Here is a 45,109-nt window from a genome sequence, read left to right as displayed (position 1 = left end):
ATTTATCTATTTTTAAATTATCTTTTTCGTCCTGATATTGTTAAAAAATATGTTGATAAATTTGATTTTTTTCCTGCTGTTGAAATAGATATCATCTATGATGATAGATTTAATTATTTAACTAAACCAACTGTTGAACTTTTTAAAAATGTTAATTTTTTTAAGAATGTTATTTTTAAAGATACTCTTAACGAAGTTTTAATTACTCTTAAATCATAACATCCTTGTTGCGTATCATTTTAATTTTATAGACTTTTATGGATTGAAAAGTTGACATTATAAAATAATCGAGGTATGCGTGTTATGAAGATGTTATGCATAATAACAATCAAACTGTTCGTAGTAATCGTGAAGTAGTAGTTTTTTAAAAAAAAAGGGTGAGTGTATGAAAAGGTGCTTTTCTCGTTATCGATTAGCTCTTTTTGCGTTATTTTTAGTATCTTTCGGTATGAAGGCAGAACAGATATGGAAAGGAACTTCAGGCGGAAATGTCATTGATGAGGATTTAGTAATTAAGGGCGATGTCCTACTTCAATTAGGTGGAACAAAAATTGAAGCAGTCCATAAAAATATAACTATTACGTTAGAAGACAATGCAACAATTCAAGGCCACTGGGCTGGCGAATCACAATTGTATTTAGTAGCAGCAGCAGGTAAAACTATTCGATTTAAAATCAATCACAACCTTTCATTAATAGGATCATCTCAAATTACTGGTGATGATCTTCTAATTGTTCAAAGCGGTCCAGGAACTGTCGAAGTTGCTATTGCTGAAGGAAAAACATTTTCACTTACTTCGCAGAACTGTTCTGGTGGCGCATTGTACTATGTATTAATGTATGGCGGAGAAAATGCACCAAAAGATGAATATTGTTGCGACGAATATACCACACGAATATGTGGTGACGAATATGCTACATGTCATTTGGCATGTGATGAATATTGCGGAGATGAATATTCATGCTCAGGAAGTGGTCGAAATGAAACAAGTAAGTCGCGACCAACATTAAGTTTTGTTAATTTAGAAACTTCACATTCTTCTGGTCAGAATAGAAAAATTCTTATTGGCTCAAAATCAAGAATGAGCTTTTTATCTTCTCGTAAAATCAATGTAGCACAGGATTCTGGTTATATTACATTTGACCCAGTCATGAATAAGCTTGGACGAATGATTTTAGAAATAGAAGATGGAGGAGCTTTTGTAGCAGCAGGCCACTATACATGTCAACGCAATGGTTGTTATATAACTTTATCTGCCATTAATCTTGCAATTGCTGCAGGCTATCAGGCAATATGGCAAACTTCAAATAGTGTTGGTGCTGATGCTTCAGCAGGGTTACTCGTTTTAGATAGAAATGAAAAACTATCTGAATTACTTTTTGATCCATTTTTAAATCTTGGCGCTCGTGATGATACGACTGATTATCGAGGAGCTTTTTCTGGAAAACGTTACGGCGTGATTCTTGGTGCTAATGGCATATTAAATATAGGATCAGAATCATATGTTGATTTCGTGGGGCTTGCTCTTAATCAGTTGCCAACTAATGCAGTTGTACGTTGTGAAAAATCTAACCTAACCAAATTAATTAAAATGCGTAACCCATCCGCATTTATTATTGATGGTAATAATAATCCGAGTGCAACTGATGCTCAAATAACATTTGGTGCACATGCCGCTCTATTTTTACGATCCGGCATTGCATCTGATGGAGAAATTCGTGATGAGAATGATGTCGACCCATTTACAATAGATCCAGCAAATAAAACCAATGGTATTGGTAATATTGTATTTGATCTTGAAGGCGAATTAGATGTAAGAGGAACACGCGTAGATGATACTATTACAAGCAAAATTGAACTACTTTCTTTAGAAGTGATACCAACAGGTGGATCCCTTTTTGTAGGATCAGGAGAAACTAACTTTCCCTTACGTACATTTAACACTGAAGATGATCAATTATTAATGTACAATTGCGGTGCATTCTTGATCAATAACACCATGAATTTATACGATACAGCGTTAAGTCATACTGATGAATGTCACACAGTATGTTCCAATAATGATTTGAGATCAGAGCCAGCATATATTGGTGGTGAAACGTTTAAATTATTAGAATCTGACATACGTCCAAATATACGTTTTTTAAATTCTCAACTTGATGTAAACAGTGATATAGCATTAACAGGGTTTGATTTAGTTGTTCCAAATTTTGTTGATGAATTTGGTGTTTTACATGCTAATCTTTCTGAGTTTATTTTTTATAGTAATGGCGCCGCTGTTGATAATGGAACAGGTCGTCAGATGATTCTCGGTACACGTATTGGATCAACAGCAGCGGATGGATGTTCTCGTATTGATGGCGAAACATACTTAGATATTATGCAACAGGATGATGCGATTAGTTCTGATCTCGATCCACTCGATCCAAATGGTAATCAAACATTAAGTTTAACAACAGCATTTAACGATGCAACCGTTAATAATCTTATTGTTAATACAGCTAATGATTCAATTCATACTATTTTTTTAGGTGGTAACAGTAATATATCTATTGGTGTTAATGCTGATACAACTGGATTTAATATAGATACAAATCCATGGTTGCGTATCGCAGGAAATGTTTTTTCATTCGAAGCTCGAGGTGGCGCTGCCACAGTTACCAGAAGTAATATTACCGGAAGAAATGCTATATTTGTCGATCTCAATGGCAAAATTAGTATTGATCCTGGTTTCATTGCCAATATGGGTGTAATGGTAATAAAAAGTCACAATGGCATCGTAGATCTTCCTGCAGATCAAGTGTTCTTCAGTAATGGCGCCGGTATAGCAACATGGGATGTCAATTTACGTAATGCCTCAAGTCAAATTATTGTTGGTTCTGATCAGTCTCTATCAACCTATATATTCAATTGGATGTTAGCACAGAAAGATTTTCCAAACTACACACCATTTAACTGCTGTGTAGACTCTTGCTCTTGTCCAGCGGTAACGGAAGCGAATGTAACCTCATTACCAACGATTCAAGGGAATGTTGATAATTTTACTATTCAAGGAACACGTATTGGTGATCCAATACAATTTTTAATCGATGGTGGATCTGTTGGTCAATTAACATTCTTAAATAATAATTGTAGCGCAGAAGCTCCCGTAGCAACAATCGTATTAAGAAATAATGGTACTGTTGGTCTCGATAGTACAACAACATTAGGTGCAAATGGTGTCACTATTATTGCTGATGGATCAGGTCGAATTCTGGTTAATAATGACCTGATTATTAATAATGTTTGCGCATTTGTAAAAGGACCTAATTTCCCTTCGTGTGGTGTATTGGAACTTTATAGCCCAGTTCCACGTGAAATTCGTCTTAAATCAACTGGCACACTTAATTTAACGTCATTTAATGATGTTTCTCAGATTATTGCATTTCTTGGAGAGCTTAGTTTGGTTATTGAACCAGGAGCTACAATTGTTACTGGAGCAGGAACATTGCGATTTGCTGAAAATTCACAGCTTTTATTTGAAGCGGCAACAGATGCATTAGCTTTCTTTTCTGCTATTCCATTTGGCATGCAAGACTCTGCATTGCCAATAATAACTGTTAATGCAGCATTACCACATAATCCACTTTCATCATTGATTAGTTTTGGTGCTGGCCTTAATAACACCGATCAATTCCGTGTTAAAATTATTGGTAGCGGAACTATCGAAATTGTTGATAATGCACAAGGTTTAATACCATTCAACGCATTTGTTGGCATCGAAACAATCAATACAGCAGAATGTTCTATTCCAACAACTGATATTACGCTCAGCATCGCTGACAACGGAACCTTTGCAATTGGTCATTTGAATGTTAATGAAGGCGGCGTATTGCAAATTGGTAACGTTAATAATCTCGTAGGCCATATCGTTAACTTTACCTTAACACTTGATGGTGATGACGCTAACTTTACTATTGGCAGTCGAGGATTTCTCGGCCTTGGTGCTGGCATTGAACGTTTTGATGGATTTATACCACTCGTTACACGTGCTCGCACATGTCCTTCTAATTTCACACCGAATGAGAATATCGTTAATACATTAAGTAATGTCGGAATGGTAACATTCAAGTTACTAAATGGTCGCTTTGAACATGATCGCATATTTTCTGGTAATGAGGTTAATGCTTCATTATTAGCAATCGGTGATGTACCAGGATCATCTTATTTCCTTACTTTTGAACTTCCTGATGAAAACATTGATCCTACACTAGAGCGATCATCAAACTTTAATATTGCTGGCGGCGGTAATATTGTACTTATTGAACCAGGAGTTGGCGGTGTTCAACCTATTGTCTTAGATCAAGATGGTATGATTTCCTCTCGTTTAAGTGCAGGTGTAATGGCTTCAACATTATTAGAATCGGCTAATGAGACTATAGCTGGATTGTCTGGCGCAGAACTATTTGACTATTTTAAAACTCATGATGCAGTGTTAGAAGCTGACCGCGACAATGCTGTTGGTAGAGCAAATGCCGCAAGTCAAGGCGATAGTTTTAGACCAGAATTTGAAAATATACGTATCGACACTGTTGCTAATGGTATGATTATTCGTGGGCCAGCATTCGATATTATTGGTGCCGGTCAACAAGATTCTAAACGCAGGGCTGCAATGGATACTGCAGCAGTGTTTGTTAACATTGATCCTGAGTTGAATGAAATATTAACGGTTACAAATATAGAAGTATAATATATAAGGATGGGTACTTTGGTACCCATCCTTTATGATGAGCACACAATAAAAAAAGGTAGTTAGTATGGATGTAACAAACAAAAGGAAAGTAATGAAGAAAACCTTAAAGAGTATTGTGCTTTTAAGCGCATTATGTGGCGGTTCACTTCATGCAAGTTTTGAATTTAGATCACCATTGAGCGTACAAGATCGTGGTTATATGCATTGGCTTCTTGCTCCAGCTGATCAAGCATGGTGGTACGGTATAATGCCAAGCGCAAAAAAGAATACGGCTTGGAATATTCACATGTGGGGTGCAGCGTATACACGTACCGCAGATAGAGCATTTTTTGATGCATGCGATTCTGATAAAGTGACTCGTGACACAACAACGCTCTCACAATTATTTTTTGGTCAAACTGTTTTTGTTGGTGAAGATGTTTTTGCTGGTGGAACATTTGCCGGAGCGCCAACTACAACTCAGGCCTTAGTTAACAGCGTTAATCCATTTTTAGCATTTGCTCGTATTATGCCTGACTTCACGTATGAAGAACAAGGTGCAAATATGGGTATTGATTTTGCTCGTTATCTTGGTAGAAATGATCGGTTCCATATTGGTGGCAGAGCAAATATTCCATTCAAAATAATTGAAATTGAACAAGATAATAGTGTCGCATTTGAAGAAACCTTAGCAGATGTTGTTGCAACAAGAATAGTTAATTCTGATGAAGGTGCTCGTCCAGACCAAGTTGAATATGCATATAGATACGATTTTTTGAGTACATTAGTTTTTGATACAGTAACAATACCATCGGGTAATGCAGCAGTTGCTCCTGTCGTACGATACAATGCTGATGGAACTATTGCTATTACTGGTGTAACGGTTACTGGTACGACTGCAGCAGAAAGTGATAGTGTTCCCGCTGCATATGCAACAAAAAGACTTGATGGAACCGTTCCCGTTCCTCCGTTTAAGAAAGCACCAAGTCAAATAACTGGGCCTCTCGGTTCTGATGGTCAAGGCACTAATGATCAAACATATTTTTTCCAAACAGGTGTTGACTACGCAAATAATTTGAGAAATGATAGAGCTGCGCAAGCTACGCTATTTGTAGTTCCACGTGCTATAGAAGCTGGCTTGCCTAGCGCAGGTACTTTAACTCCCGAAGCTCAAGCTATACGAACAAATGTTACCAATATCATTGAACAAGATCTTCTTGTTTCACAAGTTGCATCTACATTCTTTTTAGATAATGGTATTAATTTAACAGCACATGAACGTATTGTTGGTATTGGTGATTTGGCAACAGAAATATATGGTGGTATTGGACATTATGATGACTGGTTTGTTGATGGTATTTTTGGTATTCAATTCCCAACAGGTAAACGCCAAAAACATGCAAATCAGATTTTCTATAAACCAACTGGTAACAATGGTCACGTTGAAATCAAACTTGAACTAGATGCAGGTTGGAAACCACGACCATGGTTTGCATTTGAAATTCGTCCAGCATTTGTTCATGCATGTAAACGTTCTGAAAAACGAGCAGCTCCATTTGTTGGTGCAACGGTTGTTAATATCGGGCCAGAAGTTGAACTTGATGTTTCTTGGAATTATTTTGTTCTTCGTACTGATTTTAGTTTCTTCCACCCACATAATCCTGATCTTGGATTTACACTTGGCTATGAATTATTTGTTAAAGGGCATGATAAGGTTTCATTGGAATGTCAAACAACAGCAACAGATTTATTAGGCCGTCCAAATCAACCGCTTGCTCCATGCAATTATGAAAGAAATACAAATTCACTTTCTAATAAATTACGTGGTCAAATATTCCATCGTTGGAATTATTTTGAAATCTTTGGCGGTGGAACACAAATGGTTTCTGGTAGAAATATCATGAAAGAAACTGAAGGCCACATTGGCTTAGCAATATATTTCTAAGAAAAAGTTATTTTTTTAAGAAAGGTAGTACACATGAATGTATCAATTAATCGATATAAAAAAGCAATTCTATTATCGACATTAATGATTGGAATGAGCGTTGGTTCAGCACTGCTTGCCAAATGTAAACCGTGTGCAGCAGCAGCAGCTATTAGACAATCAATTAGAGATGCCGCAGCAGCAGCATTAGCTGCAGGAAAACCTATTTCTCGTGAAGCAGAATTGGATACCTTTGATCCAGAAATTATGGCAGTTATTGAAGCATGTTGTTCTGATTGTGCAGAACGAGGTATTTATTGCGACGGTGAATACAGTGGACGGTGCAATAGTTGTCAAGCAGCGCTACTTAAAATATCAATTGCAGAAGTAGCTGCAGCATTAGCAGAAGCATCAGCAAGTGATGCTGCTATGGCTCTTGATATAATTTCTGTACCAACAACATCTCGCGCACCGCGTGAAGAATTAGTCGATCCATGTAATACATGCGCAACAGCTACTGACAACGTAGATACATGTAGTCTTAATGAAAAATTAAATACATTACTTTCCTGTTGTATTTGCACGAATAAAAATATTCATCATCAAGCTCGTGATGCAAAAAAATCTTATAAAAAACTACGCCATGAAATAAATGAAGTTGAAGAACTTGTCGAATCACAGATAGATCAATCTGCAGAATGCTGTTCAGTTATTGAAAGTTTGATTGGATCACAAATTGATCAGTCTGCAGAGTGTTGTTCAATTATAGAAACTCGTATTGGTGATCTTGATGGATCAGCAATTGATATTCCTTCATGTGATCAACGTTTTAGTATAGTTGATGTAATTGATAATACAAATGTTGATGTCGTCACCTGGCTAAAAAGTTTATATGTTTTACTGTATCAAGTGTATTTGTGCAGTTGTTTACCATGTGAAGCTTAAATTATAGTAATATTGCACTATAATGAATGAAAAAGAGAGGAGTTAAATCCTCTCTTTTTCATTCAAAAATAATTTTGAGATTAAACAAAATAATCAGGGAGTATTATTTGTAACCCAAGCATAGCTGTCCATGTTATTACTTCCGGTTGTAGTACAAGATCAACACCTTTTGCTAGCGTAGAATCCGTGTCAGTTGGCTTTAGGCATGCTTTAATTTTACGAATAGTGTAATTAACTCCCGCATGCACTGCTACGGTAGTTAAAATTTTATTTTTATTATTAAGCAATTTGGCTTGATTTTCGAATTTATCTTTATCTAAATATAAATCAAGCGCAAAGCCCGCAGTCTCTATTCCTGTTTTTAATATATCACTATCTTTAACTACTGTATTTGTAATAATTATACCCGCAATGGTTGCTTTATTATAAAAACACTCCATTGCAACTTTATTACTGAAAATAGATGTCAAAACACCTGTAGTTACTACCCTTTTGTTATTATCATATGTTTTATCCAAGCCATAATAGTCAACTGGTCGTCCTTCACCTGCAAAAACTACATTACTCGCACACATTATTATTGTAATTGCCAAAATTCGAGAAGCTGCAAAAAATGTATTCATTTAAAAATTCCTTAGGTAAAAATATAATATTATATAATAACGTTTTATGTATTTATAATCAAAACACTACTTTATGTTACAGCAAATAATTTGCTTAGATACTTAATAATTCCTTTAAAAATTTACTAATTGCAGGACAATTAAATAATGATATCAGTTCTTTAATTTTTGACTCATCTATTTTGTAACCATTTTTTTGCATTTTATAGATATAATATAGATTATAATAACAATTCAAACTTAGTAATTTTCTCATTAAATAATCTATCTGTTCTACTGTTATATCATCATACACTTGCCATAACCTAATATCCATTGGTGATTGAGAAAGAATGTACCTCATATCAGGAGTTACTGCTATTGCAGTAGCTCCTGGATGGTCAATTAAATGCATTAATGGCTTTTTAGTAGTAAGATCCCATATTATAAGATTTTTATCTATACCATTTGTAAGCGAAATAATAATGTCACCATATTCGCTACCCAAACAACCATTAATAGGTGTATCATTATGACCTTGTAAACATCCTATTTCTTTATATGTATCCATGCATATAATATTCAATTTTCCATCAGCTCTACCAACAACAATACGTCCAGATTTTTCGTTACAATGTAACCGAGAAATAACTGCTTCTGTATCATTAAGATGTATAGTTTTACTGAGCTCAAAATTTCCTGATTCAGTTATGTGCCATATAAATAATGTAGACCCAGAACATACCCATAAAGCTGTATCATTTTTGGTAAATAGCATACTCATTATGGGAAACTTATAATCAGCTTCTAAAGGTTGTATTATATTATTTTTAATGCCCCAAACAATCAATGCATTATTATTTTTATCAGCAAAAATGATATGCGAACCTTTATTGTTCATTATCACTTTACCAAATGTTCTTACATCTTTATCCAAAACAAGATTCTTATAATTATCATCATTAATATCCCAATAATACAGATTATTCTCTTGCCCATGCATTATAATTATCGTACATTCCTTGCTATAATCACTAACTACATATATCGGTTGTGTATAATTATCACCTAGTAGCATTGAATCAAATATATCTAATGTATTTTTACGTAATTTCCATAAAACAACTTCATCTCTATCAGATACCGTAATATACCACTGTCTAACAGAATTCCACGCTTTTATATATCCGTTTGAATGTTCATCGTCTGAATTAAAAAAATCAAGATATCTTTTAAACGGACTTATTCCATCAAAAATAATATTTTCTTTATATGAACTAATAGCAGAAGGAATATAAAAAAATTCATCATACTTGTCTGAGTGATGATGCATAAAGCTTAGTTGCTTACGCGGTATAGTTTCGAAATTTAAAACATCTTGTTTACGCAAAATCTGCTTTACTATGAATTCTTTTATAGGAAAACCAGTTACGTAAGAACCAATATGTTTGCCAATATCATCACAATATACATAGTTAATTATAGAAACCAGCTGTTTATAAGCCCCTAAAACATGTGTAGCATGTAACGTAGTAAATAGCTGTCGATTCTTGACTAGTTTTTGCATATAACTAGCGAAAGCATCATCTTGATTTTCAAGTAAATTATGTAATGAAAACAAATCTTCTTGTGCTATATTATCATGCATATTGCACGCCTGCGGAATAACAACAAAATTGTAATCTGTTTTTTTTTGAGATTCATATAAAACATTCAAAACTAATGAATCTTTAATATGGGACCTTTTAAATGCAGTACTTTTTTGATCAACTGTTACAACTGAAATATAATCCTTCTGATCCATACTTAAACAACAAGAATAAGACATTAACACTACTGCACACACTATATCGTTATAAAATAAGCGCATAGGTAAGCCCTCCTTTTACATTTTCATACACAACAACTATAAAAATAATTACTGTATGATGACATTTATCTCAATAATAATTATAGTATGAAGATAAAATATACAATATTAGAAAAATGTAATAATCAGGCAAAGGCTTACAACCATGCATAAACACCTACTTTCAACGATCGGTAACACCCCTTTAACCTGTATTCCATTCACTACATCAGCAACATTATATGCAAAGCTTGAGTACCTCAATCCAGGTGGAAGTGTAAAAGATCGTACCGCATTATATATGATAGAAGATGCTGAAAAATCTGGTAAATTACAACCTAATGGAACAATCATCGATGCATCATCAGGCAATTATGGCATTGCTCTTGCCATGATTGGAGCTGCAAAAGGCTATAAAGTAATTATCACCACCACACCTAAGATTAGCCAAGAAAAATTACAAACTATGCAAGCATACGGAGCGCAAGTCGTTGTGTGTCCTTCCATGCCATCCATAAAAGATCCTAACAGCCATTATTCAACAGCGTGCAATCTCCACAAAGAGATAGTTAATTCATTTATGCCTAATCAATACTTTAATCCTGTTAATGCGCAAGCGCATTATAGCCTAACAGGCCCAGAGATCTGGCAACAAACGGCCGGTACTATAACTCACTTTTTTGCAGCAGCTGGTTCTGGTGGAACAGTCGCTGGTATAGGAAGATATTTAAAAGAAAAAAATCCTGCCATTAAAGTCATAGCACTTGATTCAGATAACTCATTCCATTCAACACAAGGAAATCCTAAACCGTATAAAATTGAAGGAATGGGTATAGATTTTTATTCAGACGTAATTGATTATCATAACAATACGTATATAGATGAAATTATTCCTGTATCTGATGAAAATGCATTCACTATGCTCAAAACTTTGGCAAGAAATTATGGTTTTTTAGTAGGATTAACAAGCGGTGCTGTTGCATGGGGGGTTCATGAATACCTTCCTTATTTAAAAAAAGATGACGTTGTGGTAATGATTTTTGGAGATTCAGGAAGAGCATACTTAACAAAAAACGTGTATTAATGAAAAAATTAATAGGTATATACATACTGCTGAGTATGTTTATAAATATAATCCCAATGAAAAAACGTATCTCAAATACGCCTTCTGAGGAGCAGAAAGACGTATGGATTAAAACAAAAAACAATGAAATTGTTACAATGAAAAACAATGAAAAAAATTTTTCATATCATATTGCCATAAAAGAGTTGTTACAAAACACGGGATCCCAAAAAAAATCACCATTGCTCATTGATATACATAAAAAAGATTTAAAAATTTTTCAAGAATTACTTCGTAAACCACTTCTTCTTAGTGAACTACCAATAAAAAAATATACAAAAGCTTTAACTATTTCACTCTATTTGCAATCGCCTTTACTTTATACAGCACTGCTCAGCGCAAAACTTCCCCAAAATGTGACTGACAACATTACGAGAAAATATATATCATTATGTGATATCACTCCTAGTACCTTAATCAGTAGGATGTTTTCTTTACCAATAAAGCATACTACTTTCAATCCTACTTATCACGACAAAATGATCTTATTTGCTGGCTCACAATCACAATCTAATGATATTCTTACGCCTCCACTATTGCTTCCTGTTACTAATGAAATCATTATCCAACCAACATTGCTTCAAACAGTAGCTCTTACCATAGTTCGTAATAAAAATAACTATACCATTCCAATAAAAATATGTCCCCATATGATAGGATATGATGAATTCAGCCATTTCTATATTCAATACGATTTCTGTTCCTCTAAATCTTTTATAGAAAAAGTTAACTTAAAAGAAATAAAATTGGGAAGTTATTGTATAACAGCCCTGCATATTAACGTATAAATTTATCAATTATACTGATATCAATAGCTGCTGGATAAATATCTGATGAATCAGCTGCACTACCAGAATTCAATACTTTCCTAATTGCTGGCAATGAAGGTGCTGTCGTTGTAAATAGTACATCACACCCCATGCGCATTAATAAAGAACTCACATGTTCTATATGAGAACCACCAGCAACAACGAAAATAAGCGGTACCTCTGAGCAGGCGATAATCGAATGCATAATATTCATATCAATAAGTGCACTATCAAAAATACACAGTGTTTCAAGTTGTATGCGATAATCTTTATGGGGTAACTGTAAACAATAATCTGCAACCGTTAATTTTTTATTAAAATCTATTTTTAATAATGCAGCATGTACTGCTGCAACAGTACGCTTATAAAGACCATTAAGAAATTTACCATCGTCATATTTTTTTATTTTTTCAATTTCATCAGAAACTTCTTTGTGCAAAGCTAAAGTAGAAATAGTAGCACTTGATCGAAAAGAATGAGGATTAACATTTATATTATTAAGCAATGGACCTACTCCTGCAACACGACAATAGCGATATTCAACATTATCCACAACAACTCCCAGTGAACGAGCCGTATTTGCTAGCTGCCCTAATAGCCCATTCGGGCAATTAATGCCAAAATTGCAACACACCATTCTTCCATCATTATTAATAGAACCAACATCTTCAACTACGAGTTTACTTTTTCTTGAATATTTTTGCAGAAGCGATTCAATATAAATACGTTGACTTTTATTAGCAGGATGATTTTTAAAATGATAATCACCTACACAAATAATAAGTTGCTGATTATTATTTGTGTTAGTTACGTTACGTACTACACATAAATGATAAGAATAAGAAATACTAATATTATAGGAAAATAATAACCCTATTCCAAAAATATATATTCTATTTCTCATAGCCGATCCCTAATTTCTGTATGTTCAACCATAACGTAACAGCAATTTAAATATATTACAAATTGAACAAACTGATCAATGATTTATTATAATATTGCTTTTTATATGCAACAAACAGTACAATTAAAGTGAAAGAAAAGAATCAAGTATATTACCCATAAATCAATGAAAAACTATGTATAACCATATGCCATACAAAATTACACTACTTTTTTTTATTTTATTTATCGGAAAAATCACTCTTTCTATCACTACTAATCCTCTCCCATTATCGCTCAATCTTGCATATGATCCTTATTGGACTGAAGATGCTCAAGAAGCAAACAATAATATAAACCATTTCATTGAACCAGCAGATGATATTAATTACACAAATTATCGCTACGTTGGCATACATAATGGACATGTATATCCTCGTTTTTTTAAAATAATACGACAACAGGACCAAACAATCATTGGTAACCTCAGTTATGGTGTACGTGGATTAATGCTTGATACATATAATTGGAGTTTTCCATGGTTTTCAACATTACAAGGACCAAAAAATGCCAAAGTTTGTCTATCGCATACTCCACCAGGTATTATAGCCTTTATGCAGAAAGCAACATTCGTCTACCAAACGATGAAATATGAATTACGCCGCATTATTGAGTTTATGAAAATAAATGAACAGGCTGTTATTACCATCATTCTGGAAGATTATGCTCATGCCATTCAAACTGCGCAAGAAATTAAAGAAGTGATGATAGAAGCTCAGTATGATCCGTTATTTAAGCCAAATGACTTGATTAATGAACAATGGCCAACACTTGGTTGGATGAGACACAATAATAAACGTCTTATTATTTTTACTCAGCGAGCTCATACCACTGATGTTACCTTTAATCAATTCAACTACATGGCCGAAAATCAATATAGCACAACAAATGAAAAAAAGTTATGCACGTTACGACAAGAATCTCCTTTGACGAGTTCGCTCTATGCTTTTAATAATTTTAGCGGAATACCATTAACACTTCCAACAATAATAACCAAAAATCAGGTTGATTATATTACTGTTAAAAGAATCATTAAAAACTGCGTCATTAAAAAACTTGCTGGAGGGAAAATATTTAATGGTTATTGGGCCGATCACATTATAAATAGTTGCAATTATCTCTATGCACAAGAGAAAAAAACAATTTTTGAGTATGTTAATGAGCTAAATGCTCATTCAAATAAAACTATCCCATAAACAAAATACATATGATGATCATTTTGCGCATATTATCTTAAACATCTTGAACTAATAAAGCTCTCAAAGCTTTTTTATCAATTTTACCCGTTGCTGTTGTTGCAAGTTCTTTAGTATCACAAAAAAATTGTCGCGGAACTTTATAAGCAGCTAAATGTTGCATACATAATGTACGTAAACTACGTTCATTATAATCGTGCATAGAGCGCAATTGTACAAATGCTACGGGAACTTCACCATCTTCATCAATTTGACCAACAACACCGACTCTTATAACATTAGGATGTAATAATATAACATTTTCGATTTCTTGTGGGTAAATATTAAAACCTTTATGAATAATAAGATCTTTTTCGCGTCCGGTAATAACAATTTTTCCATGTTTATCTATATAGGCAAGATCACCGGTATTAAGCCAACCATTTTTTAATACGTTATGGGTAGCTTGTAATGCATTGTAGTAACCAAGCATAATATTATCGCCTTTAACCCACAAAACACCTATTTCACCTTGCTTTAGATCAACTTCCTTTTCATCGCGTATTGCACACGTGATTCCAATAAGAGGTTTTCCTACATTGCTTGCCGGAACTGTTTCATCATCAAGATTGACCGAAATCACTGGAGTTGTTTCAGTAAGTCCATATCCATTAGCCAGTTTTCTACGATAAATTAACCCAAATGCTGCACGAATTTTATCAGGCAATGCATCGCCACCAGAAACAAAAAGACGAACCGAATCTAATGGTGCAGTTTTCATCAAACATAAAAGACCATATAATGCGGGAACACCTAAAAAGATAGTTGGCTTATGTTGCAATGCTTCAAGAATAAATCGTCGTTCAATTTTAGGCACTAAAATAATAGTAATTCCATAAAAAAAACTTGCCCACACACATGTATTTTGAGCAAAGCTATGAAACAAGGGCAGAACACCAAAAATTCGTTCATCAGCAGGTTTACCTAACAAAGAAGCAATTTGTAAAACATTAGTAAGGATATTTTTGGAACTTAACATTACTCCTTTTGGCAACCCCGTAGTACCGGATGTATATAACAATGCAGCCAATTCTTCAGGGTCAAGATCAACAACAGTATCGTTTACCTCTAAGGATTCATCTACATCATCAATATCTAATTCAGTAACAATAGGCGGCAACGTAACAGATGTTTTTTTAAATAAGTCGATGCGGTCAGATGAAGTCATAATTATTGTTGGTTGTGCATCAGTTATAATATGAGCTAGTTCTTTTTCCTTTAAAAATGTATTAACAGGTGCAACAATCACACCAGCTTGCCACAATGCAAAGTAAGTAATATAAAATTCAGGAGAATTCTCAAAGCAAATAATTCCCCTATCGCGAGCTTTTATACCATATTTTTTAACAATTTTTATACTTAACGCTGATGCCAAAGCATATAATTTTTTATAGGTAATATGCTTGTCGTGATAAATAAGAGCTATAGTATCAGGATGGAATTGCATAGCACGCTGTAATAACCTTCCAGCAAACATAAGTTTGCCGTTATAAAGGATTGTCTTATACAATTCATCATAGACATGTTGCTCTTGTTCTCGTTTCAACTGTTTAATTGCCATAATTTACTCTTCTTCTATAGCAATAACTTGCACAGGACATTTTGCTGCTGCTTTTCTAATAGATTGTTCAAATTTTTGCATATCTACTCCAGCTTTGACACGTGAAACATCGGTCACTTCAAATACGTCTGGCGCTATAAATTGACATGATCCACAACTAATACATCCCGGCTCTATTGTTACATTTTTCATATATAACCTACAGACATTTTAACAGTTTTATAGTATAATTTTTATTCTATCACCTCTATTAATGTAGCGCATTTTAATTAAAAAGGTAATTCCATGCCACAATTAACCAACGGTATTTTAATTGCTATTGAAGGAATTGATGGTTCCGGAAAATCAACGCTTGCTTATAATCTATCAACTACACTGCAAGAACAAAATTATGATACATTACTCACCAAAGAGCCAGGCGCTTGTGATCTTGGTAAAGAAATTCGCGAAATAATTCAAATCCAAAATATAGCAATCACCCCCCGTGCTGAGTACTTACTCTTTGCAGCTGATCGCGCACAGCATTTTGCAGAAATTATTATTCCTGCACTGACGCAAAAAAAATTGATTATTTCTGATCGTATGGCAGATTCATCAATTGCATATCAAGGATATGGCAATGGACTTGATTTTAATATGATTCATATGATTAATCAGTGGACAATGCATTCAATTGTTCCCCATATCACCATCTTTGTTCGTGTTCCAGTTTCTATCGCCCTTGATCGCGCTAAAAATCGTGGTCCACTCTCGGCCTATGAAAAACGTGAAGCTTTTTTGCAAAATGTTGCGGCAGGTTTTGAAGACATGTATAAAAACCGTACTGATGTTATCATTATTGATGGAACTCAACCAGAAAAAACAATAGTATCACAAACAAGTACTATCATCACGCAATGGATACATAAAAAATTACACTAACAGATATTATTTATATTTTATAAATTGTACGCTAATGATATAATATCTATATGAATATACAAAAAAAAACATCTTTTCCACTCTATACATGCCACAATATGCCGCCAGCACAATTATGGATTGGTAATCATGATCATGCAATTGCTGCTACAGAACAGTTTTTACAAAAAATAGTATGTCCTAATAATGGTTGTCAGATCTGTATCAGTTGCATGCAAATTGTAGAAAAACAACATCATTCTATTATGTGGCTTTATCCAGAAAAAAATTATACAATTGATCAATTAGATAGTCTTTTTGAAAAAATTTCATTTCAGCTACAACCAGAAGAACTTTTTTTTATTATTATTCAAAAAGCAGACTTTCTTACACCTTCATGCGCAAATAAATTGTTAAAACCGATGGAAGAACCACCACAGGGATATCATTTTATTTTACTTGCAGAACGTATTGAACAAATATTACCAACAATCCAATCTCGATGCACTATTTATTCATTACCAACATCAGCTAATCTCCATGCATCTCATCCTATTGTTGAAAGCTTTACAACAAAAAAAATAAGTAGTACTGAATTTACTAAAATTACTGAAAAAATACTCATAAATGAACGAGAAAGTATTGAATTACTTGATGCAATACTCAATTATTGGTTTACCTTATATCACAACGGCAATAAAAACAAGAATGATCTACAACATATAACATCAATTATTTCAAAGTTACAACAAGCTCTTTTGCAACCTCCAATGCCAGGAAGCACCGTTATTTTTTGGCGAAATATCTACTTACAATTGCATGATGATATAAAAGATTTAGACAAATAATTTGATCGTTTCTAAAATTGCATACATACAAACCAACACCCCTAAAAATGTTATCCCTCCAACCGAAGAAACAAATATTGGATATCCTTTTCCAAGTTGCTCAAAGATACTCAATAGACTTTGATTATCATTATTACCTTGAGAACCATCATTAGTCCTGCTATTTTTTTCTTTTAGTTCTCTCAATTCTTTTTTCAACCCAGTGATTTCCGCCTCTAATCCTTTATTAAGTTGAGCTGCAAGGCTTACTTTAAACGCACCACTTGCAACATTTATGACCTCAAGCTTTTTTTTATCATACAATTGTTCACAATCAGCTGCTCTATCTTTCAATTTTTGATTCTCAAGTAGAAGATCTTTATGCTCTTGTTTGTTTTTACCCAACTTATCTTCCAATTTATCCACTCGTTTTATTTCAGATAAAAAATTAGTAGCCATGAAAGTATAAAAAGATAATATATCACTACCCAACATTGTTTTTGGCAATCGATTGTTAATATCTGTAAAATTATAATTCATAGCAAGAAAGCGTACAATAAAATCAGAACAATTCTTTTCATCCGTAATCATATTAATTAAAATATTTTGAATATTTTCTGAAATACCTGAAAATGTAACTTTCACTTCTCCCTTTTTATTAGAAATAGCAACTGCTCCTGCATAATCACCATCTTGCACAACTATAGAATAAGCTACATCTTTTTTGTCATCATGCAAATCCTGGAAAATTTTTACCATTAATTCAAAATCAAATTGTTCTAATGAAGATAAAAACTTCAATTCATTCTCAAATTCTACAGTAATTTTAGTCACATCTTTTTTTTCTACTAAGCATATATATTTTTTTTTCCAATCATATAATTCTTCCGAAAAAGACTTAGAAGATAAAACCAATATCTTTGGTATAACTTTTTTAGCCTCGTCAAACACAACTTGATTAGAAAAACCAAGACTATTCTTTGGATACTCCTTGTTACTATTCACGGTAGTTTGAAGGAATTTAAAACAATCCTTCGCAATAGAATTACAATTTATTGGTAAATTTAGTTTATTTTTTTTATCTTTTTCTGTATTTAAAAATATATTAGCAATATCAATACCAGAATTAGAAGCGTTTATATGAAAAATAAAATCTATACTATTATTAATTGCATCTTCCATATTTTGATTTTTCCCCTCAAATCTATAGCAATTTACGTTCTCTTTCTCGCTAAAATATGTAAAAAGTACAGACCCTGAAACATTTTTCGCGCCATAATACAAAGGTATTACTGATTTTTGCGAAGCAACAGATGTTAATGAAAAAAATAATATGACAATTAAAAAAAAATTACTCAATTTTTGCATAATAAATCCATTTTTAATAAATAATTAATACGCTATCTTTATGCAATTATGGTAAACAAACTAAAGAAAAAAATCAATTTTCTTTTCTTAACTATTTAACTTATAGATAATAGTCATGCTTATTCCAAATATTTATTATCAAATAAAAACATGTCACCGTGAATAATGTAAAACAAATTTTTATCATTGCATGATAATTTGTTATAAAGACATGCAAAAAATAGGCTTCAATTATATATATTTTAATAATAATTCCAATTAATGCTGTAATAACAATATAAAATAACGAAGGATATAAATTTTTTTTTACAATAAAAGCAAATAGCGATACAGGAATAATGTATATCCAAGGAAAGAAAAAAAAGTTAAAACAACAAAACGACTCTAGGCATTGCGCTAGTATTAAAACTGCAAATAATATGTATCGCTTTGTATAAAAAAGAAGTAAACAATAAATACATAAGAGGAATGGCACTGCAGCTGTCCCAACTAAAAAAAATTGCCCTACATCAATAAAGAGTAAAACAATTACAATCAAGGTAAAAAAAAAATTATATTTTGTGATATTCATATAAAATATAGCATTAGAGATATTCATTTTTCTTGTTATAATATGATTGTTATTATAGTAATAAAATTTTAAAGGCGAAATACATGATCATAAAAAAATATTTTTCATTTTTTTTGACTATTCTTTTTTTAATGCCGTGCAATGAAATAAAATCAATGCAGCGCAGAGATTTATATCAAGGTATCCAAGTGGTGGTCGGATTGGCTTTTATAGCGTTTTCTATCATGTACGTAATCAAACGATACACAGAAGAAGGCGATAAGAATATTAACAGCAATAATAATAACAATAACAATATTATTAATAATAATAACAATATTAATAATAATAATACGATTCTAATTGCAAGAACAAATTCAATCACAGAAAAAGCCATCAACTCTTTAATTAACAATATTTATTGCTCTGGTCTTGTTGATTTTACTATTACTATTGGCGATGAGCGCAAAATAAAACTGCAGGTAGATGATAACTTTAAGCATTTTCTCAAATATGATCTAGACACAAATCAAACTATATCTATTACATATGGAGGATATACTGGCAATACTATGCCAAACGTACAATGTGATCTTTATTTACAACCAGACGATATACATTCTATGCAATTGATTAATAGCGTTAAGGCAACTCTAAAAAAGCATCAATTGCAAAAAGATTTTCAAGCAGAATCTTTAGATTGGAAAGTAAACAATAGTGCACAGTTAACAATTGAAAAAGCTTGTAATATTACGTGTAACGCATTGATAATGCATGCATCTAATAGTGCAACGATAACAATGAATGATAACGCTTTTGAAAAGATCACTAATTTAACGGCTGATGTTAACAATAGCGCTAGCATTCAATTCTTTCCTCAACCATTAGTCATTATTCAAAAACAAACGATTACTGTTAATGGCTCTGGAGACTATAAAGGAGAAAAACTTAAAAGTAATTATACAAATATAATTGCATCAAAATGCGGTACTGCTGCTGTACAATGCAGCGATATAGCAAGCGGGAGTTCAGCTACTTCTGCTCATATTAATGTTTACAGTAATGATACTCAAAAATTACAAAAAAATATTATAGCAGACAAAAAATCTAGCGGACAAGTTAACTACTATAGGTTAAAGGATTAAGAAAATGAAGTATATATCATGTATTATTTTCATAATTTTTTGTTGTGTAAGTGATAATGTAAACGCTATGAATATATATAACAATATGCGTAGTCGTTTGATTGATTTTGGTGAATCCATTGAAAAAATTGACAATGTTCCGCTGATTGATAAATTAACTAATTTGTTACCATTTGCTATGGTTGCTGCATGTCTTAAAGAATGTCCTGGCCAAACAATGATTGCGCTAACTGGGCTCCTGTTTTATGTCGTTTTAAAGAAAAATTCTATGCGTAAAGTAAAATATTCTATACAGCAAAAAAAGAATCAAAGAATGTATGATAAAAAAATAAAAAAACTTTATGTAGGTAGTCATTAATACGTTAAAGTAAAATTTTACACCATACTACAATACCCATGAAGCTTATATATTTCTGTTTTATTTTTTTATTTCTCACTACATTTATCAACGGATATCGCTTACCAAGTCTTGGTCTTGGGTATACTAATATTCTTGACGGTGGTCCTACTCGGCCATACCCGGGTGGTTATTGGCAACAATGGATACAATATTACACTACACAGCGTTTTTTAGATGCACGGGGAAAGGCCCTAAATAATCTTTCCTCTCCTCATTTTAGAGGTTTTGCTACGGTTACTGAATTTATTTATCAATTTGATTATCAATTACCTTTGGGTGGTATGCCAGGATTTGTTCTAGCATTGCCGCTAACACTTTATTCAAAAATTGAAAAAAATGCATTAGATATACAAAGTAGTGGACCTGGCTTTGGTAATCTTTATTTAAGTGCTTACTCACAATGGAACGCTATTCAACTACGAGGTCGCCAATTCTTTATTCATCGACTTGAAGTTGATTTTTCAATCCCTATGGGTAAAAATAAGTTGCCTGAAAAACAAATAAATCCTAGCGATTCATTTTTTTATTGTGGTGCTAATTGGGCTGCCACGCTCTATATTTCATCGACATGGAATATATCATGGGCATTACATTATATTTGGAATGCCCATAATGAAAAAATAAATACACAAGCCGGTGATGTAATTTATTGCAATTACAGTATAGCACATGAACTGTTTTCTAATTTTTATCTGGCAGCTGTTGGTTATGCTCTCCAACAAATACACAATGACCATGTAGATGGTATATCTGTTTCTAATAGTAGAGAGCGTGTATTTGGCGTAGGACCTGGTGTAGCATATTTTTTATCAAAAGATACTGTTTTTTTTAGCTATTTGTATCTTGAAGCTGGTGCGAGAAACAGAACACAAGGTACAAATTTTATTTCACGATTAATAATGCATTTTTAATTTTTATTGCATTGTGCACATATGTTATGACAATTTTTCGAACAATATATCTCTTTTTTGTCTTTATTATAATAATGAGTGCTTTTATAGGTGGCGCTATCTTTTTTATAATTCATAATTACACTATTGATTTTTCTATTTTAACACGACACGATTCAGCATGCCCATCATTACTACTAGATGATGAAGGTAATGAATGGGGACGATTTCAGTTAGATCGACGTGATCCTATCGATGGGGTATGTTTACCCGAACATGTTATTAATGCATTTATTGCAGCAGAAGATTGGGATTTTTTTACACATGCAGGCATTTCATTAAAAGGTATTATTCGATCTGTTATAGTTAATATGTATTATGGACGTAAGGTTCAGGGTGCAAGCACTATTACACAACAATTAGTTAAGTTACTATTTTTTGATTCACGAAAAACATTTACGCGGAAAATAAAAGAACAATTATATGCAATAATTGTTGAACAACAGTTAACTAAAGAACAAATTTTACATACGTACCTCAATCATGTCTGTTTTGGTTGTGGTATTTATGGTATAGAAGCTGCTAGTCAAAGATTTTGGTCTAAAAATGCGCATGACATTTCAATCGATCAAGCAGCAACACTTGCAGGAATTATTCGTTCACCTACACGATATTGTCCTTTAGTTTATCCACTCTCAGCCCAAAAACAACGTGATGTTATTTTAAGAAAAATGAAAAATTTACATTTTATTACTTCAGAAGAATATGAAAATGCATTGACATGTAGTGTAGTAATAAAAGATAAAAATTGTGATTATTTTGCGCCACATATTAAAGAAATGTTACGTATCTCATTAGAGCGTATTATTGGTAAAAGAATGCTTTATACCGGAGGGCTACATATTCAAACAACAATTAATAAGCAAATGCAAATTACTGCACAAAATACTTTTCGTACAGAAATGATAGCATTGCGTGAAAAATTTGGAAATGAAATTGATGGTGGTTTTATTACACTTGATTGCAAAACGGGAGAAATAAAAGCATTAGTTGGTGGATTTGATTTTATCACATCAAAATTTAATAGAGTCGATCAAGCACCTCGACAAATAGGATCTATATTTAAACCATTAATTTATACTGAGGCAATAAAAAAAGGGTTAACATTTGCCGATACTGAAATTGATGAACCTCTTGAGTTAATCCAACATAACACGCTCTGGGCACCGAAAAATCATAATAACAAATTTAATGGAAAAGTTACTTTAGCATATGCACTATCACATTCAAGCAATATTGTGAGTATAAAAACATTATTAAAAATTGGACCCCATCTAGTCATTAATCTGGCAAAAAAATGTCGCATGAAAAGTAACTTTCATGCGTATCCTTCCTTGGCCCTTGGCTGTGTTGATACAACACTAATTGAAGCTGCAGGTATGTTTAATATTTTTGCCAATAATGGTATATATGTCGAACCGCATCCATTATTATGGGTTAAAGATAGATGGGGTACACGTATTTATAAAACTATGGTTGATAGTGAACGTGTCATTGAAAGCCATATAGTTGGACAAGTGAGCTCAGTATTACGCTTAGGCCCTGAGCGAGTAAAAACCGTATACGGAGCGCAAAATTGGATTAAATCTGAGATGATCAGCAAAACCGGCACAACAAATGATTCTCGTACATGTTGGTTTATTGGCTCAACACCAGAAATAACAACTGCATTGTGGATCGGCCGTGACGATAATCTCCCCATAGGAAAAAACGTATTTCCTATTCATACGTCATTTCCCATTTGGCTTGCATTTAATCGTGCCGTTGATACAGTTAAAAAAACATTTTCTTATGATTCTTTATTGCAAGAAAAAATCATTAATGAACGTACTGGTGAGTTATCATCATTAGGCAAACCGGAAGCAATCTCTATTTTAATGTAAAATTTTCTTATTTTTTACATCATCCTTCAATATATTTTTAAAGACAAAAACACTACAGTACGAATATGCTTTTAACTAACTTTTTAATTACACTCCGTTCAGCTTTTATTTATTACAAATTGCACAATTAATTTTTAATTTGATCAGATAAATTTAATGACTTATACCTACATTATGTTATTATGTTACATAATAATGCGATAATTTAATCTATTTTTTAAAAGGTTATCACGTGAAGAAAATAAACCATTTATACATGATTGCACTTATATTATTGAATATCCATGGAGTTAGTGCAATGGATGATCAAAAAATCAATGTTATTGTAATAGAAGGCCACAACTTAATAAACGCTACAGATATCTTTTCAGGCAACCAATATGATGTTCATACGATACAACAACCAATGAAGACTACTGATTGTCTTGGTGAATCTATGCGCCAAGAAGAATTAAAAACAACGATAAAATCGATTACTGAGAACGATCCTCATGCTCGATTTGTTTTTTACGCTGTTGAAGACGGAGTAGCAGCTACTTTACATTTTCTTGCTAATAATTCTTACAGCAATATAGTAGCACTAGTTCTGCAAAATAGTACCTTTTCTGAATACTATTATTCTTTTAATAATATTACCAACCTTAAATGTTACAAAAATATTCCAATCTACCTTATTGATGATCACACAAACGAAAATAATGTTGATCTTAGCTCTTCGTTATTCTTTCTACATTTATATAATAACAAATATACAAGCATTGATCAGATATCACTAGAAAAATGTAATAAAAATTTAACGAATACTATGCCAAACGAAGAGTTCATTGAAACGACAGTAGAACTATCATTTCAAGCACTTTTTAATGAATATTTGACAAAGATTAACTTGCCACCGATTTATACTAAAAAAAATTTACTAGATAATACAACTCAAAATAACATTCTAATTAAACCAAAAAATGTTAAACCTACGGACGAAGTCCATCAAAACATTCTTCAGGAATTCATAGGAAAAGAAAATAAACGCTACTACTTATCATTAGTAAGAGGATCAATTTCTTTTCTTGTTGTTGGATTAGGATTGTTTTTAATTCTTTATAAATACGGTAATAAATAAAAATTATACGGTAATCATGCTCTTGATGACGGATCTAAATTGTTTTAGTTGAGGATCATAATGCAAAGAAACAAGTTTAATTTTTGTAAATAGACTTCCTAGATCTGATAATCGTTGTATATACATCGCTGCATTCCCTGATGTTGAACATACGATAGTAATAGTACAATCTTTTTTATTTAACATAATCGATTCTAATTTTATCTCATTATTACACATATTTTCAATTGCAGTAAAATACAAATAAGGGTTTTTTACCCCACTATCGTAACGATTAATTTTATGTAATTGTGAGCGAATCAATTCATATTCAGTTTTTAGCGTGTCTTTTTTTTTAATAATATCAGAATAATTTTTTGTCTGGTCGCGTAAAGTATTTATCTCGTTTTTCAATGATATGTACGTTACTAATGGAGATATCAAAAAATATAAACTAAGAATTATACTACATAAAAATAAAAATAATGTTACATAAAACCAACGACGAATTTCATACTGTTTTTGTGGTGATAATGATGTAATAAAATTAATTTTTTTCATTAAACTGCTCTTTCAGCGGATAATAAACCAATGGATGCTGCATGATATATCTGATCTTGCAAAGCACCTTTTGTTGTAAAAATTAACATACGATTAAGCATATCAATAGAAAAAAGAGTTTCAATATTGTTATTACACTTGATCATATCAATAGCAAACTGACTACGTCTAAATGCTGTTCCAAAAATATATTTATATGCATCAATTAATCCTATAGTTTTGGTAGTCATTGTAACAAGATTACACCCTGCTGCAATAGCAAGCAGCTGATATTGTAGTACAAGCGACCGTAATACCTTATAAACATAAAAAATAAATTGACCTTTATCATTTGGATATAAATAGCGATATTCCCATAAAAAATTACGTGAATTCATACTACCAAAATCGGAATGATGAGGGGTCGATGTTGACATTGCAACAAATTTTTCAGTGACACCACTTCCCTGTAAAGAAAATAATATGAATGCATTTATTAGATCATATTCATGCAAGAACAAACTAATATATTTTTGTATGATAGTAGGGTTAAAAATAGTTAAGCGCTCCAGTTCTAAATTACTCAATGGATATCGCTTATACGCACGTAATGTTAATAAAGGATTATTATCTATTCTTTCTATCCAACTACAAATAAGTGTATCAGACGAAAAAAAAACTGTTACAAAGGTGTTATTAAGGGTAGGAATTGGCCACATAATCTACTCTCCCGGTAATAAAACGGTCTTTTCCTTCTAAATCTTTATGAATAAAAATATCGTTATACCCTGCAGCCAGCATTAATTTTTTAACGACGACTCCTTGTGTGTAGCCAATTTCAATAACAATTTGTGGAATATTTTTACTACACATTTCATCATTAGTTTGAATAAAATAAGGCGCACGTACAATAATTTCTTTAATAATTGCAAGACCATTATCCGCAGCAATCAATGCGTTGTGATCCTCCCATAATCTGACTGTATCATCGAGATCGCTCAATTCAGATGATGCAATATAAGGAGGATTAGAAATAATCATATCAAATAACATTCCACGCGGAATTGATGTAAAAAGATCAGATTGTATGCAGATTATATTGCGTATAACGTTATGTTCAATATTTTTTTCTGTCAACATGAGTGCCACATTCGACACATCTGTAGCAACTACTAATGATTGCGGTAAATGATGCGCAAAAGCAATAGCAATACAGCCTGATCCTGTTGCTAAATCTAAAATTTTTATTTTTTTATTATTAAGCAACCTCAGCTGCTCAATAAGATAAAGAGACCACTCTTCTGTCTCTGGGCGCGGAATGAGTATCGGAGGTTCAACTAAAATATCACAATCAGCAAAAGGAACAGAACCTAGCAAATATTGTATGGGTATTTTATCTTCTACAAGCTGCTGTATCCATTGATTAATCTTTTTCTTTTGTTCCAAACTTATCATCAAGCTTGCCTGCATAACTAGCTCTGTTTTTGTTTTTTCACAAATTGCCTGCAATATCCACCATGCATATTGTTGGCAAAGTGTATCATCATCATAGACTGAAGCAATTTTATGCCGAATATCATTAATATAATACATGACGTCGTAATTAGTATTCATAAAAAACAGTGTATCATATTTGTATAATAAGCGTGAAGTATCATCATAAAACAATCAAACAGTACACTATTGTTCCCATAATTTTATAGAGATAATCATAATTCTATCAACTCATAAATAATTACAAAATGAATTATACCCTTTACTTTAAATAATTTTTTTTGTATTATAATAATATATTTAGTAAATATATAGCTATATTAAGGGATTTTTATGAAAAACAATATATCAATAAGCATATCTATTCTCATGTTGCTGCCAATGGGCGCTATCACAACAACTATTAAGGGCGAATTGACTATGGCAAGCTATAATATAACGCATGGTAAAAAAAATAATTGGCCAAAACGACAACCTGGAGTTTGCAATCTTATTCAAAAAATCAACGCTGATATATATTGCTTACAAGAAATTATTAAAGATAATCAACAACTTGATTCTATACAAACAGCTCTTTCCAATTATAAATATGTGGGCAAACCGCGAAGCTCAGGGATAAAAGGATTATCTTTATGGCATCGCTTTGTTATGAATTTTGCACAAGATGAGTATTGTCCTATTTTTTATAATCCAACAAAAATAAATATCCTTGCTCATGACACTTTTGGCATCAATGGTGACCAATGGACGTCGGCATTATTACCACGTATTTGTACATGGGCGCATTGTAAAGAAATAACAACAGGAAAAGAATTTTATGTTTATAATACTCACCTTGACCATAAAGACCAAGAAAAACGACTTATGCAAATTAAGCTTATTCTTAATGATACTAAAAAACGTTGTGGTAATACGCCAACAATAATAACGGGCGATTTTAATACAACAGTTACGTTCGAAGTAGAAAAAATATTTTCCGATGCTGATTTTATTCATGCAAGAACAGTAGCACATACCGTAGAAGGCAGCACAGTAACTCATATTAAGGGCGGCAAAGGCTTTGAATGTGATCATATCATGATTAAACCAAAGGATGCATTTGCTATACAATGTTATAAAATATTTGATAAAACAATTAGCGATACAACAAGTGACCACAATCCGATCAGTATGATATTCTCACTTAATTAAAGAAAACTACCGTTGATGAAAATATATAGTTTTACTACTTAAAAGGGGAACTTATAACACTTTTAATACAAGGTATAACATATATTGTATTTATAGCTTCTAGAAAGGAGGTTAGTATATAGTTATCACCTAATCGCTTAATGACATATGGTTTAAGTATAAAATAATTGATACTTTCATTAAGGATATGCTCAAGAGCAGAATCAGAAAAAGAACGATCAATCTGATATAAATGGCTTTTATCAATAGTTGCTTTATATTTATCCAGTCCTTCTATTACAAGAGCAGAAATCATAATCGTTGCATTCTCTTTGCAAAAATTTTTAAATTCTTCACTTGTATTATTTGTAAGGTTTTTAATTGGTTCCAAATCAACAATCGTTTCAACACAATCGGAAGCCACCTTATCTACAACAATATAAAAAGGTTGATACAAAAGTCTTGTCTTTAAGTCAGAAAATTTATTGTAATGAACAGCATATCTCATACCATTAATAGCACCTTTATGCATTTGTAGAGTTAAATCTGTAGGTAAGCGTTCATGTAAATATTCACTTGTCTCATATATTATAAAAGCTTCGCCTTGGCATAATAGCTGATTAATGTCATCCTGACTGATTGATGCAGCATTATAAACTCCAACATACAACGACAAAAAACAGATAATTTTTTTTATTATTTTCATATAATTTATCCCAAAAGCTCCGTTACATATTCTTTAGCATTAAATAATTTTATATGATCAGATTTTTCACCAAAAGTTAAAAAAATAACAGGAATAGCCAGTTCTTGTGCAATAGCAAAAACGATCCCACCTTTTCCCGTACCATCCATTTTGGTTAAAACAATACCAGTAACATCAGTGCTTTCTTTAAAAAGCTTTGCCTGCTCAAAAGAGTTTTGACCGAGCATGGCATCAATAGTCAATAATGTAACAACACGCTGATCAGGAAGTTGTTTTTGAACAGATTTCTTTATTTTTGCAAGTTCATGCATTAAATTAATTTTTGTTTGTAATCTGCCTGCAGTATCAATAATTAAAATATCATAATGCTCAGCTTTAAACTTTTCACATCCTTGAAACACTAATGATGCAGGGTCTTGACCTTCCTTACCGCATACAATATCAACGTTAGATTTTAATGCCCATTCATTAAGCTGTTCGTATGCTGCCGCACGAAATGTATCTGCCGCTACCAAAAGAACTTTTTTACCTTGCTGCGCATACATGTATGCTAATTTACCAATACTTGTCGTTTTTCCGCTGCCATTGATACCAACAAAAAGAAATATTCTTTGTGAATTAATGCTAGAACCTTCATTTTTAAGTAGAATATTTAAAAGAATAGCATGTAAACATGATTTTAGCCGTGTACCATCTATAGCGCCAGTACCAACTTGTTCCTTTATTAGAGTAATAATTGATCGTGTTGTTGCAACACCTACATCGCTGGATATGAGTAGAATTTCTAATTCTTTAAGCGCGGCTTCATCAATAATCGTGCGATTAAAAAATGAACCCAATTTAGAGGTAACCGTGCTAAATATCTTGTGTAATTTATTTTTGATAAAACTAAACATAAAACCCTTACATGCCATAACCAACAATAGAAATTAATTTTCTATAATTATAACAAAAGATCATTACTTTGGCGACAGTTAAGCTTTTTAATTAATTATATCACAAAAGACTTTGACTATCACCCAGCATATGTTCAACTCGCTGCAAAAAAAGTTTAATGCGTCGATAATCATTACCTGTCAACAATGAATAAGTCTGCATAAATGAATTCATTTTGTTTTTTGTAAGAATATTAAGCTCCATATGCTGCCTTAATAAGGCGAGCATTAATTCATCCATGTTAAAGATTTGTGCTGAATGAGTAAAAAGAAGATGAAGATAATTGGTACTGGAAAAAAAAATTTTGCTTATCTCATTACTAGGACAAAGAATAAATGAATGAATTTTAGGTGGCTCTGGAGCAATAAGGTATGATATTAATTTCTTTTCTTGATAACCAATTGCAATACATGCAAATGTTGTTTTTAAAAATTCAAAAATTTGAGGCTGTTCTTGCAATAACTCTTCTTCAGTCTTTTTATAAGGAAATGGATACCGAACTGGGTCCATTGAACCTGTTTGCACATGATGCACAATACCAAAAACAGTTCGTTTTTTCCCTTCGATAGCAACAAATGAACCAAATTCAGGAAATGTATCCCAGGTCCAACTTTGCCCAAGCCAACTTGTTAGAGAGCTTTCAATCACTTCTGCAAAGCATTTTTCCTGATTCATAACTACCTCTACATAAAAATTATTTATTTTTACCCTCTTTAAAACAGACCAGGTAGAAAAACTTACTCGATGAGAAATTAAATAATGATAGTTTTGTATGGTTAATGTATGCGCTGCCATGTCATATTTTTTATTATTTGTCAATTTATGATCAGCAATTATGAGGATATTTCCCTATCATGGCATCTTTGGCAACTTTAGCAACAATAAAAGAGATTATAAAATAGTTTGTTTTTATATTGCCTGTTTGTCTGATTTTTACTATAAACTTTTGTTTCCATTTGACAAAGACATTAGTAGGAGTACAATTAGAAATAATACAGTAGCTTCAATAATACTATTTTAGGTGTAACCACATTCGAAGGAGATATAAACGATGATTTCAATATCAACACAATTACGTGTTAAAGAACTTTTAAGAGAAAAAGGCTGGACAACAAAGATTTTGGCAGAAAAAACGGGTATGTCTGAAAGTTATTTAACCCATATCAAAAATGGCACGCGTCGTTGGAATGAAGATTCCCTGAGAAAATTATCTCAAGCTTTTGAAATTAGCCCAATTGACTTATTTGCAGAACATCGTCAAAGAACAGACGACATTGATAAAAATGTCAGCATGCCTGAACAATCTGATCTTGAATTACAAGTTAAAGTTGTTCCAGTGGTTGGAGAAATACCATCAAATCCATCCCCTTACAACAATCAACTTATGCAAGTCACCACCGGATATAAGGACATTTTTGTCCCTGTATTTAACTCAGCAGATAATGCAATGTTTGCTCTTTGTGTTGAAAATAATACAATGTCACCAACATTTGTAAAAGGAGATTATCTAATTGTTTCTCCAGAAGTTTGGACTCGTTCAGGTGATATTGCTGCTGTTGAATTTGGTAATGATACTCCAGTAAAAGCAGTGATGCAAGTAACATACACTGAAGATTTTATTGTTCTTGAATCAGTTAATCATAAGCAACCTCCTATAGCATTGATTCGCGGTAAAGATCATTTCAGAATTATTGGCCGTATAATTCAACGCATTCAAAAGTTTGCATAAATAATAAAATTAATATTTAAAAACAATAAAAGGCAAGATTTCTAATTTAAACTAGAAATCTTGCCTTTTTATCTGCACATCTAACTCTCTATTAATATGCCTATAACACAACTCTTTTTCTTTTCATATTAATTACGATTGCTTTTCATAAATAAGTTTTTTATGTTTCATAAAAGTAGCTTATAGTTTTTATAAAAAGGAAGATTGTATGAAGTTAAAAATAATACATCATATACTCATATGTTCAATTGTTTCATTATCACAAATCATTGCTGAGCAAGACCCTATACGTCCTCACTATCAAACTGATGAAACCAAAACACATTCTCACTATCGAAAACATAAAAAAGAATATGATTATATTATTGTTGGAGATGGCACAGCAGGCGCTATATTAGCTCGTAAACTTTCAGATGGCAATAAATCTTCTGTTCTTGTATTAGAGTGGGGCGAAAATCGAACAGCTGATCCTGTAGTTTTAAGTCCAAATGTTTTTGAATTTCTTGAACCCTTAGCTTACGATCCACTCTATGCAATTAATTACTCAGTTCCTTTGCACTTAGCCCCTTTTGGAAAAAACCTAGATATTTTTATCTATACAGATGGAAGAATGTGGGGTGGATCTAGCGCACACAATGGATTATTTGCTGTGCGAGGAACTCCACTTGTATACAACCAATGGTCCTTATTAACCAATGATCCTCAGTGGTCATATGCAAGCTTACTTCCCTTAATGAAAGCAATGGAAAATTATAGTCCAACAGGAACTATTGCTAATCCTGCACAACGTGGTTTCGGTGGACCACTTTCTATAACACAAGCGCTTCCAGTAAATAACGATCGATTTGCTCAAGGCGTTTCTATTGGTTCAGGTACAAGTATAATTTCAGACTACAATGACCCAAGCTTAGGCAATGTTGGGATCTCTGCTCATCAACAATGGATTACAACCGGGCCAAATAGCGAAAGAAGTTTTTCTGCGCTTGACTTTCATCCCGTTGGTGAAATAGTTGATGCTAACGGAAAAGGACTCAATGGTAGAAAATTAAATATAAAGTCAAAATCATTGGTAGATCGCGTTATTTTTAAAAATAAAAAAGCTATTGGCGTAGATTATATTTCCGCTAATAATACACAATCAACAAGATCTACAGCGTATGCAAAAAAAATGATCATTCTCTCAGCTGGATCTAACCAAACTTCTGCAATTTTACAAAGATCAGGAATAGGCCCACAAGCATTACTCGATAATTTAGGCATTGAAGTGATTGTAGATAATCCACATGTTGGTGCTCATTTATTTAATCACTATGGCCCAAATACTACTATGACAGCAACAACAAGCGCTTTTCCTTTTTTACAAGGATTTATTGATGGCCATAATCCAGTAGTTCCTGCAGCTGGAATGCCTGCTGATGGCGTTCGCCGTATTCAACTCACAGGTTTTAATGCCAGCGCAACTACTGCAAGTCTGGAAGCTTTAATGATACAACCGCACAGCCAAGGAACTGTGGAAATAGTATCAACAGATCCAACAGTTTATCCAAGAATAAATTTAAATTTTTTTTCTGATGGACCAGTAACCCAACCAGGAACAGACTCGTATTTAGCGGTTGCTGCACTAAAAATAATAAAAAATGTGGCTCTCAGCCTCGGAGCAGATCTTATCTTTCCTGCTCCAGAATTATTTCCCGCACCATACGGCCCAGCGGTAGATGATTCACTACTCTTAGATTATTCTAAAGCGCTTACTGTTAATGGAGCAATAGCATATCACAATGTTGGCACAGCACGTATGGCAGATTCCATAGAAAATGGGGTAGTTGATTCAAATTTACGCGTATTTGGTGTCAAACATCTAATGGTCGCAGATTGTAGCATAGAACCAGTTATCGAAGATGGAAATACAGCTTATGGAGCATATGTAATAGGTCTTAATGCAGCAAAAATATTGGGGGTACCAGTACCACCTGCTTTATAATTCTATTTTTTATTGACTTTTTATTTACTGATAGCAGAAACAGTGGTATTTTTCACTGTTTCTGCTATTCTCTATTATAGAGGGTTTTATAAGTATCATCTTATTTTTACTCAATAAAGCGATTTAATCAGCTTTATAGTTATATAATTAACTTCCATTTAATATAAAGGTCTATTTATGTTGCGACAGTATGAGGCTTTATTACTTACCGTACCGGAAATTACCGGCGACGAAGTAAAATACCTTGAAACTCAGCTTGATAAAACAATCAAAGCTGGCACAGGTTCTACCATTTCATTTGAACGTTGGGGAAAATATCGACTCGCATATGAGATCAATAAGAATGAATATGGTATATTTTTTCTCATGCGTTTTGAAGTTCCACAAGGAACAACCCTTATTAATGACATGAAAACTTTACTTAAAGTAAAGCTCAACAATGTGATCATGAGAGACATGATTTCAGTCCTTAATCCAAAACATCCCCTTACATATCAAAGACCTCGCTCTCTTGAAGAAGCGCCAACGCGTGAAAGTGAAAGCTTATCACGAGATCATAAATCATCTCATTTTTTCTCTATGGATGATAGAGATAATATGGATGAAGATTAATAAATACATAAAAATTAATATGCAAGGATTTACCACATGACTAAAAAAATTAAATTAAAAATCAGCGCACGACTCGTCAAAAAACGTTCACGTCGCAATAACGGTAATCGTCCAAAAATGTGTCGCTTTTGCTCTGATAAAGAACAAGTGTATGGTATTGACTATAAAAACTCTACATTTCTCAAAAGTTTTTTAACAGAACGAGGTAAAATATTACCTTCTCGTATTTCAGGTGCATGCGCACGCCATCAACGCACCATTTCTCAGGAAATAAGAAAATCTCGCGTTATGGCATTACTACCATATCTAGGGACAGCATTCTAAGTACTATTAAGTACTATTTTGTATTGATCAAAAGGAAGTGATTTTTAAAATCACTTCCTTTTTTTAGTAAGTATATTTGTTAATGTAAAGTACCATTTGAAGCATGGCTAAAAGACCTTGATAAACCAATTCGTGCTATTTCCTGGTTAGCACGAATTATATTGATAACCTTGGAGATTGCCACCAACCATGTTAATAATGAGCTAGGATTAATTGCATGATCGGTTAAAAATTGAAGTGTAAACTTTCTAGTATCTTGGCATCCATGTTCTTGAAGTTTTTCATCAAGATAGTAAAATAACGTCTCAAAATTTTCTTTAGATATAGACAAATCTTCATAAAATTTTTGATTTTCTGCAGCTCTCAATTCCGATTAGATGAATTAGGGAAATTCTGTAATACCATTAAACAAAAAAGTATCAGTTTTGTTAAAAATAATTCTTTGCTTAATCCTCAAGAATATTTTGCAACACCAGAAGGATTGTTGTTTAAAGCTACTGCACAATCAAATAAACTTAAAGCATCTGAAACTACTGCATCAAAATTAAAAAACAATATTGACAACAATGTAGCTAAAATTCAGTCCTCAACCAATCAAACTTCTACTGCAATATTAAAAAACGGTTATTATGAAGTGAATGGTTTTAAATTTACAAAATTTTATTATAATCGTCTTTGAAATACTGGAAGAGAAGCTCCATCATTAATTGCTCAAGCTATACTTGATAATGTTGTACAAGTAATTCCTGATCCAGAAAAAATTCCAGGATTTTTTAAATATTTTGCAGAAGGTTGGGAAATGATTTATAATCCAACAACTAAAATAGTAAGCCATGTTCAACAATTAAAAAATTTAAAATAAAATATGATTTATGATCCTTTCATCAATATTCAAGAAATAAAAATGGAATTAAGCAGTTTACGTCAGATAGCTGAAAAATTAGAGATGAGCCTTCCACTCTTAAGCCAAAAAATTGCTTATATTTTTACAAGGATAAAAGAATGCAAAACAATGACAGAAGCAAATGATTATTTTGAAATATTAGATATAATTCAAGAGACACTAGCATGTTTAGTGTACAAATATAACATCGGAATACCTGTTTGCTTAGATCGTTTTGTACATGACTTTGACAATTTCGAAGAAGCAAAAAAATATTATTTCCCAAAAATAAAAAGTGGAGAATATTCATTTTAAAGTACATCATTAATTTCACCATGGGATACTGCAATGATCGATACTTAAGTATTCTAAATCAGGATCTATAAAATGTGCCATGAGATCAATCCAAATATTTTTTTTGCTCCATCTATTGAATCTTTTAAATGCACTATTCCAAAGGCCATAGCGTTTAGGAAGTTCTCTCCACTGTGCTCCTTATCGCATCATTCAGTAGATTGATTCTACAAAATTTTTACAATTATCCACTTGGTCAATATAGATATTATTCTTACTTTTTAAAAATTTTAAAATTTTGATCCAAGTTATTTCTGTGATATACTCTTTTTCCATGATAGTACCCTTAAGATAGTTAAATTTATCCTTTTCAGAAGGTACTATCCACATCTCAAATTCTTATTTTTAAAAAGTCAACAGAGCCTAGGATTTTATGAAAAAAATAATAGCAATTTCATTTTCATTATTTACTCTATCAATCTTTTCTATGGAATTAGAAACGTATAAACCAAACTCAACGTTTATTCCTCAACGATTAGGTGATGTTAAGATTTATCATAATCAAAAAGATTTTTATGTTAAAAATAATCACATAAAATATCCTATTAAAAGCTGTTTTGTAGACAAAGAAGTTCGTAAAATTGATAAAGAACAATTAAAAGAATTTCTCGCAAATGGTGGTTATTTATCACTTAATGAAAGGAGTGATGGTAGTTATTCACTTAATGCTAACAAACGTCTTCCAGGTGGTGGTGTACTTGGTGCAAGTATTGGAGCTTTCCTAGGTAAAGCTGCTGTATATGTGGTAGGACACGGAGCTATCCAAATAGTTGGAGTACTTACAGGGCCATTATATCCAGTAACAGTCCTTGCTTTAGAAGGATGCCTTGCAGTACCAATTGAAGCGGCAAGTATGGCTGGAGCAGTAGCAGGTGGTATTGCTCTTGGAGTAGCTACAGGGCCTGTATGATCCCTTGGTATACGCAAGTATTTTATGCGTTCATAGTATTTTTACTGATCAACTTCTTCAAGTATTATTGTCTGGATAATGAAGATATTGTTCTGACTATAATCAAATATTTCAGGAAAAAAAAATGACTCAATTTGGACATAATTTAGTAGCAGGAATGGTAATTGTTGTAATATATCAAATAGCATTTCACACCATCTTAAAACACCATCCGACTACTAAAAAAAATATAAAAGAATGGGAAGATATTTTTAACGAATATTTCTAGAACTATATATAAAATAGTATCAACTGCGTATAAAGTAATATCCTCAGCAAGGAGGGTATTTTACAAACAAATAAAAAAATTAATGCTCAACATATGCATCATATAAATTGCTAGGCATCAGAAGATAATATGGATCTTTTGAAAGTAAATTACTTTTAGGTCTATACTAGAACCAAAATTCAGTAGTCATGGCATTAAATTGTATTTCATCATATTGAACAGAACTTTATAATGGTATAAAAAGTTCAATCTAGAGAATTGATTCAAAAAATAAATCAAAAACTAGGGCAAAAAAGAGCCTCTGTGGGCTTTTTAGAGATATTATTTTAACCTAGCATTCGTGTCTCGCTTCACCCAGATACTCGATCGCAACGATAGTAAAAATTGAGATGAAATAAACGCAGGAAGAAGATTTAAAACGAGCAATGTAAATGACTCAGGTTATACTTGTCCAGCCGCTTATAAAATAAATCCAATCTGAATAATTACACTACCAACTTATGTTTTAAACTTTGTTAAATACAAAAAATTCATTATAATTAAAAAACAGATGTCCATAATATATTCTTTTCGGAGTAACCACATGTCATACATACACCATACTATTCTCGTATCTATATTATCTTCCCAAATTGCCTTATCAAACGATTCCATCAATTCCAACAATATTAGCCAGATTCATTTCGACATAAAATCATTATATGCACCTGAAGTACCTGAAGAAATTCGCAAAAAAATCATAGATGAAATATCTCAACAACAACAAAATTCCAATCCCAAAAAAACCGAATCTTTTACTGAAAAAGATATTGAAGAAATGGAGTTTGTCTTTGAAGCTTCACCAGAAGAAGCTCAGTGTATTGTCAATTATCTATACGATCCTAACTATTTTCCTGGCGTTAAAGAATATAGATCAGTATTTTTTGTGGGAGAGCCTGGAACCGGAAAATCTGTTACTGCTAAAGCTATTGCTCATAAAATGTGTCAAAAAGGTTGGGAATATAAATTTTTATCAAGCACATCCTTTTTAAGAGAATATCGCAATCAAACAGCTATACAACTCCAAAAAGAACTAGAAAAAATCGAATCTTCCAACAAACCAACTATTTTAATTATCGACGAAATACATCGCTTACTTGAAAACACCGAAAGTAAACATCATGACACAGACGCAACAGCAACAGCACTATGGACATTTCTTGACAGACAAAAAAACAATAATAACTTCTTTCTCATTGGAACAATGAATCGTATACATAAATTACCAAAACCAGTCAAAAGTAGAATTCTCTCTGATTTTATAGAATTTCCATTAATGACTGACCCAATAAAAAAAAATAATATTCTTCGTAGAAATCTATCAACTCAAAATAGTCAAATTAATACAGAAATAACCGAATCTTTTTTAATTAAAGAATTAGAAAAAATAAACCCCTATTCTGGACGAGATTTAGAAAAATTATCAAAAGAAATCTTAGTGCAAAGCAAATTAAACAGTAGAAACCAACCTTATCCAATCACTATAACTCAAAACAATATCTCTCAAGGAATGAATAGTTACCTAAGAAAAAGAACAATAATACAATATGATATTGAAGAAGAAACTGATGATGAACGACAAGAGCGTCATCATAAAGAAACCTTAGAAATGCATGAAAAACACTTCATTCAACAACAAAAAATCAGCATAGCTATACATGACCATCAAAATGAAGTTAACAATAATGTCTCTTCTACTCATATGAACCGTGAGAGTAGAGCGCATATTGATTCTTTAATTTCAGATGAACAAAATCAACTCTACAAAAATATGATGGCAAATACTGAAACAAGAAAAGCTCAAGAAGCTGCTGAAAAAAAAGCTGCCGAAGAGAAAGCTGCTGCAGAAAAAGCAAGGATAAATACAGAAAATTCTTTCGGCAATCAAATTAAAAAGCTGTTCTCATGAATCAACTTAAATTAATCACTTTAGTGATTTTATCCAGCTATCTATTAGCTGCCCAAGAAAAACAACAAACACCAATAAATAAAACTGTAGATTTTAATATTTCTCCATTATATCTGCCTGATCCTGAATATTTTCAACAAAATACAGCGAAAGAAAGTATTATTCAGAAAAATCAAATAATAGATAAAACTCCATTACCAAGACCTGCACGATGGATTGTAGAATCAGCAATGGAAAATGCTCCAAAATTAGTAAAGGGAATTTTTACCTATTTACAATTACGTTCATGTTGCTCTATTGCAACTCAATCCATTATAAATATACCTTCTTTTCATCGTTTTATTTTAGTAGGACCACCAGGATCAGGTAAAACAACCTTAGCTTACGCGATCGCTGAAATGCTTGGATATACCTATACATTTATTCCTGCCGCAGATCTTTTAGGAAAATTTAGAAATGAAACTGCTATTAATTTGCAAAAAATTATACAAAAATGTATCTCTGATGGAGGAAAAAGAGTAATCATTATTGATGAATTACACAAATTATTTGAGCATCATAAAATGGAACAAACTGACCATTCACAAACTGCTGCAAGCTTTTGGCTTATTCTTGATCATATAGAAAAATTCTTTCCTAATATCATCATCATTGGCACTGCTAATAATGTTGATAAACTACCTCCGGAAATTAAAAGTCGTTTTACAGGCAAAATTATTCATATACAAGCACCTGATAAAAATCAAAAAATTCAGATTTTTAAAAATAGTATCATACATGATCAATCAATGGAGCTTGATCCATCAATTACTGATGCATTCATTGCAAAAATAATACAACAAATGGAACAACAATCGTTACGGGACATACGTTTATTTATTGATTCAGCAAAAATATTTTACTATGCAGAGCAAACTATTTCTCATTCAAAACTGCCTATTGTTTTAACAAAAATACATTTTCAACAAGCGCTTAATCAATTACAAGCAGAATCACAAGCATTAAAAGAAAGTTTCTCGGATCAACTTTGTAAAAAGTTACAACCGTGGGGCGTTGTTTTTGCAATTGCTGTCAATATAATCACACTCATAAAAGCATCGCATGAATTAACATGTAAAACTAAGTTTCTTATAAAAAAATATAGTCACTAAAAAGCAAAACAAATTGTTTACATTTTTTCTTGGATAAATTACATGTTTTATACACAAAAACGCACCCTAATCACCGTTTTCATATTTTTTATTTTTTCTCATATCTCTGCATTAAATGTTAAGGATGCTGATCCTGAACCTTTCATTGGCATGGAAACTACTTCTGAAACAAGTACAAATACTACTGAAACTACTCATATAAACAGTATAAATACATTTGATACACAACCTTATAATTTTAGTCGTGAAACAGACACGGAAAAAATTGTATCTTATACAATCGCTTATGAAGATTGTATTATTCTCAACCAAGATTATTATAACAAAGAAACAGGAGACAGCGAACATGGAAAAATGCAACTTTATCCTGATATATCTCTCATAAATGAAGGAAAACAATCATTTGACTTATCTTCAGACCTGAATTGTAATAGTCAAAATAATTCAAATACTATCAACAACTCTTGTTCATCAAATATGCAACAAAAACACGATCATATGGAAGAACACCTTAAAGATAGTCTCGTGGATTCGCGAAGGCAAGACATTAATAATACTTCCGCTTCTCAAATGTATGCCCAACATAAACATGCACGAGCAATACAACACCAAAAAGCTTTGCATGAATTGAACAAATTGCGCACCTCTCCTATTAATCCAGAAGAAATATTTGCATTACCAAGCGTACAAGCCCATTTCAAACAATTTAAATATGATCGTACAGAACAATATAGAGATAAAAAAGTATTTTTCTTTTCACGAAAACAAACCTTTCCAACAGCAGAATCTGAAATCAAATTTGCAGATGCACTTTCAATAAAAGTGGGGGAGTATCTCTCGCAAATAAGGTACGCCAACCAAATCGATGCTAAAGCCGCTTTTGCTGAATTAAAAAAATTATGGACTTGGAAACGTGATCACACCTTTTTAACAAGTAGTTTTGTTAATGGAACAGGCGAAAATAGTTTTATTACCCATTTGGGCATTGATATAATGGCAATTGCTGAAAGAGATCTTATTTCACGTCCTGATTACGTTGCTCAACATGCTAATCCAGAATCATTTAAGACCATTCAGGAATTTAGAGAAAAATGTATAAATTTACAGCAAAAAGGAGATCGTAGCGCTCTATTTCAAGAAGAACTCCAGTTACGACACCAACTTTTTCAAAATGGAAAAAACGATAATTTTACAACCAATGTTTGTTACGCAATAGTAGAAAAAATATATTCTGACTCGATAACAAATGTATTATACGAAATTGCGCATGCTCAATCTCTTGAAAAAGCTCACAATCAATTACATTACTTAGAAATGCAAATATTAGATCAAGCGCAACAACATAATATTACCCTTAGTGATGAGATCAAAGATTTTATTGTAAAACAATATAATTTTGATCCAATTGAAGCTGCATATAATTGTTATACTTCACGTTCCGATTACATAAAAACAGTAAATGATCAACCTGTTTTATCTGATAACAACATATCTCCTATCTTACATAATATTGAGAACAAATCTTTATCGGTAGCACATAAAGAATTAACACATCTTCAGAAGCAAATAATTAAAACATTTGAATCTCTTAATATTACTGATAGAATAACACAAAAAGAGTTAATCGTAAAAAATTTCGGTATAGATATTCTTGAACAAGCAAATGACATCTACAAAAATCGCTCCGATCATAAAGAGTTAACGAACTCTTTTATTCCTGTAGATGTGCATAACACTTCTATAAACATACTCAAAAATTCTCATGATTATGCATCAGTTGGACAACAATTTGATGTAATGGCAAAGAATGTTTTTCACAATTCAAAATTATGCAGACTTGATTTTGTTGAAAACATAGAAAATCATGTTATTGATTCAATACATATCATAAAAGCACCACAAAATGATGCTGAATTTGTTTTTAACGTCACCGTGGTTGATCATTTACTCACTGATATTCAACATACAGTAGACAATATTATTGAAGGTAAATCTACTCCCTATATGCAATGTATAGAACGAGGATCAGAACTATTCACACGGACAATAGTAAAGTTTATTGAAGGACTCAATCCTATTACGCAAGCAAAAAGTATCGGTGAACTTCTGCAAGGCGCAGGACATCTTACGAGCCATATTATTCAACATCCTATCGATTCATTACATACTTTACGTGAAATAAACACAAAAACATGTGAATTTTTAGTCAACACTGCACTATTCACATCAGACACTATATTTGGAACAACTTACTTAACACTAGAAAAATACCAGCAACGTAGTAATGCCTTTTGGAAAACCGTTCAATCTGTACCAGCAGAAAACATCATTGATTTAGTAGCTCAAGTAGCAGCTGATTTTGCTTTTGGAAAAGGATTCGCTAAAGTCTTCATCTATATCAAAGAAATAGATGTTGCAACTAAATTAGAAAACTATGCTGCCAAAGTTGCTGACACATTAAAACAAGCTGTTGACACACATCTTGCAAAGAACTCTATTATGGTCACGGCTGAAGGGGTTGTACTCAAAACATCCAATGACTTGAAAAAGTTTGGTGAAAAAATAAAAAATAGTTCACTAGGTCAAAAAACAATCTTGCGTGTGAATAACATGAAAGAGTTTTTTGCGTTACCATTTGGGCAGACACTACAGCCACATTCTTTAAAAACATCTTATAAATATCAAAAATTTTCGATCTATAAATTAACTCAAGATATCCCTGGAACAGAACTAAAAGAAGGTTTTTTCTATTATATAGATAGTTTACATTGCGACCATCTAGAAGTTTTTAGCAAAAATTTAAAAGCTATAGCTGTTTATAATCTAGATGGGACATTAAATGAGAAAAAACTTGAGGCTGCAAAAAAAGCTGGTCGAAGCATCAAAAAAATTATGAAATAACAAAGGTTAAATAATGGAAAACGAATTCAAAAATATATTAATTTTACTAGGACAAATAAATCAAACTAACTCCAAAAAAATAGTTTCTTTTGAAGATTTAAAAAAAGAACATCAAAGAATAGAAGACTTACGACTCCTAGATAAAAAATTCGTAAGCCATCTTAATCTGTTAAAAAAATCATATGACGTGTCTATCGATGAAATTATGAAACATATTTGTCACTTAAATGTCTATCTCGGTACCTATGTTTGGCATGTTGAAAGCATACGTGATATAACTGAAAAATTTAAATTAATAAAGGATCAAAAAAATGATTAAAGAAATAAAAGAAATCTCACAAGAGATGATTAAATTAAATTCTCAAGTTTATGGGACAATTCTTTCGAAAAAAGATCTAAAAAAAATAAAAGAAGCTCTAATTGGAATACAATTAAACCAAAACAATATTAATAAATTATTACAAGAGGCATCATTCACGTCTACATCAAATCCTAATGAATTAATCACAATAATAACCAACATTCATCAATCTCTTTACCAACTAGGCATATTTACCGAAAAAATTTATACATTATTGGATAAATTTGTATGCAATTACAGAGAAGAATGGAATATCACTAAAATAAATCAAGCATAAGCGTTAAAAATTATAATCTTAAAAAAAACAATGCATGAATTATGTATCAAAAATGGAAAATGAATTCAAAAAAATATTAACTTTCTTAGAAAAATTAAATGATAATGCTCAAAAAAAAATTATTTCCTCTTCTGAGCTACAAGAAGAACATAATAATATAAAAGATTTAAACTGGCTAAATAATGAAACTTTGAAACATGTTGATTTACTAAAAAAGGCCAATCCTTCTTCTATTGATGATATTATGGGACAAATCTGTTATCTCAATGTCAAATTAAACACATATATCTGGCATATCGAAAGTATGAGAGATATAACTGAAAAATTTATCATGAAAGATTCAAAAAATGATTAAAGAAATAGAACAAATATCGCAAGAATTAGTTATATTAAACTCTCAAGTTTATGGTGCAATACTTTCAGAAAAAGATTTAATTTTGTTAGAAGAAGCTTTGGTAAAAATAAAATTTATTCAAGAAAACATTAATAATTTATTAGAACAGGCATCCTTAACATCTATAACAAACACTAAGGGATTAACAAATATAGTAACAAAAATATACGAATTACTCACCGAATTAGGTATAACTTTCGAAACAATTCATGAACTCTTACGTAAATTTGTCTGCAATTATGAAGAAGAATGGAACATCATTAAAACAAACCATGCGTAAGTGTTAAAAGTCATGATCTTAAAAACAATACACGAGTTATGTTTTTGAAGATAACGATATTTATCAAATAGAACCATGCGCAGATAAAATTGTAGCAAATGAAGATTATCACGGAATAAGAATTTTAGATCTTTTTCTAAATACTATCAAAATAGTACCTTTCATGGAAAGATTAGTTGGCTTTTCCATTTATAAAAAATATGATAACAGCGCTGTCATTCTTTATGCTCCTAGACAAAACAGCATATCCTATTATCAACGAAGGAATTTAAAATGAGTTTTGTAAAATTATGTTTAAAGCAAAATTATGGTAATTATTCCTATAAAGATTCCTCTGAAGATGGAATGTATATATTAGGCTTTTTCTTAACAGATGATGTTGGGTGTAGCTCTTCACCTTTTAAAGAATGGGCTTTAAATGATAATTGGGGCGATGCATGCAGCGGTAACATTACGGGACTAGAAAAGGAAGGTCATTATATATTGCTTAGCGATTTATATTCAGAAGAAGCAGTTCCAACTGTATTGAAATTAACTAAAGAACAATATAAACAAATACTTACCGACTGGAAAGAAAAAGTATGCAAGCTAATGCCAAAAGAAGTTATCATTATATATGATAATGATCAGTTTATTATTGAAACAAAAGACTAGTCTAATCTAGAATTGCTTTAAAAAAAGCGATAATTGTATTCATCTGAAGATGAATACAATTATCGCACTGATGCATTTTACGCAATGATCGAAATCCCACTGCAAGGCATAACGAGTGAACAATACACCGATTTTGTAGCTCAAGTAGCAGCAGATATTGTGTTCTTTACAGGCCTTGGCAATGTTTATAACTTCCTCAAAGAAATAGATATATTAGACAAGCTTGGCGAATCAGTTGCTGCTATATCACGTATATTCAAAAAAAGGCTTTGATATGCATCTTACAAACAACGCTATTATGGCCACGGCCGAAGGCTTACAATAAAAACGTCTGAAGCCATGCACACTATTAATAATGGTGGAGGCAGCGGAAATATCCTCAATAGCGCTAAAACATTACTAGAAAACGCTTATGT

45 protein-coding genes are annotated in these 45,109 nt (G+C 32.1%); 32 read left to right on the top strand and 13 right to left on the bottom strand.

Annotated features, from left to right (window positions below; genetic code table 11):
• From VLB80_03555 to VLB80_03540, 4 genes are all read left to right on the top strand, one after another.
• On the top strand, positions 1 to 219 hold a 219-nt coding region (locus tag VLB80_03555; protein HSC25263.1), incomplete at its 5' end, for a hypothetical protein.
• 166 nt (positions 220 to 385) lie between these two features.
• Complete coding sequence (locus VLB80_03550; GenBank protein ID HSC25262.1) at positions 386 to 4,729, top strand: hypothetical protein; 4,344 nt, start codon at positions 386 to 388, stop codon at positions 4,727 to 4,729.
• A 94-nt stretch (positions 4,730 to 4,823) separates the two neighbouring features.
• Positions 4,824 to 6,656, top strand: a complete 1,833-nt coding sequence (locus tag VLB80_03545; GenBank protein HSC25261.1) for a hypothetical protein — start codon at positions 4,824 to 4,826, stop codon at positions 6,654 to 6,656.
• 33 nt (positions 6,657 to 6,689) lie between these two features.
• Entirely contained in the window at positions 6,690 to 7,580 is an 891-nt protein-coding gene (locus VLB80_03540) for a hypothetical protein (protein ID HSC25260.1), read from the top strand.
• 80 nt (positions 7,581 to 7,660) lie between these two features.
• Here VLB80_03540 and VLB80_03535 read toward each other — a convergent pair whose 3' ends face one another.
• A complete protein-coding gene (locus tag VLB80_03535; GenBank protein HSC25259.1) occupies positions 7,661 to 8,203 on the bottom strand; it encodes a hypothetical protein in 543 nt (180 codons plus the stop codon).
• A 94-nt stretch (positions 8,204 to 8,297) separates the two neighbouring features.
• On the bottom strand, positions 8,298 to 10,052 hold the full coding sequence (locus VLB80_03530; GenBank protein ID HSC25258.1) for a hypothetical protein: 1,755 nt from the start codon (positions 10,050 to 10,052) through the stop codon (positions 8,298 to 8,300).
• 145 nt (positions 10,053 to 10,197) lie between these two features.
• On the opposite strand from VLB80_03530, the gene VLB80_03525 reads away from it, so the two are divergent.
• Together VLB80_03525 and VLB80_03520 are read left to right on the top strand one after the other, a co-directional pair.
• The gene (locus VLB80_03525) at positions 10,198 to 11,115 is read left to right on the top strand and encodes a cysteine synthase family protein (protein HSC25257.1); all 918 of its coding nucleotides are present in this window, start codon (positions 10,198 to 10,200) and stop codon (positions 11,113 to 11,115) included.
• Positions 11,115 to 11,942, top strand: coding sequence for a hypothetical protein (locus VLB80_03520; GenBank protein HSC25256.1), 828 nt, complete (start codon positions 11,115 to 11,117; stop codon positions 11,940 to 11,942). Before VLB80_03525 ends, VLB80_03520 begins: the two co-directional genes overlap by 1 nt.
• On the opposite strand, the gene VLB80_03515 is transcribed toward VLB80_03520, so the two are convergent.
• Positions 11,932 to 12,867 (bottom strand): hypothetical protein, encoded by a 936-nt coding sequence (locus VLB80_03515; GenBank protein HSC25255.1) that lies wholly within the window; start codon positions 12,865 to 12,867, stop codon positions 11,932 to 11,934. The genes VLB80_03520 and VLB80_03515 overlap by 11 nt on opposite strands.
• Before the next feature lie 187 nt (positions 12,868 to 13,054).
• Here VLB80_03515 and VLB80_03510 point away from each other — a divergent pair, with 187 nt between their 5' ends.
• Positions 13,055 to 14,101 carry a hypothetical protein gene (locus VLB80_03510; protein HSC25254.1) on the top strand — a complete coding sequence of 349 codons (1,047 nt, stop codon included), beginning with the start codon at positions 13,055 to 13,057 and terminating at the stop codon, positions 14,099 to 14,101.
• Positions 14,102 to 14,138: 37 nt separating this feature from the next.
• On the opposite strand, the gene VLB80_03505 is transcribed toward VLB80_03510, so the two are convergent.
• Positions 14,139 to 15,701 carry an AMP-binding protein gene (locus VLB80_03505; protein HSC25253.1) on the bottom strand — a complete coding sequence of 521 codons (1,563 nt, stop codon included), beginning with the start codon at positions 15,699 to 15,701 and terminating at the stop codon, positions 14,139 to 14,141.
• A gap of 3 nt (positions 15,702 to 15,704) precedes the next feature.
• Entirely contained in the window at positions 15,705 to 15,893 is a 189-nt protein-coding gene (locus VLB80_03500) for a ferredoxin (protein HSC25252.1), read from the bottom strand.
• A 93-nt stretch (positions 15,894 to 15,986) separates the two neighbouring features.
• Here VLB80_03500 and tmk point away from each other — a divergent pair, with 93 nt between their 5' ends.
• On the top strand, positions 15,987 to 16,622 hold the full coding sequence (tmk, locus tag VLB80_03495; protein ID HSC25251.1) for a dTMP kinase: 636 nt from the start codon (positions 15,987 to 15,989) through the stop codon (positions 16,620 to 16,622).
• A 50-nt stretch (positions 16,623 to 16,672) separates the two neighbouring features.
• Entirely contained in the window at positions 16,673 to 17,449 is a 777-nt protein-coding gene (locus VLB80_03490) for a hypothetical protein (GenBank protein HSC25250.1), read from the top strand.
• On the opposite strand, the gene VLB80_03485 is transcribed toward VLB80_03490, so the two are convergent.
• Positions 17,438 to 18,610, bottom strand: a complete 1,173-nt coding sequence (locus VLB80_03485; GenBank protein ID HSC25249.1) for a hypothetical protein — start codon at positions 18,608 to 18,610, stop codon at positions 17,438 to 17,440. The two genes, VLB80_03490 and VLB80_03485, sit on opposite strands and share 12 nt — an antisense overlap.
• Positions 18,611 to 19,450: 840 nt before the next feature.
• On the opposite strand from VLB80_03485, the gene VLB80_03480 reads away from it, so the two are divergent.
• The 5 genes from VLB80_03480 (at position 19,451) to VLB80_03460 (ending at position 24,841) form a co-directional block, all read left to right on the top strand.
• A complete protein-coding gene (locus VLB80_03480) occupies positions 19,451 to 20,491 on the top strand; it encodes a hypothetical protein (GenBank protein ID HSC25248.1) in 1,041 nt (346 codons plus the stop codon).
• A gap of 4 nt (positions 20,492 to 20,495) precedes the next feature.
• Entirely contained in the window at positions 20,496 to 20,849 is a 354-nt protein-coding gene (locus VLB80_03475) for a hypothetical protein (protein HSC25247.1), read from the top strand.
• Between the two features lie 38 nt (positions 20,850 to 20,887).
• The gene (locus VLB80_03470; protein HSC25246.1) at positions 20,888 to 21,802 is read left to right on the top strand and encodes a transporter; all 915 of its coding nucleotides are present in this window, start codon (positions 20,888 to 20,890) and stop codon (positions 21,800 to 21,802) included.
• A gap of 74 nt (positions 21,803 to 21,876) precedes the next feature.
• Positions 21,877 to 23,724 carry a transglycosylase domain-containing protein gene (locus VLB80_03465; GenBank protein HSC25245.1) on the top strand — a complete coding sequence of 616 codons (1,848 nt, stop codon included), beginning with the start codon at positions 21,877 to 21,879 and terminating at the stop codon, positions 23,722 to 23,724.
• 232 nt (positions 23,725 to 23,956) lie between these two features.
• Positions 23,957 to 24,841 carry a hypothetical protein gene (locus tag VLB80_03460; protein ID HSC25244.1) on the top strand — a complete coding sequence of 295 codons (885 nt, stop codon included), beginning with the start codon at positions 23,957 to 23,959 and terminating at the stop codon, positions 24,839 to 24,841.
• 3 nt (positions 24,842 to 24,844) lie between these two features.
• On the opposite strand, the gene VLB80_03455 is transcribed toward VLB80_03460, so the two are convergent.
• From VLB80_03455 to prmC, 3 genes are read right to left on the bottom strand one after another with little or no spacing between them, the layout of a single operon-like run.
• Entirely contained in the window at positions 24,845 to 25,381 is a 537-nt protein-coding gene (locus VLB80_03455) for a hypothetical protein (GenBank protein ID HSC25243.1), read from the bottom strand.
• Positions 25,381 to 26,079 carry a hypothetical protein gene (locus tag VLB80_03450; protein ID HSC25242.1) on the bottom strand — a complete coding sequence of 233 codons (699 nt, stop codon included), beginning with the start codon at positions 26,077 to 26,079 and terminating at the stop codon, positions 25,381 to 25,383. Before VLB80_03450 ends, VLB80_03455 begins: the two co-directional genes overlap by 1 nt.
• Complete coding sequence (gene prmC, locus VLB80_03445; GenBank protein ID HSC25241.1) at positions 26,057 to 26,974, bottom strand: peptide chain release factor N(5)-glutamine methyltransferase; 918 nt, start codon at positions 26,972 to 26,974, stop codon at positions 26,057 to 26,059. The genes VLB80_03450 and prmC overlap by 23 nt, the downstream gene beginning before the upstream one ends.
• 213 nt (positions 26,975 to 27,187) lie before the next feature.
• Between prmC and VLB80_03440 the strand changes: the two genes are divergently transcribed.
• Positions 27,188 to 28,045 (top strand): endonuclease/exonuclease/phosphatase family protein, encoded by an 858-nt coding sequence (locus VLB80_03440; protein ID HSC25240.1) that lies wholly within the window; start codon positions 27,188 to 27,190, stop codon positions 28,043 to 28,045.
• A gap of 34 nt (positions 28,046 to 28,079) precedes the next feature.
• On the opposite strand, the gene VLB80_03435 is transcribed toward VLB80_03440, so the two are convergent.
• The 3 genes from VLB80_03435 to VLB80_03425 form a co-directional block, all read right to left on the bottom strand.
• Positions 28,080 to 28,730, bottom strand: coding sequence for a hypothetical protein (locus tag VLB80_03435; protein ID HSC25239.1), 651 nt, complete (start codon positions 28,728 to 28,730; stop codon positions 28,080 to 28,082).
• Between the two features lie 5 nt (positions 28,731 to 28,735).
• Positions 28,736 to 29,626, bottom strand: coding sequence for a signal recognition particle-docking protein FtsY (ftsY, locus tag VLB80_03430; GenBank protein ID HSC25238.1), 891 nt, complete (start codon positions 29,624 to 29,626; stop codon positions 28,736 to 28,738).
• 100 nt (positions 29,627 to 29,726) lie between these two features.
• Positions 29,727 to 30,461, bottom strand: a complete 735-nt coding sequence (locus tag VLB80_03425; protein ID HSC25237.1) for a hypothetical protein — start codon at positions 30,459 to 30,461, stop codon at positions 29,727 to 29,729.
• Between the two features lie 256 nt (positions 30,462 to 30,717).
• Between VLB80_03425 and VLB80_03420 the strand changes: the two genes are divergently transcribed.
• The 4 genes from VLB80_03420 to rpsR all read left to right on the top strand — a co-directional run bounded on the left by VLB80_03420 (position 30,718) and on the right by rpsR (position 34,312).
• A complete protein-coding gene (locus tag VLB80_03420) occupies positions 30,718 to 31,395 on the top strand; it encodes an XRE family transcriptional regulator (protein ID HSC25236.1) in 678 nt (225 codons plus the stop codon).
• 208 nt (positions 31,396 to 31,603) lie between these two features.
• Complete coding sequence (locus VLB80_03415) at positions 31,604 to 33,376, top strand: GMC family oxidoreductase (GenBank protein HSC25235.1); 1,773 nt, start codon at positions 31,604 to 31,606, stop codon at positions 33,374 to 33,376.
• Positions 33,377 to 33,553: 177 nt separating this feature from the next.
• Positions 33,554 to 33,988, top strand: coding sequence for a 30S ribosomal protein S6 (rpsF, locus tag VLB80_03410; protein ID HSC25234.1), 435 nt, complete (start codon positions 33,554 to 33,556; stop codon positions 33,986 to 33,988).
• Positions 33,989 to 34,024: 36 nt separating this feature from the next.
• Complete coding sequence (gene rpsR, locus VLB80_03405; protein HSC25233.1) at positions 34,025 to 34,312, top strand: 30S ribosomal protein S18; 288 nt, start codon at positions 34,025 to 34,027, stop codon at positions 34,310 to 34,312.
• Positions 34,313 to 34,391: 79 nt separating this feature from the next.
• Here rpsR and VLB80_03400 read toward each other — a convergent pair whose 3' ends face one another.
• Entirely contained in the window at positions 34,392 to 34,643 is a 252-nt protein-coding gene (locus VLB80_03400; GenBank protein ID HSC25232.1) for a DUF2695 domain-containing protein, read from the bottom strand.
• 15 nt (positions 34,644 to 34,658) lie between these two features.
• Between VLB80_03400 and VLB80_03395 the strand changes: the two genes are divergently transcribed.
• The 13 genes from VLB80_03395 to VLB80_03335 all read left to right on the top strand — a co-directional run bounded on the left by VLB80_03395 (position 34,659) and on the right by VLB80_03335 (position 44,966).
• A complete protein-coding gene (locus VLB80_03395) occupies positions 34,659 to 34,991 on the top strand; it encodes a hypothetical protein (protein ID HSC25231.1) in 333 nt (110 codons plus the stop codon).
• Between the two features lie 225 nt (positions 34,992 to 35,216).
• Positions 35,217 to 35,510 carry a hypothetical protein gene (locus tag VLB80_03390; GenBank protein ID HSC25230.1) on the top strand — a complete coding sequence of 98 codons (294 nt, stop codon included), beginning with the start codon at positions 35,217 to 35,219 and terminating at the stop codon, positions 35,508 to 35,510.
• A gap of 412 nt (positions 35,511 to 35,922) precedes the next feature.
• On the top strand, positions 35,923 to 36,459 hold the full coding sequence (locus VLB80_03385; protein HSC25229.1) for a hypothetical protein: 537 nt from the start codon (positions 35,923 to 35,925) through the stop codon (positions 36,457 to 36,459).
• A 124-nt stretch (positions 36,460 to 36,583) separates the two neighbouring features.
• Complete coding sequence (locus VLB80_03380; protein HSC25228.1) at positions 36,584 to 36,727, top strand: hypothetical protein; 144 nt, start codon at positions 36,584 to 36,586, stop codon at positions 36,725 to 36,727.
• Positions 36,728 to 37,310: 583 nt separating this feature from the next.
• Entirely contained in the window at positions 37,311 to 38,675 is a 1,365-nt protein-coding gene (locus VLB80_03375; protein ID HSC25227.1) for an AAA family ATPase, read from the top strand.
• On the top strand, positions 38,672 to 39,826 hold the full coding sequence (locus tag VLB80_03370) for an ATP-binding protein (protein HSC25226.1): 1,155 nt from the start codon (positions 38,672 to 38,674) through the stop codon (positions 39,824 to 39,826). The genes VLB80_03375 and VLB80_03370 overlap by 4 nt, the downstream gene beginning before the upstream one ends.
• A gap of 42 nt (positions 39,827 to 39,868) precedes the next feature.
• Complete coding sequence (locus VLB80_03365) at positions 39,869 to 42,727, top strand: hypothetical protein (protein ID HSC25225.1); 2,859 nt, start codon at positions 39,869 to 39,871, stop codon at positions 42,725 to 42,727.
• Positions 42,728 to 42,740: 13 nt separating this feature from the next.
• Positions 42,741 to 43,046 (top strand): hypothetical protein, encoded by a 306-nt coding sequence (locus tag VLB80_03360; GenBank protein HSC25224.1) that lies wholly within the window; start codon positions 42,741 to 42,743, stop codon positions 43,044 to 43,046.
• A complete protein-coding gene (locus VLB80_03355) occupies positions 43,039 to 43,365 on the top strand; it encodes a lipoate protein ligase C-terminal domain-containing protein (GenBank protein HSC25223.1) in 327 nt (108 codons plus the stop codon). Before VLB80_03360 ends, VLB80_03355 begins: the two co-directional genes overlap by 8 nt.
• 34 nt (positions 43,366 to 43,399) lie before the next feature.
• On the top strand, positions 43,400 to 43,720 hold the full coding sequence (locus VLB80_03350) for a hypothetical protein (GenBank protein HSC25222.1): 321 nt from the start codon (positions 43,400 to 43,402) through the stop codon (positions 43,718 to 43,720).
• On the top strand, positions 43,713 to 44,039 hold the full coding sequence (locus tag VLB80_03345) for a hypothetical protein (protein HSC25221.1): 327 nt from the start codon (positions 43,713 to 43,715) through the stop codon (positions 44,037 to 44,039). Before VLB80_03350 ends, VLB80_03345 begins: the two co-directional genes overlap by 8 nt.
• 273 nt (positions 44,040 to 44,312) lie before the next feature.
• On the top strand, positions 44,313 to 44,693 hold the full coding sequence (locus tag VLB80_03340) for a hypothetical protein (protein ID HSC25220.1): 381 nt from the start codon (positions 44,313 to 44,315) through the stop codon (positions 44,691 to 44,693).
• A 33-nt stretch (positions 44,694 to 44,726) separates the two neighbouring features.
• Positions 44,727 to 44,966 carry a hypothetical protein gene (locus tag VLB80_03335; GenBank protein HSC25219.1) on the top strand — a complete coding sequence of 80 codons (240 nt, stop codon included), beginning with the start codon at positions 44,727 to 44,729 and terminating at the stop codon, positions 44,964 to 44,966.
• Positions 44,967 to 45,109: the final 143 nt, after the last annotated feature.

The organism is Candidatus Babeliales bacterium, assembly GCA_035455925.1.
Classification (GTDB): Bacteria; Babelota; Babeliae; order Babelales; family Vermiphilaceae; genus SOIL31.
The sequence above is the reverse complement of the archived record's forward strand: the minus strand, read 5'-3'. Positions and strand labels throughout refer to the sequence as shown.

Excerpts from the sequence above, each read along its gene's own strand:
- VLB80_03480 (HSC25248.1), top strand. The coding sequence starts at position 19,451 with ATGATCATAAAAAAATATTTTTCATTTTTTTTGACTATTCTTTTTTTA.
- VLB80_03450 (HSC25242.1), bottom strand. The coding sequence starts at position 26,079 with ATGTGGCCAATTCCTACCCTTAATAACACCTTTGTAACAGTTTTTTTT.
- VLB80_03510 (HSC25254.1), top strand. The coding sequence starts at position 13,055 with ATGCCATACAAAATTACACTACTTTTTTTTATTTTATTTATCGGAAAA.
- rpsF (HSC25234.1), top strand. The coding sequence starts at position 33,554 with ATGTTGCGACAGTATGAGGCTTTATTACTTACCGTACCGGAAATTACC.
- rpsR (HSC25233.1), top strand. The coding sequence starts at position 34,025 with ATGACTAAAAAAATTAAATTAAAAATCAGCGCACGACTCGTCAAAAAA.
- VLB80_03545 (HSC25261.1), top strand. The coding sequence starts at position 4,824 with ATGAAGAAAACCTTAAAGAGTATTGTGCTTTTAAGCGCATTATGTGGC.
- VLB80_03550 (HSC25262.1), top strand. The coding sequence starts at position 386 with ATGAAAAGGTGCTTTTCTCGTTATCGATTAGCTCTTTTTGCGTTATTT.
- VLB80_03340 (HSC25220.1), top strand. The coding sequence starts at position 44,313 with ATGAGTTTTGTAAAATTATGTTTAAAGCAAAATTATGGTAATTATTCC.
- VLB80_03420 (HSC25236.1), top strand. The coding sequence starts at position 30,718 with ATGATTTCAATATCAACACAATTACGTGTTAAAGAACTTTTAAGAGAA.
- VLB80_03425 (HSC25237.1), bottom strand. The coding sequence starts at position 30,461 with ATGGCAGCGCATACATTAACCATACAAAACTATCATTATTTAATTTCT.
- tmk (HSC25251.1), top strand. The coding sequence starts at position 15,987 with ATGCCACAATTAACCAACGGTATTTTAATTGCTATTGAAGGAATTGAT.
- VLB80_03540 (HSC25260.1), top strand. The coding sequence starts at position 6,690 with ATGAATGTATCAATTAATCGATATAAAAAAGCAATTCTATTATCGACA.
- prmC (HSC25241.1), bottom strand. The coding sequence starts at position 26,974 with ATGAATACTAATTACGACGTCATGTATTATATTAATGATATTCGGCAT.
- VLB80_03380 (HSC25228.1), top strand. The coding sequence starts at position 36,584 with ATGACTCAATTTGGACATAATTTAGTAGCAGGAATGGTAATTGTTGTA.
- VLB80_03525 (HSC25257.1), top strand. The coding sequence starts at position 10,198 with ATGCATAAACACCTACTTTCAACGATCGGTAACACCCCTTTAACCTGT.
- VLB80_03385 (HSC25229.1), top strand. The coding sequence starts at position 35,923 with ATGAAAAAAATAATAGCAATTTCATTTTCATTATTTACTCTATCAATC.
- VLB80_03470 (HSC25246.1), top strand. The coding sequence starts at position 20,888 with ATGAAGCTTATATATTTCTGTTTTATTTTTTTATTTCTCACTACATTT.
- VLB80_03355 (HSC25223.1), top strand. The coding sequence starts at position 43,039 with ATGATTAAAGAAATAAAAGAAATCTCACAAGAGATGATTAAATTAAAT.
- VLB80_03370 (HSC25226.1), top strand. The coding sequence starts at position 38,672 with ATGAATCAACTTAAATTAATCACTTTAGTGATTTTATCCAGCTATCTA.
- VLB80_03530 (HSC25258.1), bottom strand. The coding sequence starts at position 10,052 with ATGCGCTTATTTTATAACGATATAGTGTGTGCAGTAGTGTTAATGTCT.
- ftsY (HSC25238.1), bottom strand. The coding sequence starts at position 29,626 with ATGTTTAGTTTTATCAAAAATAAATTACACAAGATATTTAGCACGGTT.
- VLB80_03505 (HSC25253.1), bottom strand. The coding sequence starts at position 15,701 with ATGGCAATTAAACAGTTGAAACGAGAACAAGAGCAACATGTCTATGAT.
- VLB80_03475 (HSC25247.1), top strand. The coding sequence starts at position 20,496 with ATGAAGTATATATCATGTATTATTTTCATAATTTTTTGTTGTGTAAGT.
- VLB80_03500 (HSC25252.1), bottom strand. The coding sequence starts at position 15,893 with ATGAAAAATGTAACAATAGAGCCGGGATGTATTAGTTGTGGATCATGT.
- VLB80_03360 (HSC25224.1), top strand. The coding sequence starts at position 42,741 with ATGGAAAACGAATTCAAAAATATATTAATTTTACTAGGACAAATAAAT.
- VLB80_03515 (HSC25255.1), bottom strand. The coding sequence starts at position 12,867 with ATGAGAAATAGAATATATATTTTTGGAATAGGGTTATTATTTTCCTAT.
- VLB80_03365 (HSC25225.1), top strand. The coding sequence starts at position 39,869 with ATGTTTTATACACAAAAACGCACCCTAATCACCGTTTTCATATTTTTT.
- VLB80_03390 (HSC25230.1), top strand. The coding sequence starts at position 35,217 with ATGGAATTAAGCAGTTTACGTCAGATAGCTGAAAAATTAGAGATGAGC.
- VLB80_03520 (HSC25256.1), top strand. The coding sequence starts at position 11,115 with ATGAAAAAATTAATAGGTATATACATACTGCTGAGTATGTTTATAAAT.
- VLB80_03440 (HSC25240.1), top strand. The coding sequence starts at position 27,188 with ATGAAAAACAATATATCAATAAGCATATCTATTCTCATGTTGCTGCCA.
- VLB80_03465 (HSC25245.1), top strand. The coding sequence starts at position 21,877 with ATGAGTGCTTTTATAGGTGGCGCTATCTTTTTTATAATTCATAATTAC.
- VLB80_03490 (HSC25250.1), top strand. The coding sequence starts at position 16,673 with ATGAATATACAAAAAAAAACATCTTTTCCACTCTATACATGCCACAAT.
- VLB80_03350 (HSC25222.1), top strand. The coding sequence starts at position 43,400 with ATGAATTATGTATCAAAAATGGAAAATGAATTCAAAAAAATATTAACT.
- VLB80_03485 (HSC25249.1), bottom strand. The coding sequence starts at position 18,610 with ATGGAAGATGCAATTAATAATAGTATAGATTTTATTTTTCATATAAAC.
- VLB80_03375 (HSC25227.1), top strand. The coding sequence starts at position 37,311 with ATGTCATACATACACCATACTATTCTCGTATCTATATTATCTTCCCAA.
- VLB80_03345 (HSC25221.1), top strand. The coding sequence starts at position 43,713 with ATGATTAAAGAAATAGAACAAATATCGCAAGAATTAGTTATATTAAAC.
- VLB80_03535 (HSC25259.1), bottom strand. The coding sequence starts at position 8,203 with ATGAATACATTTTTTGCAGCTTCTCGAATTTTGGCAATTACAATAATA.
- VLB80_03455 (HSC25243.1), bottom strand. The coding sequence starts at position 25,381 with ATGAAAAAAATTAATTTTATTACATCATTATCACCACAAAAACAGTAT.
- VLB80_03415 (HSC25235.1), top strand. The coding sequence starts at position 31,604 with ATGAAGTTAAAAATAATACATCATATACTCATATGTTCAATTGTTTCA.
- VLB80_03435 (HSC25239.1), bottom strand. The coding sequence starts at position 28,730 with ATGAAAATAATAAAAAAAATTATCTGTTTTTTGTCGTTGTATGTTGGA.